Annotated in this window: 37 protein-coding genes (1 of these 37 only partly in view); 11 read left to right on the top strand and 26 right to left on the bottom strand. The window is 35.2% G+C overall.

Annotation, left to right across the window (positions count from 1 at the left end; all coding sequences use genetic code 11):
- The 3 genes from ACODST_RS03440 to ACODST_RS03450 all read right to left on the bottom strand — a co-directional run.
- Positions 1-2,326: the 5' portion of a WG repeat-containing protein gene (locus ACODST_RS03440; protein WP_488930716.1), read on the bottom strand. It extends 1,667 nt beyond the left edge of the window; 2,326 of the gene's 3,993 nt are visible here — the first part of the coding sequence; it begins with the start codon at positions 2,324-2,326; the stop codon falls past the left edge of the window.
- Positions 2,327-2,346: 20 nt separating this feature from the next.
- On the bottom strand, positions 2,347-6,180 hold the full coding sequence (locus ACODST_RS03445; protein ID WP_488930717.1) for a WG repeat-containing protein: 3,834 nt from the start codon (positions 6,178-6,180) through the stop codon (positions 2,347-2,349).
- Between the two features lie 209 nt (positions 6,181-6,389).
- Complete coding sequence (locus ACODST_RS03450; protein ID WP_488930718.1) at positions 6,390-6,881, bottom strand: energy transducer TonB; 492 nt, start codon at positions 6,879-6,881, stop codon at positions 6,390-6,392.
- Between the two features lie 638 nt (positions 6,882-7,519).
- Between ACODST_RS03450 and ilvN the strand changes: the two genes are divergently transcribed.
- Positions 7,520-8,035 (top strand): acetolactate synthase small subunit, encoded by a 516-nt coding sequence (gene ilvN, locus ACODST_RS03455; protein WP_488930719.1) that lies wholly within the window; start codon positions 7,520-7,522, stop codon positions 8,033-8,035.
- A gap of 77 nt (positions 8,036-8,112) precedes the next feature.
- On the opposite strand, the gene ACODST_RS03460 is transcribed toward ilvN, so the two are convergent.
- The 6 genes from ACODST_RS03460 to ACODST_RS03485 all read right to left on the bottom strand — a co-directional run bounded on the left by ACODST_RS03460 (position 8,113) and on the right by ACODST_RS03485 (position 17,622).
- Positions 8,113-8,715, bottom strand: coding sequence for a murein L,D-transpeptidase catalytic domain-containing protein (locus tag ACODST_RS03460; protein ID WP_488930720.1), 603 nt, complete (start codon positions 8,713-8,715; stop codon positions 8,113-8,115).
- A gap of 267 nt (positions 8,716-8,982) precedes the next feature.
- On the bottom strand, positions 8,983-10,380 hold the full coding sequence (locus tag ACODST_RS03465; RefSeq protein ID WP_488930721.1) for an MFS transporter: 1,398 nt from the start codon (positions 10,378-10,380) through the stop codon (positions 8,983-8,985).
- A gap of 12 nt (positions 10,381-10,392) precedes the next feature.
- Positions 10,393-11,763: a sensor histidine kinase gene (locus ACODST_RS03470; RefSeq protein WP_488930722.1), complete on the bottom strand. Its 1,371-nt coding sequence runs from the start codon at positions 11,761-11,763 to the stop codon at positions 10,393-10,395.
- Positions 11,764-11,973: 210 nt separating this feature from the next.
- Positions 11,974-12,708, bottom strand: coding sequence for a hypothetical protein (locus ACODST_RS03475; protein WP_488930723.1), 735 nt, complete (start codon positions 12,706-12,708; stop codon positions 11,974-11,976).
- Between the two features lie 300 nt (positions 12,709-13,008).
- The gene (locus ACODST_RS03480; protein WP_488930724.1) at positions 13,009-14,433 is read right to left on the bottom strand and encodes a SusD/RagB family nutrient-binding outer membrane lipoprotein; all 1,425 of its coding nucleotides are present in this window, start codon (positions 14,431-14,433) and stop codon (positions 13,009-13,011) included.
- Positions 14,434-14,445: 12 nt separating this feature from the next.
- The gene (locus ACODST_RS03485; protein ID WP_488930725.1) at positions 14,446-17,622 is read right to left on the bottom strand and encodes a SusC/RagA family TonB-linked outer membrane protein; all 3,177 of its coding nucleotides are present in this window, start codon (positions 17,620-17,622) and stop codon (positions 14,446-14,448) included.
- Between the two features lie 594 nt (positions 17,623-18,216).
- Between ACODST_RS03485 and ACODST_RS03490 the strand changes: the two genes are divergently transcribed.
- The gene (locus tag ACODST_RS03490; RefSeq protein WP_488930726.1) at positions 18,217-18,516 is read left to right on the top strand and encodes an LPXTG cell wall anchor domain-containing protein; all 300 of its coding nucleotides are present in this window, start codon (positions 18,217-18,219) and stop codon (positions 18,514-18,516) included.
- Positions 18,517-18,575: 59 nt separating this feature from the next.
- Here ACODST_RS03490 and ACODST_RS03495 read toward each other — a convergent pair whose 3' ends face one another.
- Positions 18,576-19,451 (bottom strand): class I SAM-dependent methyltransferase, encoded by an 876-nt coding sequence (locus ACODST_RS03495; protein ID WP_488930727.1) that lies wholly within the window; start codon positions 19,449-19,451, stop codon positions 18,576-18,578.
- Between the two features lie 125 nt (positions 19,452-19,576).
- Between ACODST_RS03495 and ACODST_RS03500 the strand changes: the two genes are divergently transcribed.
- Positions 19,577-19,915: a winged helix-turn-helix transcriptional regulator gene (locus ACODST_RS03500; protein ID WP_488930728.1), complete on the top strand. Its 339-nt coding sequence runs from the start codon at positions 19,577-19,579 to the stop codon at positions 19,913-19,915.
- A 180-nt stretch (positions 19,916-20,095) separates the two neighbouring features.
- Here ACODST_RS03500 and ACODST_RS03505 read toward each other — a convergent pair whose 3' ends face one another.
- The 3 genes from ACODST_RS03505 to ACODST_RS03515 all read right to left on the bottom strand — a co-directional run bounded on the left by ACODST_RS03505 (position 20,096) and on the right by ACODST_RS03515 (position 24,877).
- Positions 20,096-23,044, bottom strand: coding sequence for an Ig-like domain-containing protein (locus ACODST_RS03505; protein WP_488930729.1), 2,949 nt, complete (start codon positions 23,042-23,044; stop codon positions 20,096-20,098).
- Between the two features lie 585 nt (positions 23,045-23,629).
- A complete protein-coding gene (locus tag ACODST_RS03510; protein ID WP_488930730.1) occupies positions 23,630-24,082 on the bottom strand; it encodes a hypothetical protein in 453 nt (150 codons plus the stop codon).
- A gap of 159 nt (positions 24,083-24,241) precedes the next feature.
- Positions 24,242-24,877 carry a hypothetical protein gene (locus tag ACODST_RS03515; RefSeq protein WP_488930753.1) on the bottom strand — a complete coding sequence of 212 codons (636 nt, stop codon included), beginning with the start codon at positions 24,875-24,877 and terminating at the stop codon, positions 24,242-24,244.
- Between the two features lie 278 nt (positions 24,878-25,155).
- Between ACODST_RS03515 and ACODST_RS03520 the strand changes: the two genes are divergently transcribed.
- The 7 genes from ACODST_RS03520 (at position 25,156) to ACODST_RS03550 (ending at position 33,082) form a co-directional block, all read left to right on the top strand.
- Positions 25,156-26,610 carry an FAD-dependent oxidoreductase gene (locus ACODST_RS03520; protein WP_488930731.1) on the top strand — a complete coding sequence of 485 codons (1,455 nt, stop codon included), beginning with the start codon at positions 25,156-25,158 and terminating at the stop codon, positions 26,608-26,610.
- 200 nt (positions 26,611-26,810) lie between these two features.
- A complete protein-coding gene (locus ACODST_RS03525; protein WP_488930732.1) occupies positions 26,811-28,130 on the top strand; it encodes a TolC family protein in 1,320 nt (439 codons plus the stop codon).
- 12 nt (positions 28,131-28,142) lie between these two features.
- Entirely contained in the window at positions 28,143-29,342 is a 1,200-nt protein-coding gene (locus tag ACODST_RS03530; protein WP_488930733.1) for an efflux RND transporter periplasmic adaptor subunit, read from the top strand.
- 3 nt (positions 29,343-29,345) lie between these two features.
- On the top strand, positions 29,346-30,089 hold the full coding sequence (locus ACODST_RS03535; protein WP_488930734.1) for an ABC transporter ATP-binding protein: 744 nt from the start codon (positions 29,346-29,348) through the stop codon (positions 30,087-30,089).
- An 11-nt stretch (positions 30,090-30,100) separates the two neighbouring features.
- Positions 30,101-31,318: an ABC transporter permease gene (locus ACODST_RS03540; protein WP_488930735.1), complete on the top strand. Its 1,218-nt coding sequence runs from the start codon at positions 30,101-30,103 to the stop codon at positions 31,316-31,318.
- On the top strand, positions 31,311-32,351 hold the full coding sequence (locus ACODST_RS03545; protein WP_488930736.1) for a sensor histidine kinase: 1,041 nt from the start codon (positions 31,311-31,313) through the stop codon (positions 32,349-32,351). The genes ACODST_RS03540 and ACODST_RS03545 overlap by 8 nt, the downstream gene beginning before the upstream one ends.
- Before the next feature lie 5 nt (positions 32,352-32,356).
- On the top strand, positions 32,357-33,082 hold the full coding sequence (locus ACODST_RS03550; protein WP_488930737.1) for a LytR/AlgR family response regulator transcription factor: 726 nt from the start codon (positions 32,357-32,359) through the stop codon (positions 33,080-33,082).
- Between the two features lie 49 nt (positions 33,083-33,131).
- Here ACODST_RS03550 and ACODST_RS03555 read toward each other — a convergent pair whose 3' ends face one another.
- Positions 33,132-33,326 (bottom strand): hypothetical protein, encoded by a 195-nt coding sequence (locus ACODST_RS03555; RefSeq protein ID WP_488930738.1) that lies wholly within the window; start codon positions 33,324-33,326, stop codon positions 33,132-33,134.
- A gap of 101 nt (positions 33,327-33,427) precedes the next feature.
- Positions 33,428-34,516 carry an adenylate/guanylate cyclase domain-containing protein gene (locus ACODST_RS03560; RefSeq protein ID WP_488930739.1) on the bottom strand — a complete coding sequence of 363 codons (1,089 nt, stop codon included), beginning with the start codon at positions 34,514-34,516 and terminating at the stop codon, positions 33,428-33,430.
- A gap of 294 nt (positions 34,517-34,810) precedes the next feature.
- Here ACODST_RS03560 and ACODST_RS03565 point away from each other — a divergent pair, with 294 nt between their 5' ends.
- The gene (locus tag ACODST_RS03565) at positions 34,811-35,857 is read left to right on the top strand and encodes a LacI family DNA-binding transcriptional regulator (RefSeq protein WP_488930740.1); all 1,047 of its coding nucleotides are present in this window, start codon (positions 34,811-34,813) and stop codon (positions 35,855-35,857) included.
- A 97-nt stretch (positions 35,858-35,954) separates the two neighbouring features.
- On the opposite strand, the gene ACODST_RS03570 is transcribed toward ACODST_RS03565, so the two are convergent.
- The 11 genes from ACODST_RS03570 to ACODST_RS03620 all read right to left on the bottom strand — a co-directional run.
- Positions 35,955-37,052, bottom strand: a complete 1,098-nt coding sequence (locus ACODST_RS03570) for a hypothetical protein (protein WP_488930741.1) — start codon at positions 37,050-37,052, stop codon at positions 35,955-35,957.
- Between the two features lie 51 nt (positions 37,053-37,103).
- On the bottom strand, positions 37,104-37,523 hold the full coding sequence (locus tag ACODST_RS03575; RefSeq protein ID WP_488930742.1) for a hypothetical protein: 420 nt from the start codon (positions 37,521-37,523) through the stop codon (positions 37,104-37,106).
- A 375-nt stretch (positions 37,524-37,898) separates the two neighbouring features.
- Positions 37,899-38,354 (bottom strand): hypothetical protein, encoded by a 456-nt coding sequence (locus tag ACODST_RS03580; RefSeq protein WP_488930743.1) that lies wholly within the window; start codon positions 38,352-38,354, stop codon positions 37,899-37,901.
- Positions 38,355-38,366: 12 nt separating this feature from the next.
- Positions 38,367-39,410, bottom strand: a complete 1,044-nt coding sequence (locus ACODST_RS03585; protein ID WP_488930754.1) for an RHS repeat-associated core domain-containing protein — start codon at positions 39,408-39,410, stop codon at positions 38,367-38,369.
- Positions 39,411-39,516: 106 nt separating this feature from the next.
- A complete protein-coding gene (locus tag ACODST_RS03590) occupies positions 39,517-39,816 on the bottom strand; it encodes a hypothetical protein (RefSeq protein WP_488930744.1) in 300 nt (99 codons plus the stop codon).
- 71 nt (positions 39,817-39,887) lie between these two features.
- Complete coding sequence (locus ACODST_RS03595) at positions 39,888-40,415, bottom strand: hypothetical protein (RefSeq protein WP_488930745.1); 528 nt, start codon at positions 40,413-40,415, stop codon at positions 39,888-39,890.
- Between the two features lie 92 nt (positions 40,416-40,507).
- Positions 40,508-40,645, bottom strand: coding sequence for a hypothetical protein (locus ACODST_RS03600; RefSeq protein WP_488930746.1), 138 nt, complete (start codon positions 40,643-40,645; stop codon positions 40,508-40,510).
- A gap of 66 nt (positions 40,646-40,711) precedes the next feature.
- The gene (locus ACODST_RS03605) at positions 40,712-41,269 is read right to left on the bottom strand and encodes a hypothetical protein (RefSeq protein ID WP_488930747.1); all 558 of its coding nucleotides are present in this window, start codon (positions 41,267-41,269) and stop codon (positions 40,712-40,714) included.
- Positions 41,266-42,318, bottom strand: coding sequence for an RHS repeat domain-containing protein (locus tag ACODST_RS03610; RefSeq protein WP_488930748.1), 1,053 nt, complete (start codon positions 42,316-42,318; stop codon positions 41,266-41,268). The genes ACODST_RS03605 and ACODST_RS03610 overlap by 4 nt, the downstream gene beginning before the upstream one ends.
- A 131-nt stretch (positions 42,319-42,449) precedes the next feature.
- Entirely contained in the window at positions 42,450-42,839 is a 390-nt protein-coding gene (locus tag ACODST_RS03615; RefSeq protein WP_488930749.1) for a hypothetical protein, read from the bottom strand.
- Positions 42,836-43,872 (bottom strand): RHS repeat domain-containing protein (locus ACODST_RS03620; RefSeq protein ID WP_488930750.1); only part of this gene is annotated, 1,037 nt, incomplete at its 5' end. The genes ACODST_RS03615 and ACODST_RS03620, both read right to left, overlap by 4 nt.

Below are 43,872 nucleotides of genomic sequence, written 5' to 3' on the forward strand. Positions count from 1 at the left end.
TCACATCGACGTTTTGAAAGGTGTTTTTTGTGCTCTGTCCGTTTTTATCGAAAAAACCATATTTCCCATTCTTTTCGTAAAATATCGTATTATTGATGACAGCTGAAATCTGATCTTTTGAAAAAGTCGTATTCATATTTTCATCTATAATCGTGTCAAAATAGTGATCCGTTTTAGCATATATCCGTCTCTTTCCATTTAGATAGGCTGTCTGGATTTCTTTAAATTTCGGTTCTATTATTTTTTGACTGTTTAAATCGTAAAAACCTATCAGGTTATGATAACGTAAATGAACAATTCTGTTTGGATCAACTTCTGAAATATCATATTTTTCAAGAATTCGGATCCCTTTGTTGTTCTCAATTTTAACTAAATAATGATGATAGCCCTGAATGTGAAAAAAAACGTCATTATTGTCTAAAACCATTTTTTCGAATTTATACACCTTGTCACAATCCTTTGGAAGTTCATAAATTGTTTTATTCTGAGCCGTAACAATCCTGTATACATTATCCTGATCTTTAACCAGATACAAGCCGTCTAAAAAAACTTTGATTTCTTTATAAACAACCGGAAAAACTTCTTTCCCGTCTTTATCAAACAACCCGAAATTATAATACTGATTTACGAGATAGTATTTATTGTCAAAAGAACTGATTGAACGGTAATCCGTCTTAATAATGATTTTACCGTTTTCGTCTATCACTCCAACATCCTGGTAATCCTGATCTACAATATATTGATTGTCTAAGCCATTATCTATTTGTGTATAAACCGGCTTTATAATTTCATTACCCTGTTTATCATCAAGACCAAATACTTTTCGATCCTGAAGTTGCTCTTCGTGAGGATCAGCAGGTTTTGTCAGACTTGTTAAAACCCGGTTTGAATTTGGAAAGGTGTAACTCCAGTTTGTGGGCGGATATTCCTTTTTGCTTTCTGATTCCGAAAAGATTGGTTCTTTTCCGTCAATACTGTATTTCTTAATTTTTCCTTTTAAACAGGTTTCCAGATAAGGTTTGGGAGCAGTTTTAATCTTTCTGCCAAAACGGGTCTGTTTGAAATCATACTTTACATACACATGATCAAACTGAGGTCTTATAATAGTCGTTTTATCTTTTTCCACAGCAATCCATCCCCAGGCTTTTTGCTTTTTGGTCAGAAACAAACTGCCGGAAATTTGTTCCATTTCCTCAAATTCGGCTTCGGTAATCGTTTTATTATGTATTGTTTTTAATCCAAAATGATTGTTTTTCGCATAAACAACCGCATTGGAAACATAGTCCCAGTCTTCTTTTACAGGATAAACATATTTCAAATTGGTCCAGACCTTATTTTGCAGACAATTGTAAAAGTTGTTTATGGACTCATAAACCGGCTGGGTATCATACTTATCCTTTGTCAGGTTGTAAATACCAAATTTGCCGTTTTTCTTTACAATGATGCGTTTATCTTTTTGCCGATCTTTAACGATTTGGTCAGCTGTCTCTATTTTATTCTGCCTGAATATATTCAGTCCATTGGAATAAGTTATAATTTCATCGAAAGCGTTCCGGGCGCTAATCGTATTGGCACTAAAATCATGAACTGCTGTTTTGTTCTCTTTTTTAATAAAAAAGTCATTTGTATGGTCAACGAAATAAGGTGCTGTGTTTTCAATTGAATCACAGTCATCAATTAAAAACTGTTTCTTTTCTATATCAAATAATCCAAATTTGTCTGAACTCTTCTGCAGAATAAGATAATTTCCGCCTGCCTGCTGAACATATTTTAATTGTTCTGCAAGCAGTTTTCCGTTTATATTGTAAAGACTTATTAACGAATTTCTATCATTTGAAGACAACATCATGATTTTATCATAAATCGCGACATTGCCTGTATAATTACCAAACGGAATAATCGTGTTTCCTTTGAGATCAAATACCGCAGTCTGACGGTTTAAAACAGCTGTTATAAAATCTGAATTCTTACTCCTAAAAGGAACATCCTCATAAACTGGCATCAGGATGTATTTTTTGGCATTGCTGTTATAAACCCCAAAATGTTTTAATAATGCTGTTTTTACGCTCACTATTTTAACTGAATCACTGATCGCTGCTCCTTGCTGAAATTGGTAATCCAGTATTGCTCTGCAATGTTTTTTCCAGATGTTAACATCTGTATTGGCAAGTGTCTGCTGGTCTTTTATTTGCTTTAAAGTCTGCAGGGCTTCGTGTACTTTTCCGTCGTTAAAAAGCTCCACTGCCTGTTGTTTTATCAAATCATAATTTTGAGCAGGGCAAAGCTGTATCAGCAGCAGAAAGAAAAATAGTATCGGGGCTTTCATTTTTTTACTTCTCTTGTTACTTATTTTATTTGAGGCAGTAAACGGTATTTATTGCCATTTTTTGTACAATAAAATAATCCTCTGTTAAAACTAATTTTGTCATACTTAAATGGAACTACTGTTTGATTTTGAGAATTGACAGCACCATATTTTCCTGCTTTTTTCACTATATAATAATCTTCATTTTCTGCTATAGTAATTTCCTCATATAAAAAAGGTACCAGCTGCTTTAAATCATTGGTATACAAACCATAAAAATTGTTCTCATCCTGAATTACTAAATATTTTACACGTTCGCCTGTAAAATTATCAGCTGTTTCAACTTCTTTAAAGCTCACAACAGGTGTTTTATACAGTATATTGTCATCTTTTACAAGATAATACTTTCCATCAGTCTGTTTAGAATACTTCATTTTAAGCTGTTCTTCCCAGGATATATAGGGATATGTATCGCTAATATTTCCATAATAATCTCTGTAAAACATTTTACCGTTTTTATACAAATGATAATTGTTATTACTATCTGTAACAACACTATCCATGATTACCGAAAAAACCTCTTTTCCCTTAAAATCATAAACACTTATAAGCGAATCTTTTTTAGCCGTAATAATAGCTTTTGAAAATTTAATCTCATCAAATTCAGCAGGCAGAAGTATTCCGGAATTTGAATCAAGAAGTCCAACTTTATTCTTTTCTTTTACTTTATAACCTGAAAAAGATGCACTGTAACCTGAATATGGATCTTTAATTTCCAGTGCGTTTATTTCCTGATATTTTTTATCTGTAATGGTCAGGTTGTCTTCATCGATTATTCCGTATACATTATCCTTTTTGCTGATAAATAATTTGCCGTTCTTAGATTCTAAATAGTCGTATACAAAAGGAATTCCGGGTTTTCCTTTAGAATTAAGGGTTCCGTATTTATTGTTTCTTTTTAAAATATAATTTTCAGCAGAACTTCTGTAATAATACTGCTTATTCTTATTCAGGATTGTATCAAAAATAAACTGTCCTCTGTTATCATACTTTTCAAATTTATCTTCAGTCGTTTTAGTGTCAACGTAAGCCGTCGTATATCCAAAATCTTTATCGTCCTGAAAACGATTGGCTCTTAATTTCCAAAAGACCTTTTTTGTTTTCAGGTCATAAACTTTTACAGAATCGGGGCTTCTTATAATAATTACGCCATTGTTTGCACTAAAATCCCAATTTTCATTATTTTTTATTCCAAACTCGGCGATAAGTTCTTTTTGGCTGCTGATTATATGTACCGTTTTATTTTCTTTCCCGTAAACCGTGCAGGCAAACAAATCGCTTTTAAATTGTTTTAAGTACTGGTTTTCTTCAAAATAAAGGTATTGATTGTACATTCCCATTTCCGGGAAATACTTTAACTGAATATCGTCGTAAGTATCCGGCTCCACTATTATTTTTCCATCAAAGTTTATGATACCATCCTTTTTTGAGGTGTTGTTTGAATTAAATCTGAAATAAGCAGAAGCTTTTTTACAAAATTCCTGTGAAGGATAGGGAGACAAATTGCGATACTCCGTCTCGATAAAGTTTTTTACAACAGGATATCTAAAATCAGCAGCCTGCAGCCTTTTATTCATTACTCCTGTCTTATCCCCTTCTTTAAAAAAATAATTATCATTTTTTATTTCATAAAAAGGATGCTCTAATGCCGTTTCATTACCTAAACTATCCACTACAGTATCATAATTATTAGTTCTGACAGCAAAAAAACTGTTGTTTTCATTATCGTTAATTATCTGCAATCCGCGTATATCTTCTATAATTTTTCCATTTCTCAAATTATAAAAAAGTACTTTAGCGGTCTGGTAATTATGAGCCCTTATATAATTAGAATTCACAAATTCAAAAGAATGGCCATTCAATGGCAGTCTTTCTGTTTTGTCCTCTTTAATTTTCAGGACAAAATTCCTATAGGGTTTCTCGTTTATATCGGTACTATGCTTTTCGCCCGCAGCCGAAAATTCTTTAATAAAAATATAATCCGCATTGGTTTTACTGTCAAAATAATCCCAGGTTATCTCTTTGATCTCCCCCGAATAAAGCTCTTTTCCTTTACAATTAAAAATCGTCTGCAATCCATTATCAGCTATTGCATAAAACAAATCCGAATCAAAATTTTTGTATTCGATTTTGGTATATTTAACCGGAATAACTTCTTTACCATTTCGATCGATCAATCCTGATTTTGTCCCTTTGGAAGCAATGAATGTATTTTTCTTAGCATATTGTAAATTGGTGTAAACTGCTGGTAAAATTTCTTTATCATAAGCACTATCATCAAGACCAAACTTTCCGTTTCGTTCAAATATTAATCTGTCAAAGTCATTTTTTCTTCCGTAATCTTCAATACTCCCAATACTAATAGATTCTTCAAAAAGTACATACTTTTTATCCTTCTGATTGTTCTGGGTTTTAACGTCTGCTTTGTCACCGTTTCTTAAATACAAAGTCGCTTTATTATTTTTATAACAGGCAATATTTCCAAAATCACTAGCGAGATACTCAATATAATCAAATTCCGGCGGTATGAATTTATCTCCTTTCTGCACCCCTATGAACCCCCATTTATCAGCTTTTCTTAAAATAAAAACACGATTCGATAAATACCGGATATCATCATAATTCGCTTCGACAATAATTTTCCCGTCTAAATCCATCAGTCCAAATAGCTTGTTTTTTTTGAAAACAATGCCTTTAGGTTTGTCATAATCCGGTGTACAGATTTCTTCGCCATAAATAAGATTAATCCATTTTCCGTTATAAAATGTATTCCCTAATTTATTGATTGAATCATAGATGGGTTCTTTATAGTGTTTATCCTTTGAAATATTATAAATTCCGTATTTATTGTCTTTTTTTACGATAGTATAATAACTGAAAAAACGTGTCGGTCTTATCGTATCTTCTCTAAACGGTGCATTATCTTTATCATTGATAAGTTTGGTAAGCGCATTATCAAAATAAGTAAAACTGGAATGCAAGGGAACATAGGTATCAAATTTATGCGGGTCTGTAATTCCTTCAGGAGTACACAGGTACAAATAATGCTGACCGTTTTTACGAAAAGCAAACCATACATTATCCTTTAAAACCTCATTTTGAACCATACCACTATTAGGTTCAAAAAAATTATCAACATCGTCTAAGACCACTTTTTTGTTTTTTACATCAATGAGCTGGTATTTATTATTCTTGTTCTTAGTCCGTATAAAATCCGGAAAATAATGCAGCGTATTAAAAGTATTGAGATTTTTAAAAAGCAAATTTCCTTCCAGATCATAAACACTCATAATATCGTCATAAGAAAACTGGTTGTATTTAGGGTCCTCAGCTGTTAAAACATAATTGCCGTAAAAACTGATCGTATAATTTCCTAACGGAACAATAACGCTGCCTGTCTCAATATTGATTAAGGTTTGTTTGTTGTTTTTATAAACATGTAAATATTTAAAGTAATGTTCTTTAAACGGAATAGAGTCATAAACAGGCGGCAGCACATATTTTTTTGACTTCTCGTTATAAACTCCCTGAGATTTTAAGACTTTCGATCTGATATAAACTTTGTACAAGGAATCATTCAGCATGGTTTTCTTAAAAAACCGATGCTGCATTATATTTTCTAAGTGAAGCCTGTACAAATTAACGTTTGTGGTTTCAAGCGTTTTTGGGTCCTTTATTTTATTTAAAGTCTGGTATGATTTTAAAAAATCACCTGTGTCATAATAAGTTTGTGCCTGTTCCCGAATTACCTGTATGTCCTGAGAAAACACGGTTAATGGCCCTAAAATGAATACCAATAGTAGTTTTTTTATCATAGCTGTTAAAAATAAGCGGCTGTTACAATTGAATTGGCAAAAAGATACTTTTCTTATTAGTAACAGAGCACTTAAAAAGCAAAAAGGTTGGAAAAGAAACAAAATTATTTTTGAGCATAAAAAAACGATCAGACTTTATGCTCCTTCATCTAAAGAATTTCTTTTGAGGTTATTCAGGTCGAAAACCAATCGTATGGTTATACTTCAGATTACTGCGTATAATAAGGCATGCTGTACAAACATCTTACCGGTTCTCCGTTTATAGAGGCCGGAATCCATTTTGGACTTAGCTTTAAAACTCTTTCCAATTCTTTTCCTGTCCCGTATCCAAAATCGCGAAGAATTTTTATATCAGACAAAGTTCCGTCTTTTTCTATTACAAAAACGGCAAAAATTCCAGCTCTGATAAGAGGCTCTTCATTTCCATATTCATCTTTAACTATTGGCACCACAAAATTCTTTGTTATGAAGAGATCAAATCTTGCTATACCGCCAGGAAAATCAGGCTTGACCTCTACTTCTGAAGTTTTGTATAAACGATTGTTCAACAGCTGTTTTCTGGCAGGAACAGATTCCGGGCTTTTATCTTTCTCAGACTGTTCCATTGATCCCGCTCTTGAATTAATGACTGGCTCACTGGTGTTTTTTTGACAACTTGTAAGCAGGATAAAAGTAAAAAGGATAAAAAACTTTTTTGTCATGGCTTTATGGTGTTTCACCTGGTTTTGGAATCATAGTTAAGAGAATACCAATGTAATGTTTATTTTATTAACACAAACGTTATACTACAAAAGAAAGAAAGCAATTTTGACATAAAAAAAGCCCATTTCATGTGAAACGGGCTTTTGTAACATGTCAGCAGTACAAAAATAAATAGTCCAGCTGCCGGAACACGGAAAACTTATTTCAGCGGATATTTTACTAAATGTGTTCAGAAATTCTTCTAATCTAAAACAGAAATAAAATTTATTGTTTACGAAAAAATAATATATTTGCCCTCACAATAGAAAAAATGAGCAATCCAATTATTACCCTTATTATTAACAGCGCTATTATTATCGATCGATAGTAGTAAAGGGAATTTTTATATAAAAGTATTTAAAGTACAATTTTAAAAACCTCCCACAACGGGAGGTTTTTTCGTTTAGAACCAAAATGAAAAATTTGATGTCAATTATTATCGCAATTATCATTATTCATTCCCCGTGATGAGTCAGGATTGTATTGCCTAATAAAAACCTTTCTCATCCTGCTGAGAAAGGTTTTTTTTTGATCTGAACTGAAAATTAATCTACAAAACTTAAAAATATTTCACTAACAAATAAATAGTAAACATCCAATGAAAGAGCAATACACGCTAACCTTTTACACTGAAGATCAAATGGGATTAGTCAGCAGAACCGCCGTTATTTTTTCGAGAAGAAAAATCAGTTTTGAAAGTTTGAATATTTCTATTTGTGAAATTAAAGGCATGTATCGATTTACCATTGTTGTCACAGAATCCTATGATACAGTACGAAACCTGGCGTTACAAATCGAGAAAATTATTGATGTTTACAAATGTTATTTCAGTACAAATGCTGAAATAGTACATACTCAGACCGCTTTATTTAAAGTTCTAACCTATGAAATAACTAATGACAATGTTCAGGAATTATTGCAAAAGCATAATGCACAATACAGAACTCTGGAAAGAGATTATACCATACTCGAAGTTACAGCACAGGAAACTGAAATTGACTCTTTAGCAAAATCTTTACTGGAAAACGGACTTATCGAATTTGTCAAAAGTCCGCGAATCGCTTTAATCTTATCAGGAAAAGGTTTTAATGAGGAAATGAAAGTACCGGATTAGAAATACAGCATCATAATAAAGTAAAAAGCCCGTTTCTCATTAGAAACAGGCTTTTTAATCTTATATCTTTTATTCTCTTAGTAATAAACCGAAAGCATAATTTTAGAATCTGAACTATCAATTATCTTTTCCAGTCTTTTAAAGAAAACTTCGCTCACCATAGGGCAGCCGTGGCTGTTTATGATGTAATATTCTTTTTCATCGTCCGGAACTTCTCTATAACAGTGTAATACTATAGCTCTTTTTAAAGCATTGCTGTTAGTTTCATCCATTCCGGCTAATCTGAACGCTTTTCCAAAAACACCTTTATACGGTTTTTCTATAGAATAACGTCCGAGGGAAGTACAATTAGAATTAGGAGCATTACTGAACTGAAGAATATCACCTTTTATTCCGGTTTCTGAACCTGAACCGTGGGCAACCAGTCCCTGGTCAATAATTTTATCATTCTCCAGATCATAAACAAAAAAACGATTTTTGCCTGATTTAATTTTCATATCGACCAAAAAAGCAATCTTATTGCTGTATTTGCGATTAGAAGCGGTAAAACTTTTGATTTCTTTTACATGGTCATTAAGTCTAACCAGTTCCAGTTCTGTTAATATCTCTTTTTTGTCCGTTGCATTGTAAGTAGTGAACGAGCTTAAAGAAAAAAGCAGTGCCATAAAAAATATTCTCATACAGAAAATAATGAATTAAGTTAGAAGCAGTTTGGGACAGCTTGTCAGGACTTCCTGACGTTGCAAAATTATGTACAAATTTTATAGAATTCCCATGTTTGCAGTGTTAAAAATATTATAAATATTTGAAAATAGGGCATTTAGATCCATTTTTTTTACTAAAAATTTTAAAGTTCCTTTATTTCCGGCACTTCACAGAGGGCTGCCTTAAGAGTTAAAAAATTCATTTACAACAAATTAAACCTAAAAAAGCTTTTAAACTACCCATTACATATAGCCGGCACCATCCGTTTTACTCAGTTTTGAAAAAGTATAACTTGAAAGAATGGTAAAAACAGAGAGGGTTATAAAGGTATACTGAAAGGCTTTTGCAGGATTTACCTCAAAAATACCGGCCTGAAATAAGGAAAGTATTAAACTTGAGGCCGATACTCCAAAACTAACAGAAAGCTGCTGCATAATCACCAGCATGGTATTTCCGCCGCTGGCAGTATCCTGATCCAGATCAGAAAGTGTAATGGTATTCATTGCCGACATTTGTATCGAGGTAAAAATACCATAAAACACCATCAAAAGTATATAATAGCCAATAGGGGTTTCTTTGGTAACAAATCCTAAAATGATCAATATGATACCCAATAGTATGGTATTGCTGATCAGAACGGTTCTGTATCCAAAAAATTTAATTATACGAACCATAAAAGGTTTTACAGCAACATTTGAAAGTGCAGAAGGCAGTAAGAGCAGTCCTGATACCGAAGCTGAATAACCAAAACTGGTCTGCAGCATCAGCGGCAGTAATAACGGCAGTCCTCCAATTCCTAATCGTGTTATTAAACTCCCGGTTAAACCTACTTTTAGTGTCCTGATATTGAGCAGTCTTAAATCGATAATAGGTTTCTCTGTTTTTTTATAATGAATGTAATAGAAGAGCGATAATAAACCGGAAAGAAACAGCAGTCCCAGAATAACTATCATGTGAATACGGCCGCTTCCAATAAGCTCCAAAACCATTGTAATCAGTATTAAAGCCAGACTAAAATAAACCAATCCTCTAAAATCAAATCTTCCAACAGCATGTTTAAAATTAGGCATAATTTTATAAGCCATAGAAATCCCGATAAGCCCTATAGGAACGTTGACCAAAAAAATCCAGTGCCATGATAAATGATCCGAAAGAAATCCTCCCAGACTTGGTCCTACTACCATTCCTAACAGACCGAAAACGGTAATAAAATTCATGGTTTTAAGAAGTTCATTTTTAGGATACTGATACAAAATGGCCAGTCTGGCTGTTGGTACCATCATAGAAGCCCCCGCAGCCTGAACTACCCTTGCAAGGTTAAAAGTCTGTAAATCTACCGATAATGCGCAAAATAAGGAACCGCTTACAAATATAACAACAGACGTTATAAACATCGTTCTGGTTCCAAACTTATCGGCCAGCCAGCCTGACAAAGGGATAAGCAGAGCAAGAGTCAGCGTATAGGTAACAATAACGGAATGCATTTCTGAAGCCGAATATCCCATACTACGGGCAATAGAAGGCAGTGACGTATTGAGGATTGTACCGTCTAATGATTGTATAAACATGGCTATGGCCGTAACCCAGGGAAGCAGGTGAACAGCCTTCTGCTCTTTTTTATCTTCTGTATTATCCAGCATATTTATTTGTATTTAGTATCTTTTTAACGGCAGAATAAATTTAAAAGTACTTCCTTTTCCTAACTTACTTTCGGCCCAGATTTCACCATGATGTTTCTTTATAAATTCGCTGCACAGTAATAATCCCAGTCCGTTTCCAATTTCATTCTCGGTACCTTTCTGGATCACTTTTTCGTTAATTTTAAAAAGCTTCTCTTTTATATTGTCCGGAATTCCAATACCGTTGTCAGTTATGGATACCTCAACTTCCCGGTCCGACTTCTGCATGGTCACGGTAATTTCACCCTGCTGATCGGTAAATTTCACAGCATTCGTTAAAAGATTTCGTAAAACGGTATTAATCATATCTTTATCTAGCTCTGCTTCAATAATGGCTTCCGATTCAAATTTAAGTATGATATTTTTATTTACTGCCGCATTTTTACTAAGCTTTATGTTTTCTTCTATCAGCTCATTCAGTATCACTTTCCGGGGGTTGTACTCCATCATTCCGGTCTGCATCCTGGACCAGTCTAAAAGATTCTCCAGCAGTTTGTAAATGTTTTTATTGGATTCATGTAGTAAACCTGTAATTTCCTTAATTTCTTCACGGCTGTAACCATCAATTTCCTGAGCCATTATTTCTGACAGCGCAAGCGATGAACCTAAAGGACCTTTTAGATCATGGGCAATTATAGAAAAGAATGCATTTTTATCTTTTAAGAGTTTTTGAATTTTAAGATCCTGCTTTTCTTTTACCAGCAATAAGAAACCAACTGTACCAATAAGAGTCAGCAAAAATAACCCCAGACTGTAGAGACTGTCAAAAATACCCGGCCTGAAAAAATATTTCTGCGGATCAGTATAACTAAAAACAGCTCTCATAAAAATCAAAATTTCAAAAAAAACATAACAAAGCACGTAAAAAATCCGAAACAGATTTTTATTTTTTTCTTTAAGATAACCAATGGTAGGCGGCAAATAAATCGTAAATATCCCGAGCGACATGATCAAAATACGGGTATCAATCGCACTCCCTGCTAATGCCGCCGTATTAAAAAGCAATATTGCGGCAGCGGTAAGTCCTATTTGCAGATGATTGCCCTGTTTTGATTTTGTCTTTATCATAGACATTATGGCAATGGTTTCATAACAACATCCGAGCAGAATAATCGTATTGGCCGCATTGACTGAAAAAAAATCCGGAATTATACCTCTTAAAGAAATAAATACCCAGCCAGCTGTTAATAATACTTTCCCGTATCCAAATATTTTTAGTCTTTTTTTGTTCTCCGCAGTAGCATAAGACAGCGAATAACTAAAAATAAGAATGCAGATAAACAGATTTCCCCAAAAATAAAGAAGGAAAATGGTTTTGGGGTCCAGAGGCAAAAATTTGAACATGCTAGATTTAGGATATAAAAGGCATCTCACAAATATACAAAATCACAGCAAAATCAATGCTTTTACTGTTTTATGTGATTTGACTTATTTGTATTTCCTAAACTCTAAATTCACGGTATTTATTATTATCGTAAGTGTATTTTTAAACTTCATTCCTAAAACTATATTTGAAAACATACCTATTTTTGAAAAGAAAAATGCCGCACTGTCTCAATAAGACGGAAAATGATTGAGACTATCTCTATACTTTACCATCATGTTTTTAAACAAATCTTTATTGGAAGGGGGCGAAAGCACCACTGCCATTGAGCCTGCCGTAACAGCCTGTTCAATACTGCTTATGGTTTTGCCACCGGTTGCCATTATGGGAAAACCAGGAAACTGTATGGAAATTTCTTCTACAATTTTATGGGTATGGATTCCTGCTGTTACATGAAAAATAGTAACTCCGGAATCTATTTTACCTTTTAAGAAACGATAATCTGAAGAAGCGACACTTGCCACAACAGGTATGGAGATTTTTTCGCTTATCATTTTCAGGTCTTTATTCTGAAACGGAATATTAACAATAATACCGGCTGCTCCCGCCTGTTCTGCATACATTGCCATTTCTAATGACTTCTTTCCTCTGGTTGTTCCTCCGCCAACACCGCAAATGACCGGTTTACCTGAAAATTCGATTAATGTTTTGATTATTTTGGGTGACGGTGCAAAAGGATAAACAGCAAGAATAGCATCTGCATCATTGTTTTCAATAAGAGCCATGTCTGTCGAAAAAAGAAATGATTTAATCTTTTCTTTTCCAATCAGCAGTCCTTTACAGCTTTCATTAATCACTGCCGGAGTAGTCAGCGCTTTATTTACTTTTTTTCTCTTTCCGAAGAAACGTTCCCAAAAAGAAACTTTCTTACTCCCCGCCCATAATGAATCTGAATTTATCTGCATATTTTTTTAGCTTTTGATTCAAATTTACCATACTGCCGACTAAATTTTCTTAAAAAACACCACTGTTTTTCGTTTTCTGTAATGAGACAGAAAAAAATTGCAGCAAACCGCAAAGATTCATGGCAACAGCATTATGAAATTCTGAATTTATCGATAAATATAAAAGATCATACTGTTCATTTATTTGAAAAAAATTCTTTCATAACACAAAGCCCCGTATCAAAAAACTGATACGGGGCTATCTCAAAAAAATATCTTGTGGTTCCGTTTTCTAAAAAATAAATACGGATCTAAACTGGTTTATTTTACGTCAAACCAAAGTTTAGTGGTCAGCAGGTCTTTTCCCTGCACAGCAATAGCGGCCTGATAACTTAATCCGTTTAAAGACTGTTCTGTTCCCGGATAAAAGAAACGGGAAGGTATTTTTCCATCCAAAACTGTAGCCGGACCAGCTGTCAGTTCCGGGTAATCCAGTCTTCTCCATTCTGTAAAAGCATCTAAACCCTGTCCGAAAAAAGCAATCCATTTTTGTGTACCAATAGATTTGGCATAATTGGCAGCATCATACTTTACACTTGCCTGATTCAGGTAATTAGAAATAGCGGCAGCATCGGTAATACCAAATTGGTTAAATGAAGCTGTAATGGCATTTTTATAAAGTGTTTCAGCATCTCCCGAAATATAACCTCTGGCAGCAGCTTCAGCAAGATTAAATAATACTTCCGAATACGAATAAATCACAGCCGGCGAAGCAGAAGTCAGGAAATAAGTTCCCGGTTTGGATGTTTTAGCAAAACCCTGGCTGTTGGCATCACTGTTTGACAATCCGTTTGCACCACCAACATAGGTTCCCACAGTTGCATCAGACGGCAGCTGGGCATAAACCGGTAAACGAGGATCTGAAAACTCTTTTAATTTATCTACCATCGTTTTTGAAATTCGGAAATCATCACGGGTTTCAAACCAGGCCGATGCCGGGTTTTGCTGTGGCGAACTGATATAGGTAAATTTAAAAGTGTCGTTATTACTGCTTAAAACCCCGGCTGCATCATTTGTGGCATCTATGGCAGCCTGTTTTGCCAAGGCAGGTTCTTTATCTGAAATTCGTAATGCAATTCTCAGGCGAAGCGAATTCACGAATCTTTTCCATTTGGCAACATCTCCTTTGTAAACTAAATCACCTGTTACCGTACCGTTTGCCGTACCTAACAAAGACTGCGCTTGTTTTAAATCGTCAAGCAGTCCTGTGTACACCTCTTTCTGTGTGTTGTAGGCCGGTGTTACCTTCTGCCCTGCTTCTTTGTACGGAATACTTCCGTAAGCATCTGTCAGCAGTAAAAATGTCCACGAACGAAGCGTTAGAGCAATTCCTTTGTAATTTGAATTGGCCTGAGCATCCGGAAAATTAATAATCGTATTCAAATCTGTAATTAAGGTTGCATAACCTGTATTCCATAAAGAAGTGAAGGAAGTATTTGAAACATCGTATCGGTCCGGTTCTGTGTACTGGATTTTAGCCCAGTGCTGTACAAACAATAAAGACGAATTAAAGTTATTGGCATCTCCCCAATAAAGGTCAGCTCCCTGTTTTAAAGTTCCTGTTAACAGGTAAGGTGCCAACGGATTTTCGGTTGCATTTGGATTTTTATTAATATCATCCAGTGTATCACTGCACGAAGTTAATGTTAATGCAAATAGAGTTATATAGGCTATTTTCTTTAGCATGATTCTGTATTTTTAGAATTTAAGATTAACATTCAAACTGAAATTTCTGGTAGTTGGTAAAGACAAACTTTCCAATCCCTGTGCATTTCCAGTGTTAAAAGCGGTTTCAGGATCAATATTTGGAGCATCTTTATAGATAAAGAACAGGTTACGTCCAACAGCCGTAATGCTTGCGCCTTCTAATCCCAGTTTTCTGGCAAATGTTTTATTGAAATTGTAAGCCAGTTTAATTTCTCTCATTTTTACAAAAGTAGAGCTGTAAATGTAAGCTTCGCTGATGTTGTAAGAGGCTTTGTAATATTCCTGAGCACTAAGTACTGTGGTGTTTGGAGTTCCGTTTTCATATACTCCGTTAAAAATCATACCATCATCGTAAACCGTTACGCCGTTTGGAGCAGTTCCGTTTACCAAAGTTTTGGTCGTACCATTTAAGTAATAGCTCAGACCTCCATTTTCAGCACCACGTCCCGGAAGTGTCGAAGCCAGTACTCCTGTATAAGTTCCCGTTCTGTTCGTTCCTGAGAAAATTTCTCCTCCTACACTCGCATCTACAAGGAATGATAATTCAAGGTTTTTGTAAGTCAGCGTATTGGTAACACCGGCTAAATAATCCGGAGTATAATGTCCTAAAACTCTCTTCGTCGGATCTGCTTTTGGTAATCCGTTTGCTCCTACTACAATATTACCGCTGGCATCACGTAAATATGCTGTTCCGTAAAGTGCTCCGTAAGCCTGTCCTACAGATGCCAGTACATCAACACCTCCTGATGTACCTATGGTATAGTTTTGAATCTGTCTGGCATAATCCAGAATCTCTACTTTACTTCTGTTTGTGGAATAATTGGCTCCAATATTCCATTTGAAGTTTTCAGTCTGAACAGGAGTTCCGTCTAATTGAATTTCTAATCCCCGGTTGTTTACTTTTCCCGCATTAATTAACTGTGAATTGTATCCGCTTGAAGCCGTTGTTTTAATTTCTAAAATCTGGTCGAAGCTGTTTGTATTGTAATACGCTACATCAAAATGCAATCTGTTTTTCCAGAAAGAAGCTTCTAAACCAACTTCTGTTGAACGGGTGGTTTCCGGTTTCAAATTCTCGTTTAGTTTCTTTTGTGAAGAAGTCTGAATTGGATTTCCGTCAAATGCTGTCTGGAAGTTATACACTGTTGACAACTGGTACGGATCTGCGTCATTTCCTACTTCAGACCATCCGCCTCGAACTTTTAAGAAATCCAGTGTATTGCTTTTCAGGTTTAAGGCTTCAGACAAAATCAAACTTCCGTTAACCGATGGATAAAAATAAGAACGGTTACTGCTCGGTAATGTTGATGACCAGTCGTTACGTGCTGTAAGGTTTAAATATGCATAATTTTTGTATCCAAATTGTGCAGATGCATAAGCACTATACACTCTCAATCTTGATAAAGTGTTTGAAGATGTCAGCGGATCTCTTGAATTCGTCAGCGTATATAAATCCGGTACAGCCAAACGCGGCGCTTTTTGATAGTTATTGGCATCACTGTGGTTACGAATATTGAATCCCGCAAGCGCATCTAAACTAAAATCATCATTCAGCTTTTTAGTATAAGTAAAAATACCTTCTGTGTTTTGTTCGTTTACTGTGTAAGCATCTTCAGCATAGGATCCGAAAGGTGTTCCGTTTGTACCGTATTTGATCGTATATTTTCTTCGGTCATTGTAATAATCAACTCCTGTACGGAATCTAAAATTAAGACCTTCAGCTAATTTTGCATCCAAATGAATGTCTCCGATAATACGGTTGCGCTGCTGGCTGGTTGTATTGTAATACGCATTCCAGTAAGGATTGCTGTAATAGCTGTTGTTCCAGTTCACGTCTCTGTTACTCTGCAGCTGGTTGATATCAACCTGACGACCAAACCATAAAAACTGCAGCATTACACCCGCAGCACGGTTTCCTGAAGGTCCTCCCGGTAAAGCCGGAGCATTGGTTGTAATATAATTTCCGGTTACCCCTACTTTTATACTTTTAGAGATTTGATAGTTGGTATTAACTGTAAAATTTGTTTTGTTTACTTCACTATTAGGTACCGTTCCTAATTGTTTTTGGTTGTTTACTCCTAAACGGAAATCTGATTTATCATCTGATCTGGCAACAGAAACACTATTATCATAGGTAACTCCTGTATTAAAAAAGTCTTTCACATTGTCCGGATGCGCTACAAAAGGCACTGCTTCGCCATTGGAGAAGAATTGCGGAATAAGACGCCCGTCCATTCTTGGCCCCCAGCTTTCGTCAACACCATCATTTACTCCGCCTCCTTTTCCGTCAACAAAGCTAAATCTTCCGTTTGAACCTTGCCCGTATGAGTTTTGGAAACTTGGCAGCGTCGCTACCTGAGAAATCGTGATACCTGAATTTACCGTAATTCCCAATCCTTTCTGGCTTTTTCCTGATTTAGTCGTAATCAAAACCACACCATGCGCTGCACGTGATCCGTAAAGTGCTGCTGCGTTTGGTCCCTTCAATACAGTTAAGGTTTCAATATCATTTGGGTTTAGGTCGGCAATCGCATTTTTAAAGTCACGGGTGGCTCCTCCAACACTTCCTAATTGTGAATTATCTACCGGAACTCCGTCTACCACAAATAAAGGCTGGTTGTTTCCTGCAATAGAAGTTTCCCCGCGAATGATAATACGGGAAGATCCCATATCTCCCTGTGAATTTGTAATACGAACCCCAGCCAGTTTTCCGCTAAGACTGTTTAAGAAGTTCGTTTCTTTTGTTTCGGCAATATCTTTGTTTTTAAGTGCCTGAGTTGTATATCCTAAAGATTTCTTTTCTTTTGAGATCCCAAGTGCTGTGACCACTACTTCTGATAACTGATTCTGTTCTTCAACAAGATCAATAACTACCGGATTTTCATTAACCACAACTTCTTTCTTTTTGTACCCCAAAAAACTTACTATCAGGGTATAAGGAAGCTTTTGACCGGTCTGGAAAAAAAACTTTCCGTCAAAATCGGTTACAACGCCATGTGTTGTGCCTTTAATGTTTATGGAAGCACCAATAACAGGCTCTTTTGTAACAGCATCAATTACGGTTCCTTCCAGTCTGGACTGGATCAGAGGTTTTGTTTCCTGGGCTTTAATTCCTATGGAAATCAACAAAATACAGAACCATGTATATCTTTCTAATTTTTTTTTCATTACTTTGTTTTAGTTTAATAAATAAGGTTTCGGGAGATGGATTATTCCACTCCGGCTTTCCTTACAGAGATGTACAATTTCTTTTAAGCTTTACCATTTCTGCTGCAACAGAAATGGTTTTCTTTTTATCTGCATCCGCAGCACATTCGTTTTTTCATTTTCTTTTTATTTTGGATTAGTATTATTTAAACTGGCCTTTATCTATAATTTTATTCCTAAAAATCTAGGTATCATTTGATTAAAATTTAATGTGTTTTTTGGTTTGAAGTCTTATTTTACCTAAAACTCTACTAATTTGATAGAACAAAAGTATATTAAAAATTTAAGACTCAAAATTTTAACGGTTCTTTTTGCAAAAAAAATGTTAACTAAATTCTGAAATACACTTTAAAACACTAATAACAAGAATGTTATATAAAAACAAGTTTTGTGTCTCTATGTAAGATTTTTTTTAACCCAAAGCAGAAACTGAAAAAAATTAAATTCAAAAGGCTTTTAAAAAAAACAACATGCCTTTCTCAACAAACAAATACAAATTGCCTGCTTTTGCCATGAAAAGATATATATTTGAAGAATTAAAAAGATATCATAACAATGAAAAACAGGAATAAAAAAATTGCTTTCTGCTCCCTGCTCTTTTTATTTTTACTAACTGCCTTTTGGTATTTTTATAATCGTAATGAATCTGAAAGGGTTTATGATATCTCACAGCAGGGATTTATAGACAGCGGTAAAACGAATACTACATTTGTTCCTGAACAAAAAACCGATTTTATTTTTACTACGGCAGAAACTGAAATTGATTCTTCCCTGATAATTATAACAGGATTGCTTGTTATCGCCGGGATAACCTTTTTTCTAATCCGAAAAAGGACAAAAAAGAAACTGACCTGATCCGTAACTATTTTTAGTTCCTTATCAAGTCAGATATCCTTATTTATTTGGTATAAAAATTATAATGGTTTTCTGCAGACGACAGCAATAAAATCAAAAGAAGTTGTTTTTGAAGCATCTGTAAATTCAGTTATTTCAAAGCTTTGCAATAATCCAAAAGGTTCAAATTCTTTTTGTACAGAATCTGAATCGTAAAAGAAAACCCGGACTCCCTGTGCGTTTTCAAAAGTATCCCTAGCAGTCTGCTTCCCCATACCATAATTGGATGCTTTTTTTGAAATCACCGAAAAAAACAGGTAACCTCCTGGGCTTAGCTGTTCGTAACAAACAGCAAGCATTTTTTTTCTCTGCTCTTCGTTTAACAGATACAAAAGCCCGTAACAAAATATACCCTCATACCGCTCAGAATCAAAAGGCATTTGTGTTACAGAACCGTGAATAAGCTGTACATTTCCTTTATAATACTGTTGCGCAATGCGGATGGCTGTTTCGGATATTTCAATGCCGGTAACATGAAGACCTTTATCGGTAAAAAACTGTGCATTTCTGCCGTATCCAAATCCCGGTACCAGTATATTTTGTATACCGTTATCTACAAATAATTGAGCTGCCATTACTGCTGAACGGGCTGGCTCAAATCCCCAGACGGTCTGATGAGACCGGAAACAGTTTTCCCACTGTTCCTGCATTTGTCCGGAACTATTTTCTGTTTGCGGGCATAGGCTGTCAGGAATCAGCTTACAGGAAATTCCAAAACGTTCGACAACCGCAATAACTTTTTCAGCATCAAATTCCTTCCCCTCTACTCTCAGTATACGATCCCGGTCCTCCAGATCAAAGCTGACAGTACAATTCTTGTATACTGCCTGTATTGCTTCTTTTATCTGATCCGCTAATTCCAACTCTTTTATTTGGGTTTTAAAAATTTCAATCATCGTCTGGTACTTTTTGCTATAGTGATTATATAGAGCAAAATTACCTATATTTACTTTCCAAAAGAAAGCACTTCCCCTTTGGAAAGTGCTTTCCAAAAGGGAAGTGAACTAAAAAGTAATTCAATATGATACTACCGGATAAAGACTGTTCAAAAGCAATGCTTTCTATTAAAGATGCTCTGGAAGCTGTGAGCGGCAGCTGGAAACTTCTGATTCTGTATGCACTTTGTTCGGGCCCCAAACGGTTCACCGAATTAAAGAAAGAAGTAATTGGCATTACGGATAAAACCCTCGCCAGAGAACTTAAAAACCTTCAGGCCGATAAACTCATCGACCGTCAGGTTCACGACCGTATGCCTGTCGCGATTGAATATACGATAACAGATCACGGAAGATCGCTCAACAAAGTATTGTATGAACTATGGAACTGGGGGCTTTTACACCGTAAAGAAGTTATTGGTTAACTAAACGGTTATTTTTCCTTTTACTATTTCTATAACATCCACCAAAATTTTATTTTTTAAATTAATTCCGTTTAAAAAAAAATGGCCATTCAAAACAATTACAGCAACTTTTATAAAACAAAAAAACAGTCCGAAGACTGTTTTTAGTTTTACGAATAATGCCAATTAACTTTGATGTTTTTATTTCACAATTAGCTTTTTAGAAATATTTAAAACAGCTGAGTTTATAGTAACCACATAAATACCGGACGCCAGATCATGGTTAATTTTAGACGATGTATGCAGCTTTTTCACAAGAACTTTTCTGCCGTTGATGTCGGTTACCGTTACTGTAGCTGTATCATCTGTACCTAACTGCGGTAAAATAACATTAAACTCATTATGAATTGACGGATTAGGATAAATACTCACTGCTGCGTTGTATTCTTCTGCTGCTTCATCTGCTATATTTACCTTTTTGGATGCTGTCGTGCTTTGAAACTGCCATTGTGCACTTTCCCAATTATTCTGTCCTCCGGCATACTGGGCAGAACCATTTAGGTTTTCAATATGAATCATCGCTCCTGTCTGCCATCTGTTTTTAATTCTTACCCAGGTGGCATCTACATTTTCAGAAGACCATTGTGCACTCCACCAGCCGGAAGATCCTGCTGTACACTGTACGGCTCCAGTCAGGTTTTCAATATGCATTACGTCTCCTGTAGCAACATTTTTCAGCATAAAATAAGTCCCGTCTATGGCAACTTTTTCCCATTTATAAGTATTATTCGCCACAGTGGCTCCGTATCCAACATTTCCTCCGGCATCATATAGGTAATTATTGGTCCATCTGTTTTTAATCGTAAAATAAGTTCCTGTTGGGGTATTTACCGTAATAGCAGCGGTACTGGTTTTATTACCATCGGCTGTTGTTACGGTAATAACCGCTGTTCCGTTAGAAACGGCAGTTACCAAACCTGAGGCATTTACCGTTGCTACTCCGGTATTGTTTGAGGAATAACTAACGGATTTATTTGAAGCGTTAGACGGCAGCACAGTTGGAGTTAACTGCTGTGTGGCTCCTACTGCTATTGTCGCCGATGAAGGGCTCAAACTTACACTTGTTACCGCTACACTGGAAGAAGTTACTGTTACGGCACAAGTCGCTGTTTTGGCTCCGTCCTGAGTCGTTACCGTAATAGTGGCAGAACCCGCAGCAACTGCAGTGATTAGCCCTGAAGCGTTTACAATAGCGACTCCTGTATTGTTAGAACTGTAACTTACATTTTTATTTGTGGCATTGGCCGGAGAAACAGTTGGGGTTAACTGCTGTGTCGCACCAGCACCTAAAGTCACACTTGCCGGTGCAAGCACTACTCCGGTAACCGCAACTACAGAAGTCGAACAGGTTGAGCTTTGTGTCCATGAAAAAGTACCAATTGCACTGGTTTCTTCATTGGCTGCAGCATTACCGCCTCTGTTGGAATAATTCATATTACAGTAGGTTCCGTTTCCGGCAGGCGAACCTGCAATAAGTACAAAATAACCTCTGCCCCAGTTTCGGTTTAATGCATTGTTGTTCGGATATTCCTTGCCTGTACCGTTAACCGTAATATCTCTGAAAGAAAGATTGTAAATACCGTCTCCTGATCTTTTGCTAATAGAAATCGCATCATTTCTGGAATCCAGTATATCAATATTGTAGAACTGCACATTTTTCACCTGAGTTCCGGCGTTAGTGGCACTAAAAATATCTATTGCCGCGACAGGATTATTATAGGTATCGTTAAAAGTTCCGCAGGCCGTAATCGTGATATCATGTAATTCATGAAGACCGTCATTGTTAAAAGGGGCTCCGTCAAAATTATTACTGACTCTGACACCCGCTTCCAGGTTGTCTTTTATAATTAAGTTATAGGCTTTGTTGTTTTTACCGCCATAAATAGCAACCCCGCAGGCACGCCAGCAATTTTCCGAAGTATTGTATCGAAAGGTATTATTGATACATTCCTGTCCGTTTGCCGACCACATCGCCTGATCGTCATCGCCATTATTTCTAAAGTTACAATGTTCTACAATTGAATTTGCAGTTCCTTTACAAAGGTTAATTCCATCGGCATAATTGTTTCTAAAACGACAATGCGACATGGTAAAACCATCGGCAATCGTTGGACCGCCCACATTGTATTGTCCAATCCAGGCCCCGCATTCAAAATGTTCTGCCCAAATGTTTTTTACGACTGATCCCGAAGTAAATACCCCGTTTATGGCTTTGTACGAATTACTTCTGGAAGCTGAATTAGTCGTTAAGTACAGGTCGCTAAACGAAATAGCACTGGCATTGGCGCGTAGTCCGCCATTTAAACTGCTGGTATTGGTAAAGTTAATCTGAGTGTACCACATTCCGGCACCTACCAGAGAAGTATTGGCTGCACCAAAGTATAACTCCCTGTTAACATTATAAACACCGGAAGGAATATATATTTTTTTACCGCCGTTTGCATCAATAAAAGTCTGAAGATCGCTTCCGTTTCCGGTATAAGTTACGGCACCGGACGGAGCACTTACTGCTGTAGGAACCGGCTCCATCTCTGCAAAGTCTAAATGAATATTCCCTGATTCCCTTACCAGTCGTAAAGTTCCGGATACCGGTATTTTACTGGCCATTTTATAACGTACTTCATCAAATCGCATTCTTGGGTTCTGATTCGTAATTCCGTTGTTATTAGGATTTCCGTTACTCCATAAATATTCCCATGACCAGGTTGAAGTTAACGTAAGAGTAGTAAGTTTTGTCGTTCCGTTATAAACACCTATAGTACCACTCTGCCCGTCAGGAACGCTGTATCGAATAACAAGTCCGTCGGCAGCTTCGGTAAGTGTCCATTGTACGGTTGCATTGGCCGCAGACATATTTACACAAATCTGGTCTGAAGCTTCTGACTGCAGATCTGCCTGACTATAGGATTTGGACGTAACCGACGCACCATTCGACAGCTGCCCTAAATTGGCTTCATATCTCTTATAAGGTGCATCATAATAACCTCGCTGTGCATATAAATCTGAGGTTAGGAGAACCAATAAAATCCACATTATAATATGGCAGTAAGTCTCTCTTTTAAAAAAAGTAACAGGTAATTGTTTTCTCATAATTTTCGGTTTTTTTTAATAGTTAGTTCCCTTAAAGGGATATAACGAAACTAAACCTTAACTAAAAATTATAAAAAAAGTAGGATAAAAATCAAGATCTGAACCGCAGCGACACAAAATCAAAAAACTGAATATCAATACATTACAAAAAATTCTGAATGAAAAAATCAAGACCTAATATAGATCTTAAAATCATTCTTTTTAATAAAAAAAAATGACAATATGGAAATTTTAAACTTAATTTTTAAATGTATTCCTATTTTTAAGCATACCTGATTATCATATTCTCTTATCTTATTCTGTACAAAAGCAAAATACCTGTTGTTTATGAGATAGTGAAAAAAGGCATTGGTATTTCAGACTGCAAAATTTGAACGATTATTTCCGGAATTATGCTCACCTGCTTTTCATAAAAGCGATTATCGATTAGCAGGACTGTAAAGCTGTAAAGAAACTTTATACAAGTACTTCACCTATATAATCCTAATGCCCTGTAGAAAACGGACAGCCTGCCTGATCTGCTGAAACAAAAAAACTCCAAAATCAAATGACTTTGGAGTTTTTAAATTCTATATCGTATAGATCTTACATTTCATTCAATTCATTGAATTCGTGTAATGATTTTAATGTGTTTTCGTAGAATAAGATCGCAGCGATAAGGTTTCCTTTATCTGAATAAGGCATCATTTTTCTTTGAAATTCTACCGTAGTATCTAAGAAAGTTGATGTACCTACTGCCTGAGCATCTAAGATTTTTTTGTGGTCACCGTCGTCCGGAATACCTAAATCTGCCATTGTAACTCCTGGTTTAGTAACCAAAGCGATGTAAGGCAAAGTTTTTACAAGAACTTTAATACGTTCAATGTACAATTCTAACAGCTCACCTTTTTGCATACCGCTTAATTCTTTCTGATCGTGGTATTTACGGATCAAGGCTGTTGTACTAATAATACTTCTTGGAGCATTCTTCGCCTGAGCAGAAGCCGCTGCTGTAACCAAGAAGAAAAGGATACTTAGTATAGTAATTTTACTCTTCATTTTCTGGATTTAAATTGGTTGTTGTTCAAAAACAAAAATATATAAATTAACTTAAATTACAAGTTTATTGTTTTCTTTTTTTTAAAAAACTTTAACATTTCTTAATACATTACATTTTGCAGGTAAAAAACTACAAAATATTAAAGTTTAGCCGAAGATTTATGATTTTATAATTCTAAAACGCCCCGGATACTTTATAAAGATACTTTTTTTGTTGCCGTAATAGTCCATAAATTCTCCACATACAAAAACAGCGTGCACTTTGGACCAGGCCACTACGCCGCAGTATTCACTTCCGGACTGTCTTTTTAACTTTTCAATCTGTTTTCCTTCTTTAAAGCCGAGATATTTATAAATAGTCGGAGTATAAACAGAACCATCTTCTAAATCTTCCAATGCTGCATCAAAAGTAGATTCCCTATCAATAATCTGTTTGTACTTGGCCATTACAGCATAAGTAAGAACAGCATAATCTACTATTTTTTCGCTGTCGCAGTTGTCTTTTATAAATACAAAACCTGCTGATATTTTAGCTTTATCCAGTTCGTCATCATTCAGGTTAAACGTGGCATTGTTCTTTAAAGTGATTTTGTTTACACTGTCGTTTATCTTTTCCAAAACAAAAAGATTATCTAATCCGTACACATTTAAAGAAGCCTTAATAAAAGCTATGGATGAGCAGTTGGTACGTTCTCCCTGTTTAAAACTTTCGAATATTTTATCAGAACTTAATTGAGAATAGGAATGGGCATAGACGAACAGTAAGAATAAATATATAGGCGTAACCGATTTCATTGTCTTCAAAATTTATAATGGTATCCCGTTGATTTGGGAAAAATATAGATTTTACAAATCTATAAAAATCAGTTAATATTTTTTTCACTTCTGTGTATTTTTCAAAATTATAATCCATTCCATCCAAAATCAGTCAAAATGATTAGAATTTATGAGCTTCTAAAAGAATCTTTAAACAAATACTTTGAAAAAAACTATCTTTGCAGTCGAAAAAACTGAAGTCCCGTTTCTCCAGAAATGGGATTTTTTATGTCTACTTCAACTTTAGAACCCCAACTGTGAAAGAACAGAACGAGACCATAAGCTGGACTATTTGTACAGAATGCCAGGGACGCGGAAAAAAAAGCCGCAGACTTACTAAAAAAGTACGACTGGAATACCAGAGGGCATTTGATCAATTTGAAAAAAACAATAATCAGGGACCTGCACCGGTTCGCCCTAAGGCTCCTTTATATGTATGCCCGGACTGTAATGGTTCCGGACTGCTTGCCTCCGCTGTTTATCCAAAAGCAGATCATGAGCATTATCCTCATGTTGCTATTATTGGAGCCGGAATTGGCGGAACAGCACTTGCCGCCGCCTGTCTGCACCGGGGGATTCCTTTTACGCTCTATGAACGGGATGACAATTTTGCTGCCCGGTCGCAAGGCTATGGACTTACCTTACAACAGGCCAGCAAAGCAATTGAAGGTCTTGGAATTTTTTCTTTAAAAGAAGGTGTCATTTCAACCAAACATATTGTTCACAATACAGAAGGAAAAATAATTGGGGAATGGGGAATCAGAAAATGGCTCGATACAGATCAGAAAGCCTATTCAAAACGAACGAATGTCCATATTGCAAGACAATCCCTTCGTCTGGAACTTCTGGAACAACTCAACGGACATGATTCTGTACAATGGGGACATCAATTATTGGATTTTACTATATCTGAAGATAAAACAATTGAGCTCCGTTTTCAGGTAAAAGACGGAATTAAAAAAGCCAAAGCCGATATTCTTGTTGGTGCCGATGGTATCCGCAGTTCAGTAAGAAGGTTATTAATTGGCGAAGAAACAGCTCCCCTACGGTATCTGGACTGCATTGTCATATTAGGGATTTGTCCGTTAAGTTCGATTAGCGGTACAAACAGTTCCTTATTAGATTCAGCTACCGTATTTCAAACCGCCAATGGCAGTGAACGAATCTATGTAATGCCTTATGATGCCGACTCTGTTATGTGGCAGTTAAGTTTTCCGATGCCCGAAAACGAAGCCATAGCCTTAAGTGCAAAAGGATCTGAAGCACTCAAAGAAGAAGCCTGCCGCAGAACCCAATGGCACGATCCGGTACCACAGATTATAAATGCAACCTGCGAAAACTTAATTTCCGGTTATCCGGTTTACGACCGGGAACTATTGAGTTCAGAGCTTCTATCCAAATACGGTCCTGTAACTTTAATTGGAGATGCCGCCCATCCTATGAGTCCGTTTAAAGGTCAGGGAGCAAACCAGGCTTTACTGGATGCCCTGTCGCTGGCTCGAAGTATTGTAAAAGAATGCAGACCTCTATCAGATTGGAGAAAAAGAGGCGTCAGAGAAGCGGTATTAAGCGAATTTGAAACCGAAATGCTGGAACGCAGTGCAGTCAAAGTAAAAGACTCCGCTGCTGCCGCGCAATTCCTGCACTCGGAAGTTGTTCTGTATGAAGGCGATGAACCAAGAGGAAGGTGTTTAAAGAAAAATGAACCCTGATCCTTTTCTGTTTCGGCTGACTTTTTAAAAGTAATACCCCGCTTTTCAGCAAACCTCTTTCTTTTTTATCCAAAAACTGCAAAACCGTTACATTCCCGTCGATAAAATCTTCGTTAAAATATAGAAAATAAGGGCAGACATCTAGTTCATTATTATATCGTGTAAATTCAGTATTCCTTTGAATCATAAAATTCAGGGAAATGAAAAAAATAGTTATAATAATACTTCTTATATTCCAGTCCGGAGTTATTTCCGCACAGGAAAAAGCAGCCAAAATATGGAGCCTTCAGGACTGCATTTCATATGCCGTACAAAATAACATTACGGTAAAACAGGCCGAACTTACCCAAAATTCAGCCGAGATCAATTACAAACAGTCCAAATACGAACGTCTGCCGAGTGTAAGTGCTAATGCTTCGCAAAACATGAACAACGGAAGCAGTATTGATCCTATTACCAGCAATTATGTTTCACAGCTTATCCATTCTACAAGCGCAGGTGTGAATGCCTCAGTAACCTTATATAAAGGCAATTACATTAACAATACGATTAAACAAAACGAACTGCTGGTAAAACAAAATGAGTTCTATGTTTCTGAAGCCAAAAACAATACGCTGCTAAGTGTAGCCCAGGCTTATCTTCAGGCTCTCTATTATAAAGAAGGAATTGAAACTGCCAAAAATGTTATTGCTTCCTCAAAAGAACAGCTTAATCAGACAAACCTGAAATACAAAGCAGGATCTGTAGCGGGACTTGATGCGGCTAATCTGGAAACACAGCTTAAGAATGATGAAGTAACACTGATAACCGCACAGAATAATTACCGCCAGCAGCTCATCAACCTGAAACAATTACTGGAACTAAATCCCGATGAACCGTTTGAAATCGAGTCGACTAAATTAAGTGCCGATCAATACCTGCTGCCAGATCTAAAAACAGTTTACAACACCGCTGTATCCAATCTGCCGGAAATTAAAAGTGCCGCGCTTCAGACATCCATTAAAGAATTAGAATTATCTAAAGCCAAAGCAGGTTATTTACCGACTTTAAGTCTTAATGCCGGACTAAATTCGGGGTATACCAACACACAAAACTTTGGCTTTTTTAGTCAGTTCGATGGTAATTTTTACCAAACCGTGGGACTTTCTTTAAACATTCCCATTTTTAGTAAATACCAGAACAAAGCCAATGTTGCCAATGCTAAAATCGAAATCGAAAGCTCTAAACTTTCAGCAGCTTCAGAAAACAAACAGCTGTATCTGAAAATTGAAAGTGCCTGGCAGAATGCGGTTTCAAGCCAAAGTCAGATGGAGGCCGCTGCCGCTTTGCGAAACTCTTCGAAACTGGCTTATGATATGTCTGTAAAAAAATCAGAATTAGGGGCTTTAAACTCAACCGATCTTCTGGTTAGCAAAAACACCTATCTGAATGCGGAACAAACTTATCTGCAGTCCAAATTATCATTAGCATTGTACTATCAGCTTCTTCAGTTTTATCAGGGAAATCCAATTCAAATTTAAAATAACAGCGTCATGAATAAGAGAACAAAAATAATCGCAGCTTCTGTTTTAGTCGCTGCCGCCATAGGTACCACCATTTATTCGTTTACCAATACAAAAGAAATTCTTCAGGTAGAAACCGTTCAGGCGAAAAACGGCAATATCACCAACGTAGTTACCGCAACCGGAACCATCGAAGCCACTAAACAGGTAGAAGTAGGAACTCAGGTTTCGGGCGTGGTTAAAAAAATCTACGTCGATTACAATTCGGCAGTAAAAGCTGGTCAGTTAATTGCCGAACTGGATAAAGAAAACCTGCAGGAAGTTTTACAGCAGGAAAGATCGGCCTATAATGTTGCTTTACAGGATCAGAATTACAAACAGGTTATTTATGACAGACAGGCAGCGCTTTATAAAGCCAATGTAATCAGTAAAGCCGATTATCAGGAAGCTCTTTTTAATTTAAATACTGCCAAAGGAACCGTTCAACAGCAGAGTTCCAATTTAAGAAAAGCCCAGACTAACCTTGGTTATGCCAATATATATTCGCCAATAGACGGTGTGGTGCTTTCTAAAGATGTTGACGAAGGACAAACTGTAGCAGCAAGTTACAGCACTCCTACTCTTTTTACCATTGCCAAAGATTTAAAACAAATGCAGGTAGAAGCCGATGTTGATGAAGCTGATATTGGAAGCATCAAAGAAGGACAAAGAGTTACTTTTTCTGTGGATGCTTTTCCGGATGAAGAATTCTCAGGTTCTGTTACGCAGGTACGTTTAAATTCGACAGTTACTTCTAATGTGGTTACCTACACGGTTATTATCAAAGCAGATAATCCGGAAGAAAAATTAAAACCGGGACTAACGGCAACCGTCTCTATTTATACTATGGAAATAAAAGACGTGATGACACTGGAAGCCAAAGCTTTTGCCTTTGAACCGGATCTGAGTCTTTTAAACGAATACAATAAAGATAAAAGTACTCCCGCCTTTAAACAGAGTCCGGCTGCACCAAAAGATAAAAACCTAAAAACAATCTGGGTAAAAGATACCAGCGGTATTCACGAACAGGAAGTTCAGATTGGAAAAAATGACGGGATCAATTATGAAATTACGGGCGGTCTTGCGCAGGGAATCCAAGTAGTAACAAGTCTTAAAAAAGAACAGGCCAACGCAAAAGAAGCTGGAGGAAGTTCCAGTCCGTTTATGCCAAAACCACCTGGAAAAAAATAAGTCATGAAAAATAAAATTATCAATATTCAGGATTTAAAACGAGAGTTTAAAATGGGCGACGAAATTGTACGCGCCATAAAAGGAATCTCGTTTTCGATAGAAGAAGGGGAATTTGTGACCATTATGGGATCATCGGGTTCAGGAAAATCAACACTTCTTAATATTTTAGGATGCCTGGACCAGCCGTCTTCGGGACTTTATGAAATTGACCAGACTCCGGTTCGGAACTTAGATAAAAATCAGCTGGCGAAAATCAGAAACGAAAAAATCGGTTTTATTTTTCAGGCTTACAACCTGCTGCCAAGAACGACGGCTATTGAAAATGCCGAACTTCCGCTGCTGTACAACAAAAAAATTCCGGCAGAGGAAAGACGAAAAAGAGCCATTGATTCTTTGAATCTGGTAGGATTATCCGGTCGTCTGGAACATACGCCGAGCCAGCTTTCAGGCGGACAGCAGCAGCGTGTAGCTATTGCCCGATCGCTGGTAAATGACCCTGTTGTGATTCTGGCCGACGAAGCCACAGGAAATCTGGATACCAGAACCTCTTATGAAATTATGGTGCTTTTTCAGAAACTGAATGCCGAAGGAAAAACAATTGTTTTTGTTACCCACGAGCCGGATATTGCTCTTTTCAGCGGCAGAACTATTGTACTCAAAGACGGCCATATCATTAAAGATTATAAAAACGAAAACATCTTAAATGCAGCGGAAGCATTGAAAAATATGCCTCTTGAAAATGATTAAAAATAAAGAATATGAATCTTTCTAGTTTACTAAAAATAGCTTTCAAAGCGCTTCAGATCAATAAAATCAGGGCTTTTTTAACCATGCTTGGAATTATTATCGGAGTAGGTTCTGTTATTGCCATGCTGGCTATTGGAGAAGGCTCAAAAGAAAGTATCAAAACGCAGATTTCCAGTATGGGGTCCAATATGATTACTATACGTCCTGGTGCCGGAATGCAGGGCGGTGTCAGAATGGATGTGAGTGCAATGCAGACCCTGACCATAAAAGATTTGGAATCGATTCGAAAAAATGCGGTTTTGGTAGAAAATACCTCTCCGGTTGTTAACGGAAACGGACAAGCGATCCGTGGTGCCAAAAACTGGCCGACAACACTTTACGGCGTTTCTCCGGAATATCTGAAAGTAAGGGTATTGGATGTAGAAGACGGCACCATGTTTACCGAACGGGATATAAAAGAATCGGCAAAAGTAGTAGTCATTGGAAAAACTATAGTGGAGAATTTATTCAAAAACAAAGAAAATCCAATTGGTGCGACGATTCGTTTCAATAAAATTCCGTTTAAAATTATCGGAGTACTTTCTGAAAAAGGAGAAAATACATTCGGTCAGGATCAGGACGATATTATCCTGGCTCCTTATACTTCTGTTCAAAAGAGAGTTTTGGCCGCCACCTATCTGCAGTCTATTGTAACCTCTTCCAAAAGTGAAGACGACGCGACAGCAGCTGTTGAAGAAATTTCTAAAATTTTAAGAGAAAATCATAAACTGGGAAATGCCGAAGATGATTTTAATGTTTTCTCCCAGCAGGAATTAATCAAAATGTTCAGCTCTACCAGCGAAATGATGACCGTGCTCTTAGTAGCCATTGCCGGAATTTCTTTATTGATTGGCGGCATCGGGATTATGAATATTATGTATATTTCAGTTAAGGAACGAACCCGTGAAATTGGTCTCAGAATGGCCGTTGGCGGTACCGGAAGAAATATTTTAATGCAATTTTTAACTGAAGCCGTCATAATAAGTATTGCGGGTGGAATAATTGGAGTAACTTTAGGCTTGATTTCGACTGTTTTTATTGCTGCCGTTTTAAACTGGCCTACGAGTGTGACGATGTTTTCGATCCTGATCTCTTTTGCCGTTTGTGCCATTACCGGAATATTCTTTGGATGGTACCCAGCCCGAAAAGCAGCCGCTTTAGATCCGATAAACGCTTTACGCTATGAATAAATTTATAGAAAATAACCGCCTTTCTGCCATTGCAATACACGTTTTGGTGTGGGCGGTTTTATTCAGTCTGCCCTATCTTTTATCTTCCGGGCAGTCTGTTGAATTACAAAGAATCATAGAACATTTCTGGATACCGCTTTGTATTTATGCCGCTGTTTTTTATCTCAATTATTTCCTTTTTATAAATGCCTTTTTATTCAAAAAGAAAGCCGTACTGTATTTTATCATTAATGTAGCTGTAATTGCTTTTTTTATCTGGCTGAATTTTCAGATTAGAGATTATTTTATGGAAAATCAGCCTAAAACGAATCGCCTGCAGCCGCCGCCTCTGATTTTCTTTATTTATATTGACACCCTTTCGCTGCTAATTCCGCTGATCTTTTCTATTACGCTCCGTATATTTGAACGCTGGTTAAAAAATGAAGCCGAAAAAAAAGAATCCAAAAATTCCCAGCTGGAATCAGAACTACAGCATCTGAAATACCAGCTGCAGCCTCATTTTTTCTTTAATTCCCTTAATAATATTTATTCGTTAGTCGATATTTCGCCGGAAAAAGCTAAAGAAACCATTCACAGTCTGAGTACTTTAATGCGTTATCTTTTGTATGAATCGAATGCCGAGAAAGTAAGCCTTAAAAAAGAGATTGAATTTATAGAACGCTATATTAATTTAATGAAAATGAGAACGTCTGAAAATACCATCGTACAAACAGACTTTCCTAATCTTACCGAAGATCTTCAGGTCGCTCCTCTCCTTTTTATTTCATTAATTGAAAATGCTTTTAAACATGGCGTTTCAGCCTTAAATCAGTCGAATATCTATTTTTCGATGCAGATTGAAAATTCTGTAATCCGGTTCAAAAGCCGGAATAATAATGTCAAAAAGAATATTACCGATAAAAGCGGTTCCGGAATTGGCTTAAAAAACATCCGAAAAAGACTGGAACTTTTATATCCTGAAAAATATGTCTTTACAATTCAGGAAACAGAAGAAACTTTTACAACTGAACTGGAAATTGATACTCAAAAATAACGTTTATGCAGGACCAAAAAATAAGCTGTATTATCGTCGACGATGAACCGTTTGCACTTGAACTGATTCAGAACTATGTTTTAAAAACCCCGTTTTTAGAACTTAAGGAAAAATGCAGCAATGCCTTTGATGCTCTGGAAATACTAAACAGCGAAAAAATTGACCTGATTTTTCTGGATATTCAGATGCCGGAACTAACGGGAATAGAGCTTTCTAAAACCATTTCAAAAGATACCCGGATCATTTTTACCACCGCATTCAGCGAATACGCCCTCGACGGCTTTAAAGTAGATGCCCTGGATTATTTAATGAAACCTTTTAATTTTGAAGAATTTTACAATGCAGCTTTAAAAGCAAAAGAATGGTTTGGACTAAAACGAACTAAAGCTGCTGAAACACCTGTAAACAAGGATTTTATTTTTGTGAAATCTGAATACAAACAGTTAAAAATCAAACTCGATGATATTTTGTATTTTGAAGGACTGAAAGATTATATCAAAATATGGCTGGTCAGTCAGCCGAGAGCCATCTTAACTTTAATGAGCCTGAAATCGCTCGAAGAAGAATTACCGGAATCTAAATTCATGAGAATCCACCGTTCGTTTATCATAGCCCTTAACAAAATTGAAGAAATAGAACGCAATCAGGTCATCATTAACAAACAAAGAATTACAATTGCCGAGCAGTACAAAAGTAAATTCCAGAGTTTTATTGGTGAGAATTCTATCTAAGCACTTCAAATTAAAACGTCTCAAATGAAATATTTGAGACGTTTCGTTTTTATTTTTTTTCTTCATTGTTCATTTTGTCGTCAAAATCAGGTTCTTCACCTTTAAATTTATGAGTGTCAACATCGTAGTTTTCATCGTTTGTTAAAACTTCATCATGCTCTCTGTACTGATGCTTTCTCATATCGCTTCTATTATCAGATTTACTTTTTCCAGTATTATTCTGACTTTGATTATTTGTGCTCATTTTTCCTAAGTTTTAAATTTTATTAAAGTTACTTTAAAACTTAAATTCCTGTTTATACAATCCACTCTAAAAGTTATAAAATACACGTATACAGTCTCTCTTTACTCTGGCTGTTTAAGTTTAAAATCAACTGTAAAAAGCTGCACAGGTTTTGCTTTACCTCTAAGTTGTATTTCGCCCTGCTGTGTATATTGTATAAAAGAATCCTGATTAAGGGCGTTTTTCATCATTTCAGAAATAACAAAATGATGACCGAGCTCGTTACATTTGCACTGAATCCTTGAGGTCGTATTCAAAAGGTCGCCATGATATACGATTTCTTTTTTTACTTTTCCCACCCAGGTTGTTACTGCATTTCCTATATGCATTCCGGCTTTAAAATCAGGGATAGTCTGATAGGTCCTCAGATAATACTCTTCTTTATTTTTAATACTTTCTTTCAGCATATAAAAACAATACAAACAGCGGTTTTCTTTTAAACCTTTTTGCGATTTCCACGTCAGTATAATTTCATCTCCGGCATATTGATAAACTTCGGCACGCGATGCTAAAACAGCATCACTAAAATCGCTGAATAAATCCTTCAGGAGACTGCTGTACAAAACGTCGCCAAGCTGTTCGGCCAGAGTCGTAGACGATTTTACATCGACAAACATAAAAATACGCTCTTCCTGAATTGGCTTATGGTATCTTCCTGTAAAATAATTATAAAAAAATCCCGCACTCAGCAGACTGCTGATTTCTAAGAAAAGAATTAAAAATACAGAAGCGCCAAGCGAAAAGATAAAATCCCCGGTTAACCGTTCAGAAATATAGCGGTTCAAAGCAGTTTCAAAGGAAATATTCTCCAGAATCTTCGTAAATAAAACCACAAAAAAGAGTAAGAAAATCAGAATACTGAAACTGTATAGTAAGGCTTTAAGAAACATTGCCTTTACAAAAGAATACTGTTCAAAAGAAGCACAAAATTTTTCAAAAGTAATACTGACCAAACCAAAACAGATTCCGATAACCAACCCTAAAAACAATTTCAGATACAGATTTTCAGAACCAGAGTCTGTAATTGCCGTATATAATAAACCTAGTATTCCGCCAGCAGTAACGGCTTTAAAAATCAGGTTGTATTTTTTGTAAAATGGTAATTTTGGCAATTCCATAATTGGATTAATTTTCCATATAAAAATAGCCAATTTTAAAACATAAACTATTATATATCAAACAAGTCCCCCTTAACGTAATAAAACATCCGGGAAATAGTAAATGGTTTTACAGATGGCCCCTATACGTTCTGCTTCCTTTTTTATAAGCATTAAGCATGTAGCTTACAGCATCTAAATAACTGTTTCAAAACACGTTATAATTATACGGATTTAACAGAAAAGAAATCGTTTTTAAATTTTACAGAAAGTTTTTAAAACTCATTTTATCCGTCGCATTAAAACTGATATATTTACAATCAACCTTTTCTGAGCAGACCAAAGTATATGAAACCAGTTACCATAGAAGATATTGCAAGACGTTTGTCGGTGCCGGTTTCGACCGTATCCAAAGCATTTCGTAATGTTAAAAGTATTGATCCGGATTTAAAATATAAAATTGAACATATTACCCGGAACCTGGGATACAATCCCGATACCCAAACCTCTGATGTACCTTTAGAAATCAAAACTATTGGCTTTGTGGTACCCAAAATAACAATGCCTTTTTTTGCCAAAATACTTCAGGGAGTGAGAAAAACCCTTGACCCTTTGGGTTATCATATTATAATTCTGGAATCCGGTAAAAGCCCGGAACGGGAAAGAGAAATCCTGTTTCAGCTGGAAGCTTTTAAAGTAGACGGTATTATTTTAAGTCCGTGCGATGAAAGAACCAATAATTACATTTGTCAGGTAGTAATACAAAGAGGCATTCCTGTTATCCTATTTGACAAGAAAGCCACTATATACGACATTGGTATCCTGAATGTTAATGAATATCTTATGGGACATCGCAGGTATGAGGAACTGGTACGCAACGGATATAAAAAAACAGCATGGCTTATGGGAGCCCCCGAATTCAGAACTATTTCAGAGGATGCCCGGGGATATGACCGTATTATGAAAAAACAAGAAACTGATTCGTCTCTTGTTATAAAAACAGCCGGTTTTGATCCTGATGATGTAAAAACTGCACTAAAAAACTTTCTGGAATCCAATATCGAATTTGACAGTATTTTTGCTTATTCCAGTTCACTTGCTAAAGATGCTTTACATTATCTGCAGGACCAGAATATTCAAATATCGGAGAATGCGGTTTCCTATTATACAGGAGTGCAATCCACAAAATTAGAAAAACCCCTGCCGGGAATGGGTAAAACTGCTGCCGAATTGTTACTTGATAAAATAAAGGATAAATCAGATCCCGAAAAAACTATTTTCTTTGACAACGAATTTATTGATATGTTTTTTGGAAATGTTGAAAATCTGACAGTCTGCGGAGGTCTTACCAGTCTTTCTCTTCAGAAAAAAAGCTCCAAAAAGAGAAAAAAATAACCCCATACTAAAAAAAAGATACCATTACTGCTCTCACTCTCGCAGAAATCATAAAAAGGATTAAACGATAAAGCTGTACAAGTTTTATCGTTTTAGATTATTTCTTACGGGTCGCTATTTCCCAGTTTTCTGTCTGATGAGGATTGTATCTTCTTTCCATAATGATTCTCATAGACAAAGTATTTTCTTTCCTGTTATAATCCTTTTTTCTGGCATAAATTGTAAACACCAGATTACCATCGGTTTTAATCTCTTCTTCTGTTAATTCATTTTCCTCATAATAATTTAAAACGGGATTGATCTCATCCTCAAACTGGGTATTTTGAGCCAGAAAAGTTAAAACAGATACCACCTGATCTTTAAAAAAATCAGGTTCGTTTACCTGTTCTTTTTCCGCAGGAATGATAATTCCAAATTCAAACAGCGGGTTGTCACAGCCTGACAAATCTGCGTGGATAAGTGTATCTTGTGTCTTGTAGGTTTCACTAATGGTTTCTGTATAATTATGCATGTCAATACTTCTTACCCTTCTGGAAATATTGGATATATCCTTAAAAATAGTTTTACTTTCCAGTTTAGCCAGTTTGCATTTGGTTAAATAAGACTCTTCGTAAAGATTGCCATCACGATACGAAAAAACCAGATTAGCGGATTCGTTATTTTTATTTTCGTTCACTTCGTAAGTCCTCCAGTTCTTGGAAGCAACGGTTGTAATCTTCTTTTCTTTATATTGGGTTTCGTTTAAAATATTATACGAAAAAGGGGCGTACTCCAATACTTCGTGCTGCTCTTTAATATTTACTTTGTCTTTCATGATCACATACACAAAAGAAGAGCCTGCCATCGAATCGCAGCTTTCTGTTACAATATAATCTGTAATACCATCATTATTAAAATCATCTTTCGCTAAAATAGAATAATAAATAGTAGACCGGCTTTCTGCTTCATCTGTAATACTCAGTGCAAACGGATATTCGTTGAAGTTCATACCTGTACCTTCATTGGTCTTATATCTCTCATATTCTTCAGTCATAAGCTTCTTTAACAAATCAAATTCTTCCTTTGAAATGGGAATAGGCTTTTTTATTTCTGTTTTTTTCGGATGTTTCTTAGGAACTGCAGCTGATTTTTGGGGTTCCTGTTTACAGGAAAATAAAAATGTCAATAATAAGGCGCTTATGAAATAATGTTTCATTTAGATTTTTTTGAGGTTTGGGAATTTACAACAGATTCAATACTGTTTTTTTTAATCAAAAGTAATTTTACCAAAGTTGACCTTTTCGGTTTCATGAATAAAACCATCATAATAATCGGCTGTCCATTCTCCGCTTCTGTAAATAAAAGACAATCTCTTATCATAACTTCCGGGTGCATAAATCGTAAGATTATCTCCTTCGTTCGGACTGTACTCAAAATCAAAACAGTTTCTGCTGTTAAGTTCGGTAAGCATACTGTCAGTTGATAAATTTTCAGCCAAAGCATCCAACGGAAAAATAATCATCCCGTCCATAGTCCTTTCGGTATAACCAACATATCTATCGAGGCTCCAGATATATTCCTTAGATTTTTTACTTTTATACTTCGTGAACCTTTTATAACTAATAACCGTATCCTTTTCATTAGTAATACAGGTACATAATTTAATTTCTTTTCCGGTTTCGCACATATGATTTATTGAAGAAATGGTATTCTTTCATGAGTTGAATTTAGGCTTTTTTTTTTATATCTGTATTTTTTGTTTTTAAATAAAAGTAACTCCCCGCTCCCACAGGAATCTTTTCGTGTGAAATGATGGAATTAAATCGAAGTTTTTAAATAGTTAATACTAAAAAATGAGGAGAAATTATAAATTAAATTCTTGTTTAATTTGTAAAGTAGGACGTACTACACGAAAAGATTCGTACGAAATGTACTCTTGCATCATCATTTCTCTTATTTAATCTATAAGATTACTCTCGTCTTACTTAAAAACTATAATATCTTATGAAAAAATGGCCTAGTATGAGAACTCAAAACTAAAAAACTGAGAGTAATGAGTTTACTAATAAGCCCTCTTTAGAGACATAATTATTAAATCAAATTCTTTCTTTTTTTCCTCCGATACATTAACATATCCTACAACAACGTCGTCAAGAAAAGATTCTTTCCAATATAAGCCATTAGAGTTTTTGCCTTCGTAAACTATAGTATCATTGTAATTCTCTCTGAAAATTATATCGATGCCTTTGTTCTTTCTATTAATTCTATTTGTAATAGAACCAGCCATTTTATTATTAGTAAAAAAAATTGTAGCAGAATCTCTATTTTTATATATAAGTTTTATTTCTACATTTTCAATAGTGGTAATTTTCTTTTCAATAAAATTTTTTGGAACTTTAGCTAGTATTTCTGCGTTTCTATTTGAATCAAAATTAGTATATCTATATCTGAATGACTTAGTTGTTGCACAATTAATATTTATTAATAATATTAACAAAATTGCTGTTTTTTTTTTCATTTTCATAATATATTAATTGTTCCACAATATTGTTGGTGTAACTGTTCGAGGCTGTCCACTTGAATCTAATAGTTTATATCCTGATTTATCAGAGCTGTAATACGTTTGATAATATCCCGCATTAAAGGCTTTTGTACCGCCTAATTGATTGAAAAAATGTACAGCTCTTATTTCTTTGATTTCAGTATCATTATATGTACTCCAGACTAAATTACCGGAACTTGCATCAAAACCGTGAAAAAGCTCATGACCAAGTGCTTGATTAGGATTCGCAAATTTAAGTCCCTTAGTTGTTGCAATCTCAATTGAAGAGTTAGGATTCCAATAAAATGTTCCTCCTGAACCTATTATACTACTCGGTGAACTTCCTCCTACTTGACCTCTATTTAAATTTATTCCTTGATAATAAGACGCATCATTAATTCTTGTTCCTATTTTTTCTGGACCTCTCGGATCAAAATACGTATCTGATGACTCAGCAACATTAAAGTTATAATTTGATGATTGTAATGTGGAAACAACGTTTGTTGCTAATTCGGTTTCAGCACTTGAAATCTGAGATAATGCAGTTACAACACTATTTAGAAATGAATTAGTAATTCTCATAGAACCATCTTTTTTAATTTTAACACCATCTCCTACATATTTTGAACCATCTTTATTCAAGAGTTGCCCATTTTGATATAGTACACGATTTTGGTTGTTTTTACCAAACGAAATCCATAAACTATCTCCCTGTATATCATTTATTAAAACAGGATTATTACCAGCATAACCATAAGGACTTAATTTATGATACTTTTCAGCAAATCTGTCAATTTTTAAAAATCTTCCTATTGAGGGATCGTAGTCACGCCATCCATATGCGTAAACATTAAGCTGATTACCTCCAATATTCTCATCCTGAAGTTCTTTCCCGTTGTACTTATACTTATAATTAGAATTCACCACCGGATTTCCATATCCGGATTGTTTAAGCCCAAAAGGATAATAATTATTTTTATCAATAATTTCAAGAACTTGGGTTTGGGGATTTTTAGCATAGCTAATTCGTATATTCCCTAAATGGTCTTTATATTGATATACATATTTTTGATTTAAACAATCAAAATAACCCTCAGCGGTCGGAAAAAACTCTAAAACATTGTTTTTATGCTTTACCTTATTGTTTTCTTTTTAGAATAACATCTCTAAATTTTATTTTGTTTTGGTCTATTATCTCTAATTTATACTCAAATTTTATATGACCAGAAGATAATATTTCTCCAATATCTTGAGATTCATTACATTTTAAATAGATATAATTTTCTCTTAACTCCCATTTACCATTACATTTCGGATTAGCATCCTGAGTTTTTAGGGATAATGAAAATTTATTATTTGCTTTTAGCTTCAGGTCATAAATAATTTTTAAGGTATTTTTAGATGTCTCTTCTTTGTAAAATTCTCCTATGATATTCAATTGATTATTTTTTAATGTGTTACATGAACACAGAAAAAGAAATATTGATATTCTGTAAATTATTTTTCTCATTATCTTCTAAAATATATAGTTGGTTGTGTTCTTAAATTTAGGTTTTCAGGAAGATTACTTATAGCTGGATTACCAGGATACGCTCTAATTAAATCTGATCTTGTCGAATTCATATTTATTGGTGTAATACCTGTATTTGCAATTCCTCCCGCTCCATAAGGAGTCACTCCGGTAGAAGTTTGTATACCTTGCACCCAGGCATTAGTAATACCACTTATAGAGTTCAAAATTGATGTTGATCTAAGACCTGATACAGAACTAGGTTTAAAGGCATATTGTGCTGAATATGCCTGAGCTTCATCTCCCAAATCTTGTAATAAAGATGCTCCATTAACAGTGTTAAATGCAATATCTCCTGATTCGAATTGACCAGCATGGGTAGTCTCATGAACAAAATTTGAAGTAGAACCATAACTTATTACTATTTCTCCTGTTGTTGTGTCATAAGTTGTACCACCAAGTTCCCCTGCACCTGAATCTAACCTATAAAACTGTGTGCTTGATTCAAGATTGTTTAGATTGTTCACAGTTTCATTTAAACTTGCAATTCTAGATTCAGTATCTCCTAGTCTGCTAGCACGCTTTTCATCTGTCCACCCTTTCCTATCCGCTCTACCGTTTATCCTGTCTGCTTTTCTTTGAAAGAATCAAAGACAGGTTTGTTATTAATATAGCCAACAAAAACTTTTGGATTTACTGTTAATGAAAAGGCGTTAAATGAAATAAATACAAATAGTATTAAAAATTTTGTTTTCATAATTTAATTTTTTACAGCCCGATAGCGCGGATTGCAAATCCGCGCTATCGGGGTTATATATTATCTTTATTTAAAAGAATACCTGTAAGAAATTTCTAAAATGTTTTTAATGCTTTTTAGATCAATTTTATTATCTAGTACGTCTTCTGTATATTTATGACAAAGATATTTTGAAATTATCTTTCCATCTTTCTTAATAATCAAAAGATAAATAAAGTCTACAGAGTCTGTAGTACATTGTTCGTAGTAAAAAGTATTAGGTTCCTTAATTAAATTTATTTCCTTAATTATCATTTTACCATCTTTTTCACTTACACTTATTTTTTTATTGAAATTTTTGGAAAATTTTTGACAATAGATTTTTGAATTTTCTTCATTAAATATTGTGAAATATCCATAATCATTACCTGAGGCTAATCTGTATAACAAAACACCATCGTTTGTATTTCCAAAATCTTGGAATACATCTTTGAACAATTTTGTAGTGTCAATATTTTTAGTGAATGAATCAAATTCTTTCAAATCAGACGTTGAAGTGATGTGACAATTTGGATCTGAAAACTTTTTTTGCCCTTTACAGGAATAATTAAAAACAATAATTAAAAACAAAATTATTTTTTTCATTTCTTAGGAATTGGAAGGTTATAAATTTTATTCAAATAGCCTTGAGTATTATAATTTTCAGGTTGATAATTTAATATTTCTATAGCATTAGTTTGAAGGTTATATTTAAAAAGAGAACCACCTGTATAATTAAGTAGATTTCCAGAATAAGTAGAACGAATACTCATGTTTTTTGCACCGTTAGAAATTAATTCGCCTCTAATTATATTTTCAATATGTGATGCAGCTCTTTCACGTTTTTCATAATAATTATTATACAATAAAACATCAAAACTAGATGCTGTTTTATCATTTGGTAATTCCAAATTTTTCATCGATTCTAATCCATTCATTTTTAACCAAGCGTGTCCTCCTTCATGACCAATTTGTGTTTGAATATTAGCCTCATTACTGGTTATACCTTCTAAAAATTTATCAGTACCATCGCCTATACCAATTTTAATATTAGTTCCTCCTTTTTCATTTGGTTTTGTATCACCTCCAGTAGTTTTAGTAGCATAAATAGTGTGTTTAGCAGAATCTGCATCTAAATCCTGATAAATTTTAGATGCTGTTTCTGAATTTTTCAAAGTCTCATTGTATTGCTTTCTGAGCTCTCTTCTAGCTTCTCTGTATTCTTTCCTTGAAGAAAACTGTTTTCTTAATTCGTTGTCTTTTTGGACATCACTCCAACTAGCCCATCTAATTCTCATTCCATCTGGGTCAGTAAAAAAGATTGGATTATTAACAGTATATGCATATGGAGTAAAGTTATCATACTTCTCCGCAAGCGGGTCAATATTCATCCAACGTCCCAATGCAGGATCATAATTAAGTGCTCCATAATCGTAAAAGTTAAGCCCCAGCTCGTCTTGCAATTCCTTGCCATTGTACTTATACTTATTCTCTACACCAGTTTTAATAGTATTATAACCATCTTGTTTTAATCCAAAAGGATAGAAGTTACTCTCTTCTTTAATAGCAAGTGTTTTATCATAACTTAAACGAACGTTACCTAGGTGATCTTTGTATTGGTAAATATATCTATAAGCCCCAGATACAGGTTCCACATAACCTTCTGCTGTTGGAAATTATTATATGAAAGTCCTACTATTGTAAATGAATAGCAGGACTAAAATATAATTGTAAATCTATTCTAGGATTAAGTGTAAATATGTAAACTTTTTTAGGACGAGACACCCTATTCAGTGTAGTAATTATTCTCATCATCTAAAAATAGCTTCCTTTTAAATTTGTATTTTTCAGATGGATATATAAATGACACAAAAGGTTTTTTAAATCTTTTTGGTATAGTCACAAAAGTATCCAAAACAATAATACCGCTAGAATCAATTTTAAATTTAAGAGTAATTTCTGAACTATTAATTTTCAATTTTTCTTCATTAAAAGAACATACTTTATTAGAGTCTCTAGGACCTTTTAATTTAAAATTCAATAATGTTTTTTTTTGCTCTAACACTATAACATTATCATTTTCGTATCCATATCCCACGATTTGCATTTCTTTTTCATTTGAACATGAAATAAAAATATAAAATGAGAAAATTAGAATTAATTTATTAGTTTTCATTTATCATTATTATTTAGATAACCATTACTATAATATCTCATAATAGCCGCTATTTGTCCTCTGCTGGCTCCTGATGGATTTTGTTGTACTTGATTTGTTTTTTGAAGTCTTTCTTCTAAAGTAAGAGCGTTGGTAAATTTATAAGGGTACGTCATAAAATTTGTTCTCAAATCTGTCACATTTTGATTATATTTTGGTACTATATCTGAACTAAAAGCGAATGGTCCAAAATAATTTCTATGAATTTTTTGAGTGTTCTCTTTTAACCAAGGGTGATCTAAACCTCCAGTATGCCCTATTTCATGAGAAAAAGTTGTATTAGAAGCGGCATTACCATTTTCGTCAATATAGTCACTATTTAAATTTACTTTTAAACCACCTAAATGACTATTGCCTCTTTTATTACTACCAAAATTACTAGGATTTTGTATCTCAATTAAATGCTCATTTTCTGTTGCATCACTTTCATTCGTTATTTCTCTTAAATTTACATTACCCTGTATATCAAAACCTTCTCTGCTCATTGAGAAAATTCTATTAAATTGGGCCGTTTGCTTCTTTATATAATTACTCATATTGATTTTCTTCCCAGAATTATTTATAATTGCCGCATTAACCGTTATATTAACATGAATGTTGCCATTTTCATCTGTTGTAGCTGATATAGACCAATCTTTTCCACTTGGATCATTCAAAAGAATCGGGTTATTAGCTGAAAAAGAATATGTTGATATCGCAGGAAATTTTTCACTCATAACATCAATCGAATTAAACCTTCCTAAAGCATTATCATATTGACGAAAGTCCATCGCTGTTATGTTAAGACCCATCTCGTCTTGCAATTCCTTTCCATTGTATTTATACTTATAATTAGAGTTGACTACCGGGTTTCCATATCCGGATTGTTTAAGCCCAAAAGGATAATAATGGTTTTCGTCTTCCAACTGCAAAGCAGGTACACTGGCAGTACCTGTATTTTTGTAACTGATACGAATATTGCCCAGATGATCTTTATACTGGTATACATATTTAT

It is taken from the genome of Flavobacterium sp. FG19 (assembly GCF_057809475.1).

Excerpts from the sequence above, each read along its gene's own strand:
- ilvN (WP_488930719.1), top strand. The coding sequence starts at position 7,520 with ATGAAAGAGCAATACACGCTAACCTTTTACACTGAAGATCAAATGGGA.
- ACODST_RS03480 (WP_488930724.1), bottom strand. The coding sequence starts at position 14,433 with ATGCTAAAGAAAATAGCCTATATAACTCTATTTGCATTAACATTAACT.
- ACODST_RS03490 (WP_488930726.1), top strand. The coding sequence starts at position 18,217 with ATGAAAAACAGGAATAAAAAAATTGCTTTCTGCTCCCTGCTCTTTTTA.
- ACODST_RS03475 (WP_488930723.1), bottom strand. The coding sequence starts at position 12,708 with ATGCAGATAAATTCAGATTCATTATGGGCGGGGAGTAAGAAAGTTTCT.
- ACODST_RS03465 (WP_488930721.1), bottom strand. The coding sequence starts at position 10,380 with ATGCTGGATAATACAGAAGATAAAAAAGAGCAGAAGGCTGTTCACCTG.
- ACODST_RS03460 (WP_488930720.1), bottom strand. The coding sequence starts at position 8,715 with ATGAGAATATTTTTTATGGCACTGCTTTTTTCTTTAAGCTCGTTCACT.
- ACODST_RS03515 (WP_488930753.1), bottom strand. The coding sequence starts at position 24,877 with ATGAAATCGGTTACGCCTATATATTTATTCTTACTGTTCGTCTATGCC.
- ACODST_RS03550 (WP_488930737.1), top strand. The coding sequence starts at position 32,357 with ATGCAGGACCAAAAAATAAGCTGTATTATCGTCGACGATGAACCGTTT.
- ACODST_RS03485 (WP_488930725.1), bottom strand. The coding sequence starts at position 17,622 with ATGAAAAAAAAATTAGAAAGATATACATGGTTCTGTATTTTGTTGATT.
- ACODST_RS03545 (WP_488930736.1), top strand. The coding sequence starts at position 31,311 with ATGAATAAATTTATAGAAAATAACCGCCTTTCTGCCATTGCAATACAC.
- ACODST_RS03445 (WP_488930717.1), bottom strand. The coding sequence starts at position 6,180 with ATGATAAAAAAACTACTATTGGTATTCATTTTAGGGCCATTAACCGTG.
- ACODST_RS03450 (WP_488930718.1), bottom strand. The coding sequence starts at position 6,881 with ATGACAAAAAAGTTTTTTATCCTTTTTACTTTTATCCTGCTTACAAGT.
- ACODST_RS03555 (WP_488930738.1), bottom strand. The coding sequence starts at position 33,326 with ATGAGCACAAATAATCAAAGTCAGAATAATACTGGAAAAAGTAAATCT.
- ACODST_RS03530 (WP_488930733.1), top strand. The coding sequence starts at position 28,143 with ATGAATAAGAGAACAAAAATAATCGCAGCTTCTGTTTTAGTCGCTGCC.
- ACODST_RS03500 (WP_488930728.1), top strand. The coding sequence starts at position 19,577 with ATGATACTACCGGATAAAGACTGTTCAAAAGCAATGCTTTCTATTAAA.
- ACODST_RS03615 (WP_488930749.1), bottom strand. The coding sequence starts at position 42,839 with ATGAAAACTAATAAATTAATTCTAATTTTCTCATTTTATATTTTTATT.
- ACODST_RS03535 (WP_488930734.1), top strand. The coding sequence starts at position 29,346 with ATGAAAAATAAAATTATCAATATTCAGGATTTAAAACGAGAGTTTAAA.
- ACODST_RS03525 (WP_488930732.1), top strand. The coding sequence starts at position 26,811 with ATGAAAAAAATAGTTATAATAATACTTCTTATATTCCAGTCCGGAGTT.
- ACODST_RS03565 (WP_488930740.1), top strand. The coding sequence starts at position 34,811 with ATGAAACCAGTTACCATAGAAGATATTGCAAGACGTTTGTCGGTGCCG.
- ACODST_RS03510 (WP_488930730.1), bottom strand. The coding sequence starts at position 24,082 with ATGAAGAGTAAAATTACTATACTAAGTATCCTTTTCTTCTTGGTTACA.
- ACODST_RS03495 (WP_488930727.1), bottom strand. The coding sequence starts at position 19,451 with ATGATTGAAATTTTTAAAACCCAAATAAAAGAGTTGGAATTAGCGGAT.
- ACODST_RS03580 (WP_488930743.1), bottom strand. The coding sequence starts at position 38,354 with ATGAAAAAAAAAACAGCAATTTTGTTAATATTATTAATAAATATTAAT.
- ACODST_RS03600 (WP_488930746.1), bottom strand. The coding sequence starts at position 40,645 with ATGAAAACAAAATTTTTAATACTATTTGTATTTATTTCATTTAACGCC.
- ACODST_RS03570 (WP_488930741.1), bottom strand. The coding sequence starts at position 37,052 with ATGAAACATTATTTCATAAGCGCCTTATTATTGACATTTTTATTTTCC.
- ACODST_RS03605 (WP_488930747.1), bottom strand. The coding sequence starts at position 41,269 with ATGAAAAAAATAATTTTGTTTTTAATTATTGTTTTTAATTATTCCTGT.
- ACODST_RS03505 (WP_488930729.1), bottom strand. The coding sequence starts at position 23,044 with ATGAGAAAACAATTACCTGTTACTTTTTTTAAAAGAGAGACTTACTGC.
- ACODST_RS03470 (WP_488930722.1), bottom strand. The coding sequence starts at position 11,763 with ATGTTCAAATTTTTGCCTCTGGACCCCAAAACCATTTTCCTTCTTTAT.
- ACODST_RS03575 (WP_488930742.1), bottom strand. The coding sequence starts at position 37,523 with ATGTGCGAAACCGGAAAAGAAATTAAATTATGTACCTGTATTACTAAT.
- ACODST_RS03540 (WP_488930735.1), top strand. The coding sequence starts at position 30,101 with ATGAATCTTTCTAGTTTACTAAAAATAGCTTTCAAAGCGCTTCAGATC.